The organism is Agromyces larvae (assembly GCF_022811705.1).
Taxonomy (GTDB): Bacteria; Actinomycetota; Actinomycetes; order Actinomycetales; family Microbacteriaceae; genus Agromyces; species Agromyces larvae.
The window spans coordinates 285,514-342,647 of record NZ_CP094528.1 but is presented as its reverse complement, the minus strand read 5'-3'; the positions used below and the strand labels follow the sequence as shown (position 1 = coordinate 342,647).

At 70.1% G+C, this 57,134-nt stretch carries 54 protein-coding genes (2 of these 54 only partly in view); 19 read left to right on the top strand and 35 right to left on the bottom strand.

The genetic code is table 11. The annotated features are described in order from the left end of the window. Together MTO99_RS01495 and MTO99_RS01490 are read right to left on the bottom strand one after the other, a co-directional pair. Positions 1-594 carry the 5' portion of a glycosyltransferase family 2 protein gene (locus MTO99_RS01495; protein ID WP_243556350.1) on the bottom strand. It extends 51 nt beyond the left edge of the window, so the window shows 594 of its 645 coding nt (coding positions 1-594); it begins with the start codon at positions 592-594; the stop codon falls past the left edge of the window. 97 nt (positions 595-691) lie between these two features. After that, entirely contained in the window at positions 692-1,921 is a 1,230-nt protein-coding gene (locus MTO99_RS01490) for a glycosyltransferase family 4 protein (RefSeq protein ID WP_243556348.1), read from the bottom strand. Positions 1,922-1,972: 51 nt separating this feature from the next. Here MTO99_RS01490 and MTO99_RS01485 point away from each other — a divergent pair, with 51 nt between their 5' ends. Continuing rightward, entirely contained in the window at positions 1,973-2,758 is a 786-nt protein-coding gene (locus MTO99_RS01485; RefSeq protein ID WP_243556347.1) for a glycosyltransferase, read from the top strand. A gap of 12 nt (positions 2,759-2,770) precedes the next feature. On the opposite strand, the gene MTO99_RS01480 is transcribed toward MTO99_RS01485, so the two are convergent. Further along, entirely contained in the window at positions 2,771-5,113 is a 2,343-nt protein-coding gene (locus tag MTO99_RS01480) for an LGFP repeat-containing protein (protein WP_243556345.1), read from the bottom strand. 89 nt (positions 5,114-5,202) lie between these two features. Between MTO99_RS01480 and MTO99_RS01475 the strand changes: the two genes are divergently transcribed. Then, a complete protein-coding gene (locus MTO99_RS01475) occupies positions 5,203-6,039 on the top strand; it encodes an ABC transporter permease (protein WP_243556342.1) in 837 nt (278 codons plus the stop codon). 26 nt (positions 6,040-6,065) lie between these two features. Further along, complete coding sequence (locus tag MTO99_RS01470; protein ID WP_243556341.1) at positions 6,066-6,779, top strand: ABC transporter ATP-binding protein; 714 nt, start codon at positions 6,066-6,068, stop codon at positions 6,777-6,779. Here the strand turns inward: MTO99_RS01470 and MTO99_RS01465 are convergent. Then, a complete protein-coding gene (locus MTO99_RS01465) occupies positions 6,728-7,129 on the bottom strand; it encodes a hypothetical protein (RefSeq protein ID WP_243556339.1) in 402 nt (133 codons plus the stop codon). The genes MTO99_RS01470 and MTO99_RS01465 overlap by 52 nt on opposite strands. Here MTO99_RS01465 and MTO99_RS01460 point away from each other — a divergent pair. Continuing rightward, the gene (locus tag MTO99_RS01460) at positions 7,016-7,720 is read left to right on the top strand and encodes a glycosyltransferase family protein (protein ID WP_354002524.1); all 705 of its coding nucleotides are present in this window, start codon (positions 7,016-7,018) and stop codon (positions 7,718-7,720) included. The genes MTO99_RS01465 and MTO99_RS01460 overlap by 114 nt on opposite strands. Positions 7,721-7,760: 40 nt before the next feature. Here the strand turns inward: MTO99_RS01460 and MTO99_RS01455 are convergent, their stop codons facing one another. The 4 genes from MTO99_RS01455 to MTO99_RS01440 form a co-directional block, all read right to left on the bottom strand. Continuing rightward, on the bottom strand, positions 7,761-8,939 hold the full coding sequence (locus MTO99_RS01455) for a hypothetical protein (protein WP_243556335.1): 1,179 nt from the start codon (positions 8,937-8,939) through the stop codon (positions 7,761-7,763). A 153-nt stretch (positions 8,940-9,092) separates the two neighbouring features. Then, positions 9,093-10,064, bottom strand: a complete 972-nt coding sequence (locus tag MTO99_RS01450; RefSeq protein WP_243556334.1) for a glycosyltransferase family A protein — start codon at positions 10,062-10,064, stop codon at positions 9,093-9,095. Then, positions 10,057-10,986, bottom strand: a complete 930-nt coding sequence (locus MTO99_RS01445) for an NAD-dependent epimerase/dehydratase family protein (protein ID WP_243556332.1) — start codon at positions 10,984-10,986, stop codon at positions 10,057-10,059. Before MTO99_RS01445 ends, MTO99_RS01450 begins: the two co-directional genes overlap by 8 nt. Continuing rightward, the gene (locus MTO99_RS01440) at positions 10,979-12,265 is read right to left on the bottom strand and encodes a rhamnosyltransferase WsaF family glycosyltransferase (protein WP_243556330.1); all 1,287 of its coding nucleotides are present in this window, start codon (positions 12,263-12,265) and stop codon (positions 10,979-10,981) included. The genes MTO99_RS01445 and MTO99_RS01440 overlap by 8 nt, the downstream gene beginning before the upstream one ends. Positions 12,266-12,398: 133 nt before the next feature. Here MTO99_RS01440 and MTO99_RS01435 point away from each other — a divergent pair, with 133 nt between their 5' ends. Beyond that, complete coding sequence (locus MTO99_RS01435; protein ID WP_243556328.1) at positions 12,399-13,265, top strand: glycosyltransferase family 2 protein; 867 nt, start codon at positions 12,399-12,401, stop codon at positions 13,263-13,265. 39 nt (positions 13,266-13,304) lie between these two features. Here MTO99_RS01435 and rfbA read toward each other — a convergent pair whose 3' ends face one another. After that, entirely contained in the window at positions 13,305-14,168 is an 864-nt protein-coding gene (rfbA, locus tag MTO99_RS01430; RefSeq protein WP_243556326.1) for a glucose-1-phosphate thymidylyltransferase RfbA, read from the bottom strand. Then, a complete protein-coding gene (locus MTO99_RS01425) occupies positions 14,168-14,776 on the bottom strand; it encodes a dTDP-4-dehydrorhamnose 3,5-epimerase family protein (RefSeq protein WP_243556324.1) in 609 nt (202 codons plus the stop codon). The genes rfbA and MTO99_RS01425 overlap by 1 nt, the downstream gene beginning before the upstream one ends. 102 nt (positions 14,777-14,878) lie before the next feature. Here MTO99_RS01425 and rfbB point away from each other — a divergent pair, with 102 nt between their 5' ends. The 3 genes from rfbB (at position 14,879) to MTO99_RS01410 (ending at position 17,966) form a co-directional block, all read left to right on the top strand. Beyond that, positions 14,879-15,877, top strand: coding sequence for a dTDP-glucose 4,6-dehydratase (gene rfbB / locus MTO99_RS01420; RefSeq protein WP_243556323.1), 999 nt, complete (start codon positions 14,879-14,881; stop codon positions 15,875-15,877). A 3-nt stretch (positions 15,878-15,880) separates the two neighbouring features. After that, the gene (gene rfbD, locus MTO99_RS01415) at positions 15,881-16,735 is read left to right on the top strand and encodes a dTDP-4-dehydrorhamnose reductase (RefSeq protein ID WP_243556321.1); all 855 of its coding nucleotides are present in this window, start codon (positions 15,881-15,883) and stop codon (positions 16,733-16,735) included. A 91-nt stretch (positions 16,736-16,826) separates the two neighbouring features. Then, the gene (locus tag MTO99_RS01410) at positions 16,827-17,966 is read left to right on the top strand and encodes a glycosyltransferase (protein WP_243556319.1); all 1,140 of its coding nucleotides are present in this window, start codon (positions 16,827-16,829) and stop codon (positions 17,964-17,966) included. A gap of 313 nt (positions 17,967-18,279) precedes the next feature. Here the strand turns inward: MTO99_RS01410 and MTO99_RS01405 are convergent, their stop codons facing one another. The 3 genes from MTO99_RS01405 to MTO99_RS01395 all read right to left on the bottom strand — a co-directional run bounded on the left by MTO99_RS01405 (position 18,280) and on the right by MTO99_RS01395 (position 21,442). Continuing rightward, positions 18,280-19,653 (bottom strand): LCP family glycopolymer transferase, encoded by a 1,374-nt coding sequence (locus tag MTO99_RS01405; protein WP_243556317.1) that lies wholly within the window; start codon positions 19,651-19,653, stop codon positions 18,280-18,282. Next, positions 19,650-20,117 (bottom strand): 5-(carboxyamino)imidazole ribonucleotide mutase, encoded by a 468-nt coding sequence (gene purE / locus MTO99_RS01400; protein WP_243558882.1) that lies wholly within the window; start codon positions 20,115-20,117, stop codon positions 19,650-19,652. The genes MTO99_RS01405 and purE overlap by 4 nt, the downstream gene beginning before the upstream one ends. 194 nt (positions 20,118-20,311) lie before the next feature. Further along, the gene (locus tag MTO99_RS01395) at positions 20,312-21,442 is read right to left on the bottom strand and encodes a 5-(carboxyamino)imidazole ribonucleotide synthase (RefSeq protein ID WP_256461026.1); all 1,131 of its coding nucleotides are present in this window, start codon (positions 21,440-21,442) and stop codon (positions 20,312-20,314) included. 79 nt (positions 21,443-21,521) lie between these two features. Here MTO99_RS01395 and MTO99_RS01390 point away from each other — a divergent pair, with 79 nt between their 5' ends. Then, positions 21,522-22,130, top strand: coding sequence for a GtrA family protein (locus MTO99_RS01390; RefSeq protein WP_243556315.1), 609 nt, complete (start codon positions 21,522-21,524; stop codon positions 22,128-22,130). Here the strand turns inward: MTO99_RS01390 and MTO99_RS01385 are convergent. The 3 genes from MTO99_RS01385 to MTO99_RS01375 form a co-directional block, all read right to left on the bottom strand. Next, on the bottom strand, positions 22,088-22,963 hold the full coding sequence (locus MTO99_RS01385; RefSeq protein WP_243556313.1) for a DarT ssDNA thymidine ADP-ribosyltransferase family protein: 876 nt from the start codon (positions 22,961-22,963) through the stop codon (positions 22,088-22,090). The two genes, MTO99_RS01390 and MTO99_RS01385, sit on opposite strands and share 43 nt — an antisense overlap. A gap of 132 nt (positions 22,964-23,095) precedes the next feature. Continuing rightward, positions 23,096-23,668, bottom strand: a complete 573-nt coding sequence (locus MTO99_RS01380) for a PH domain-containing protein (RefSeq protein WP_243556311.1) — start codon at positions 23,666-23,668, stop codon at positions 23,096-23,098. A 7-nt stretch (positions 23,669-23,675) separates the two neighbouring features. Beyond that, on the bottom strand, positions 23,676-24,662 hold the full coding sequence (locus tag MTO99_RS01375) for a biotin--[acetyl-CoA-carboxylase] ligase (RefSeq protein ID WP_243556309.1): 987 nt from the start codon (positions 24,660-24,662) through the stop codon (positions 23,676-23,678). A 93-nt stretch (positions 24,663-24,755) separates the two neighbouring features. Between MTO99_RS01375 and MTO99_RS01370 the strand changes: the two genes are divergently transcribed. Continuing rightward, positions 24,756-26,366 (top strand): acyl-CoA carboxylase subunit beta, encoded by a 1,611-nt coding sequence (locus MTO99_RS01370; protein ID WP_435520782.1) that lies wholly within the window; start codon positions 24,756-24,758, stop codon positions 26,364-26,366. Beyond that, complete coding sequence (locus MTO99_RS01365) at positions 26,363-26,584, top strand: acyl-CoA carboxylase epsilon subunit (protein WP_243556306.1); 222 nt, start codon at positions 26,363-26,365, stop codon at positions 26,582-26,584. Before MTO99_RS01370 ends, MTO99_RS01365 begins: the two co-directional genes overlap by 4 nt. A gap of 267 nt (positions 26,585-26,851) precedes the next feature. Here MTO99_RS01365 and MTO99_RS01360 read toward each other — a convergent pair whose 3' ends face one another. The 5 genes from MTO99_RS01360 to MTO99_RS01340 form a co-directional block, all read right to left on the bottom strand. Beyond that, positions 26,852-27,919, bottom strand: a complete 1,068-nt coding sequence (locus tag MTO99_RS01360; protein ID WP_243558879.1) for an IS1249 family transposase — start codon at positions 27,917-27,919, stop codon at positions 26,852-26,854. A gap of 193 nt (positions 27,920-28,112) precedes the next feature. Continuing rightward, a complete protein-coding gene (locus MTO99_RS01355) occupies positions 28,113-29,126 on the bottom strand; it encodes a DUF8320 family protein (RefSeq protein WP_243556305.1) in 1,014 nt (337 codons plus the stop codon). Next, positions 29,123-30,352 carry a sensor histidine kinase gene (locus MTO99_RS01350; protein WP_243556304.1) on the bottom strand — a complete coding sequence of 410 codons (1,230 nt, stop codon included), beginning with the start codon at positions 30,350-30,352 and terminating at the stop codon, positions 29,123-29,125. The genes MTO99_RS01355 and MTO99_RS01350 overlap by 4 nt, the downstream gene beginning before the upstream one ends. Further along, on the bottom strand, positions 30,339-31,019 hold the full coding sequence (locus MTO99_RS01345; protein WP_243556303.1) for a response regulator transcription factor: 681 nt from the start codon (positions 31,017-31,019) through the stop codon (positions 30,339-30,341). Before MTO99_RS01345 ends, MTO99_RS01350 begins: the two co-directional genes overlap by 14 nt. A gap of 20 nt (positions 31,020-31,039) precedes the next feature. Next, entirely contained in the window at positions 31,040-32,377 is a 1,338-nt protein-coding gene (locus tag MTO99_RS01340) for a class I SAM-dependent RNA methyltransferase (protein WP_243556302.1), read from the bottom strand. Between the two features lie 204 nt (positions 32,378-32,581). Here MTO99_RS01340 and MTO99_RS01335 point away from each other — a divergent pair, with 204 nt between their 5' ends. Next, positions 32,582-33,223 carry a Maf family protein gene (locus tag MTO99_RS01335; protein ID WP_243556301.1) on the top strand — a complete coding sequence of 214 codons (642 nt, stop codon included), beginning with the start codon at positions 32,582-32,584 and terminating at the stop codon, positions 33,221-33,223. A 105-nt stretch (positions 33,224-33,328) separates the two neighbouring features. Next, positions 33,329-35,104, top strand: coding sequence for an acetyl/propionyl/methylcrotonyl-CoA carboxylase subunit alpha (locus tag MTO99_RS01330; protein WP_243556300.1), 1,776 nt, complete (start codon positions 33,329-33,331; stop codon positions 35,102-35,104). A 71-nt stretch (positions 35,105-35,175) separates the two neighbouring features. On the opposite strand, the gene MTO99_RS01325 is transcribed toward MTO99_RS01330, so the two are convergent. The 3 genes from MTO99_RS01325 to MTO99_RS01315 form a co-directional block, all read right to left on the bottom strand. Then, positions 35,176-36,339 (bottom strand): LLM class flavin-dependent oxidoreductase, encoded by a 1,164-nt coding sequence (locus MTO99_RS01325; RefSeq protein ID WP_243556298.1) that lies wholly within the window; start codon positions 36,337-36,339, stop codon positions 35,176-35,178. Positions 36,340-36,424: 85 nt separating this feature from the next. Beyond that, the gene (locus tag MTO99_RS01320) at positions 36,425-37,930 is read right to left on the bottom strand and encodes an APC family permease (protein WP_243556297.1); all 1,506 of its coding nucleotides are present in this window, start codon (positions 37,928-37,930) and stop codon (positions 36,425-36,427) included. A 71-nt stretch (positions 37,931-38,001) separates the two neighbouring features. After that, positions 38,002-39,432 carry an NAD(P)H-quinone dehydrogenase gene (locus tag MTO99_RS01315; protein ID WP_243556295.1) on the bottom strand — a complete coding sequence of 477 codons (1,431 nt, stop codon included), beginning with the start codon at positions 39,430-39,432 and terminating at the stop codon, positions 38,002-38,004. A gap of 144 nt (positions 39,433-39,576) precedes the next feature. Between MTO99_RS01315 and MTO99_RS01310 the strand changes: the two genes are divergently transcribed. Then, a complete protein-coding gene (locus MTO99_RS01310; RefSeq protein ID WP_243556293.1) occupies positions 39,577-40,404 on the top strand; it encodes a purine-nucleoside phosphorylase in 828 nt (275 codons plus the stop codon). A gap of 43 nt (positions 40,405-40,447) precedes the next feature. Further along, a complete protein-coding gene (locus tag MTO99_RS01305) occupies positions 40,448-42,169 on the top strand; it encodes a phospho-sugar mutase (protein ID WP_243556291.1) in 1,722 nt (573 codons plus the stop codon). A 135-nt stretch (positions 42,170-42,304) separates the two neighbouring features. Here the strand turns inward: MTO99_RS01305 and MTO99_RS01300 are convergent, their stop codons facing one another. The 11 genes from MTO99_RS01300 to MTO99_RS01250 all read right to left on the bottom strand — a co-directional run bounded on the left by MTO99_RS01300 (position 42,305) and on the right by MTO99_RS01250 (position 53,781). Beyond that, positions 42,305-42,589 carry a PTS sugar transporter subunit IIB gene (locus MTO99_RS01300; RefSeq protein WP_243556290.1) on the bottom strand — a complete coding sequence of 95 codons (285 nt, stop codon included), beginning with the start codon at positions 42,587-42,589 and terminating at the stop codon, positions 42,305-42,307. Then, complete coding sequence (locus tag MTO99_RS01295) at positions 42,586-43,068, bottom strand: PTS sugar transporter subunit IIA (RefSeq protein WP_243556289.1); 483 nt, start codon at positions 43,066-43,068, stop codon at positions 42,586-42,588. Before MTO99_RS01295 ends, MTO99_RS01300 begins: the two co-directional genes overlap by 4 nt. A 29-nt stretch (positions 43,069-43,097) precedes the next feature. Beyond that, positions 43,098-44,216 carry an adenosine deaminase gene (locus tag MTO99_RS01290; RefSeq protein ID WP_243556288.1) on the bottom strand — a complete coding sequence of 373 codons (1,119 nt, stop codon included), beginning with the start codon at positions 44,214-44,216 and terminating at the stop codon, positions 43,098-43,100. A 114-nt stretch (positions 44,217-44,330) separates the two neighbouring features. Beyond that, positions 44,331-45,632 (bottom strand): thymidine phosphorylase, encoded by a 1,302-nt coding sequence (locus MTO99_RS01285; RefSeq protein ID WP_243556287.1) that lies wholly within the window; start codon positions 45,630-45,632, stop codon positions 44,331-44,333. Then, the gene (locus MTO99_RS01280) at positions 45,629-46,060 is read right to left on the bottom strand and encodes a cytidine deaminase (RefSeq protein ID WP_243556286.1); all 432 of its coding nucleotides are present in this window, start codon (positions 46,058-46,060) and stop codon (positions 45,629-45,631) included. The genes MTO99_RS01285 and MTO99_RS01280 overlap by 4 nt, the downstream gene beginning before the upstream one ends. Before the next feature lie 14 nt (positions 46,061-46,074). Continuing rightward, complete coding sequence (locus MTO99_RS01275; protein WP_243556285.1) at positions 46,075-47,382, bottom strand: ABC transporter permease; 1,308 nt, start codon at positions 47,380-47,382, stop codon at positions 46,075-46,077. Beyond that, a complete protein-coding gene (locus tag MTO99_RS01270; protein ID WP_435520781.1) occupies positions 47,379-48,647 on the bottom strand; it encodes an ABC transporter permease in 1,269 nt (422 codons plus the stop codon). Before MTO99_RS01270 ends, MTO99_RS01275 begins: the two co-directional genes overlap by 4 nt. After that, positions 48,644-50,164, bottom strand: a complete 1,521-nt coding sequence (locus tag MTO99_RS01265) for an ABC transporter ATP-binding protein (protein ID WP_243556283.1) — start codon at positions 50,162-50,164, stop codon at positions 48,644-48,646. The genes MTO99_RS01270 and MTO99_RS01265 overlap by 4 nt, the downstream gene beginning before the upstream one ends. Positions 50,165-50,342: 178 nt before the next feature. Further along, positions 50,343-51,440, bottom strand: coding sequence for a BMP family lipoprotein (locus MTO99_RS01260; protein ID WP_243556281.1), 1,098 nt, complete (start codon positions 51,438-51,440; stop codon positions 50,343-50,345). A gap of 145 nt (positions 51,441-51,585) precedes the next feature. Then, a complete protein-coding gene (locus MTO99_RS01255; RefSeq protein WP_243556279.1) occupies positions 51,586-52,647 on the bottom strand; it encodes a BMP family lipoprotein in 1,062 nt (353 codons plus the stop codon). Between the two features lie 15 nt (positions 52,648-52,662). Further along, positions 52,663-53,781, bottom strand: coding sequence for a mannose-1-phosphate guanylyltransferase (locus MTO99_RS01250; RefSeq protein ID WP_243556277.1), 1,119 nt, complete (start codon positions 53,779-53,781; stop codon positions 52,663-52,665). A 222-nt stretch (positions 53,782-54,003) separates the two neighbouring features. Between MTO99_RS01250 and sdhC the strand changes: the two genes are divergently transcribed. The 4 genes in view from sdhC to MTO99_RS01230 are tightly spaced (at most 10 nt apart) and all read left to right on the top strand, a layout consistent with a single transcriptional unit that may run on beyond the window. Further along, positions 54,004-54,423 (top strand): succinate dehydrogenase, cytochrome b556 subunit, encoded by a 420-nt coding sequence (gene sdhC, locus MTO99_RS01245; protein WP_243556275.1) that lies wholly within the window; start codon positions 54,004-54,006, stop codon positions 54,421-54,423. 10 nt (positions 54,424-54,433) lie between these two features. Beyond that, the gene (locus MTO99_RS01240) at positions 54,434-54,865 is read left to right on the top strand and encodes a succinate dehydrogenase hydrophobic membrane anchor subunit (RefSeq protein ID WP_243556273.1); all 432 of its coding nucleotides are present in this window, start codon (positions 54,434-54,436) and stop codon (positions 54,863-54,865) included. Between the two features lie 7 nt (positions 54,866-54,872). Continuing rightward, positions 54,873-56,678 (top strand): succinate dehydrogenase flavoprotein subunit, encoded by a 1,806-nt coding sequence (gene sdhA, locus MTO99_RS01235; RefSeq protein WP_243556272.1) that lies wholly within the window; start codon positions 54,873-54,875, stop codon positions 56,676-56,678. A gap of 1 nt (position 56,679) precedes the next feature. Further along, a protein-coding gene (locus MTO99_RS01230; protein WP_243556271.1) for a succinate dehydrogenase iron-sulfur subunit crosses the window boundary here: on the top strand, positions 56,680-57,134 show its 5' portion. 307 nt of this gene lie beyond the right edge of the window; only the first 455 of its 762 coding nucleotides appear in the window; the start codon lies at positions 56,680-56,682; the stop codon falls past the right edge of the window.

Sequence of the window (57,134 nt, the reverse complement as noted above, 5' to 3'; positions counted from 1 at the left end):
CCCCTTGGACCGCGAGTACTCGGTGTACACGACGTGCACCGGGAACTCGGCGTACTCGAGCTTGTTGCGGCCGATCTCGGCGACGATCTCGGAGGCGTGAGCCATGCGGTTCTGATCGATCTTGATGACCGTCGCGGCGTGGCGGTTCATCGCTCGCAGGCCATTGTGCGCGTCGGTCAGCCGCACCCCCGTGCTCATCGACTCGAACAGCACCGCGAGACGGAGGACGATCGACTTCAGGAAGCCCGGCTTCGTGCGACCGTCGAGGAAGCGCGAACCGACGATGATGTCGGAGTCGCCCGTCTTCAACCGTCCGATCATTCCGACGACGTCATCCACCTGGTGCTGTCCGTCGGAGTCGAACGTCACGAAGTACTCGGCGCTCGGGTCTTGCAGCGCGTAGTCGAGTCCAGTGCGGATCGCCGCACCCTGACCGAGGTTGGTCGGGTGCTTCACGACCACGGCGCCGCCGGCTTCGGCCTCTGCAACGGAGTCGTCGGAGCTTCCGTCGTCGATGCAGACGATGTTCGGGAACGTCCGGCGTGCTTCCTCGACCACCGAGCGGACTACGGTCGCTTCGTTGAAGAGGGGCACGACGAGCCACGTCGTCGCGTACTCCGATTCGCTGATGTCACACCTCGCTACTGACCGGTCCGCCGTTCAACGGACCGCTGACCAGTCTATTCGAGGACTACCGGCGAGATTTCGCATGGACCCGGGCGCGTTCGGCGCGGACGGACGCGAGGAGAGTAGCGTAGTCGCGAGCCCGGGTCTGCCAGTCCCACGCTGCGAGCCTCGACGCGTCGAACACGCGCCCGGGGCGCCCTTCGGCGATCGCGGTCGCCAGGGCCGCCGGCGTCGACTCCGCCACGATGCATACCGGGGCGCCAGCCTCGGCGAGCGTGGATGCGCCGGCGATCGGGTAGGTCACGACATCCCCGCCGGCCGCGACCGACTCGATCAGGGAGGTCTGGAAACCCTCCGCGAGCCGCGTGGCGTTGACGAGCGTGCTCCCGGCGAGCGCCCGCGCAAGGTCGGCGCCAACCACGCGGCCGCGTACGGCGACCACGCCGTCGAGCCGCTCGCGCTTCACGGCGACTTCGACCGACGGTCGATCCGAGCCGTCGCCGATGATCTCGGCATCGAACTCGAAGCCTCGGTCACGCAGCAGTGCCGCGGTCGTGATGAAATCGTCCCACCCTTTGCCCGGCACGAGGCGGCCGAGGAACACGAGACGTCGACGCTCGCGCGGCCGACTCGGACGAGCAGCGAGCCATGGACCGATGTCGATGGCGTTCGGGAAGACGATCGCCTCGCGGCCCGACAGCCTCCGGACGAAGGTCTGCACCCGATCCGAGACCGCGAGGACCGCATCCGCCGAGCGAAGAACACGGCGACCGATCGTTCGATCGACGAGGCGGCTCGTGAGCCCGACGATTGGTCCGACGCCCCGCACGTGATCGGAGCCGTGCTCGGTGTGCACGTGGGCAATGCCCGCCCGAGCAGCCGCGCGGGCGCCGACGAACGACATGGGGAAGAACCGGGTATGGGTCGAGACGACCGTGACGTCGCGTTGACGACAGAGCGACCGGATGCGTCGCGCCGTGCCCGGCGCCGGGAAGCTCAGGATGTCCTGGACGGGGACCCGCCCGGGTATCCGGATGACGGCGACCCCACGCTCCTCGCTCACGCCGACGTCGGCTCCCGTCGTCGTCGTGAGCACAGTCACCCGGTGACCCGACGCGACGAGCTCGACGGCGAGGCGCTGGACGTGGAACTCCACTCCTCCGAGGTGCGGTGGGTAGTTCGACACGACGAACAGCACATGCTCGGGCAACCGGACCGCCTCTCCCCGCAACCGGGTGGCTGCGGCACAGTGCATCCTACGTCGAGGGGCACGGGCCTCGGCTACGCTGGTCACTCGTCCGGCGGGGCTCCGGACGGTGTTCGAGATGGATGGGAAGCACAGCACGTGACCGAAGTGAGCGTGATCATCCCGACGAATCGGATCGACCGGTGGCTCGACGATGCGATCGAGTCGGTGCTCGCCAGCCGAGGCGTCGAGGTCGTGCTCGTCGTCGTCCTCGACGGGATCCCCGTCGACGAGTCCCGTCCGTGGGCCGACGACCCCCGGGTCGAGATCGTCCCGCTCCCCGAGAACGTCGGTCAGACCGTCGCGATGAACACGGGCGTCCGGGCGTCCCGCACTTCGTACGTGGCACGACTCGATAGCGACGACCTCGTCGATCCCGATCGGCTCGCGCTCCAGGCCGACCATCTCGACCGCCATCCCGACTCGCCGGCGGTCGGGTCGGCCGTCATCAGGATCGACGAGCATTCGCGAGTGACCGGCGAGGTCGCCCTTCCTACGGGCGACGACATCCGCCCCACTCTGCTGCTGTCGAACACCGTGGCGCATTCGTCGCTGCTCTTCCGCCGGTCAGCGTTCGATGCGGTCGGCGGGTACGACGAGCGACTCCGCCAGATGGAAGACTACGACTTCATCTTGCGCATCGCGCGCTCCGGCCCGATCGCGAACCTTCCCCGACCCCTCATCCGGTATCGCGTGCACTCCGGTCAGACGAGCCGGGGCGCCACTCCTCGCGGGCGGCACATCGACGCCGTGAGCCGTGGTCGTCTCGAGCTCGCCCGGTCGATCGGCGCATCGCCGGTGTTGACCCGGGTGAAACTGTCCGCGTGGCGCGCCCTGCAATTCCTCCGCTACCACCGCCTGGTGAGACCCGGGCACGAGCGCTGACGCGCCCCGAGCTCACTCGACGCGCCCGCCCCCGATGGGAGACCACACGATGCGGCCGTTCTGGAACTGCTGGCTGCACGTCCCCGCGGAATCGCACGTCATCTCGCTCGCTGGCCATCCGAGCGGACCAGTGATCCCGCCGCGCTCGTTGTAGAACGCGCGCACTCCACCGGAGACCACGTAGGCGCCGGAGGCGCTCGCCGCGATGGCGCCCTGCTCGAAGGCCTGGACGAAGCCCCCGCCCGAGGCCTCGAAGCGGATCCCGCCGGTGGTCGGCCATCCGAGCGAGCCCGTCGGTCCGCCGGCCGCGAGATACCGGTCCGTCGCCTGCGAGATGACGAGCGAGCCGCGTTGGGCGCTCGAGACCATGAGTCCACCTGCGAACCGCTGGGTGCACACGCCCGCGGCGCAGGTCGCGGAACCGGTCGGCCAGCCGGGTTGCCCCGCGATTCCGCCGAGCGCGTTGTACTGCGTCCTCAGCACTCCCGTGATGGCGTGGGCTCCACCGGTAGACGACCACGCGATCGCCCCACCCTCGTAGCCCTGGACGATCCCGCCTCCGTTCGCGGCGATCGCGTTCGTGCCCGACGTCGGTTTGCCGAGTGTCGCACGCAGAGCGGCGTACTCGCCAGCGAGTCGTTCGTCGATGAACCATGCGGCGCCGTCGGACGAGGAGAATGCGCTGCCGTGCTGGAAGCGCTGCGAGCACGCGCCGCCTGCGTCGCAGGCCGCTGCGGCGACCGGCCATCCGGGGACGCCGCCGATTCCGCCGGCCGCGTTGAACGCCGTCCGGATGCCTCCGGTCACGGCGAAGGTGCCGGCCGGCGACTCGACGATCGCGCCCTTCTCGAACCCCTGCGCGCGGCCGCCGCCGTTCGCCTCGATCCGGTTCGGATTGCTCGTCGGCTCGCCGAATGCTCCGGTCCGCCCGCCGTTCGTCTCGAAGACGGCGCGAATGCTCGCCGGGAGCCCGAACGCGGCGCCGGTCCGTCCGTAGACCGATCCGCCCTGGAACGCCTGGATGCAGCGGGACTGGGCGTCGCAGACGTTCTCGCCCATGGGCCATCCGAACTCGCCGTCGATCCCGCCGACCGCGGCAAGCGCCGTGCGGTTGGCGTTCGGAATCGGCCACGTTCCCGTCTGCGAGGAGGCGATCGCGGCGAACTGGAAGGCCTGCACCGTGCCGCCCCCGTGCGCCGAGATCGAGTTCGCCCCCGAGGCTGGCCAGCCAATCCAGCCCTCGACCCCGCCCCACGCGCCGTAGGTCGCCCTGATCGCCACCATGATCGCGAACGCACCCCGGGGGGCGGACCAGGCGATCGCGCCGTTCTGGTATCCGCGCACGGCGCCCCCGCCATTCGCCGTGAAGCTCCGGATGTCCGTGACCGCGGGCCCCAGCACGCCCGCCTCAGCGCCGTAGTCCCGGTAGGTCTTCTCGATGAAGTACTGCGGTCCGATCTTCGTCGGCCCGAACCAGTCCGTGTAGATCCGCCAGAAGTTCCGGTTGCCGTACGAGCTGCACCCGTCGCCCGTGCCGTAGAGGTTTGCGAGCGCCGCGGCGTTCGGCTGGTAGGGCGTGTAGTTGTACAGACCGGCGGTGGCGGCGTTCATGATGTAGACGGGGCCGCTGCCGCACGCCGCGTTGGGATGGAAGAGCACGTTGACCGTGCGACCGGCGATGTGACGCCACCCACCCGGATTCGCCTGATAGCGCTTGAACTGGAGCGCAGCCATCCAGACCTGATTGAAGAAGCCGTAGTATGCCGCGTCGCAATCCGCGGTGTCGGGACATCCGTACCCTGTTGCGGATCGGTACTGGCGCGATGTCGGCCAGTCGTCGGTCACGAGACTCTGCTCCTTCTCGAGCAGCACGAGCAGTACCTTCTGGCTCACGCCGCACGCCGCTCCGACCTTCGCGATGATCGTCGCGGCCGACTCCCCGGGAGCCCCGGCGTATCCACCGCAGCGGCCGGCTTCGCCGGCGCGGGACGCGGTGTCTTGCGAGTAGGCCTTCAGGCACACGTAGCCGGCACGGCACTGCGGAACGCGAGCGTTCAGGAAGGACTGGACCTGACCGGCGGACATCGCGGCTCCGTCGTAGAAGAGATCGTCGGCGATGATGAACCCCGGGTCGAAATCGGATCCGTTGGCCGCGATCGACGACTGCTGCGGGATGGCGATGAGACCCGCGACGAGCGCGAGCGTCGCCACCAGGATGCCGATGATCCGGCCTCTCTGCCGGACACCGCCGAAGGTCGTTGCATCCGCCACGGAGTCCCCCTCTCGCAGCCCTCGCGTCATCGCTCGGACTGCTTCCCCTTGCCTATGAATGTAGCAAGGCTCCGGCTGGGGCATTCAGCGATCGTGCAGCCGATCCGCAGCTCGGGGTCGGCTAGGCTATGGTGTTTGGTTCTGGCCGGTCGGCCGTCATCGAGTGAGGTTGCATGGGGTACCTGAAAGAGCTCGCGTCATCGCGCGAGCTGTTGTCGAACCTGGTGCTGCGAGACATCCGAGGGCAGTACAAGCGAACCGTGCTCGGACGACTGTGGTCTCTCGCGAGCCCGCTGACGGCGATGCTCGTGTACACCTTCGTGTTCTCGTTCGTCTTCAGGATCCAGCCCGCCGCAGGAGATCCCAGCGGGCTCAACGTGTTCGCACTCTGGCTCCTGTGCGGACTCCTCCCCTGGACGTTCTTCTCCAGCGCGGTCTCGACCGGCATGGCGTCACTCGTCGGCAACGCGGGCCTCATCACCAAGGTCTACTTCCCCCGAATCGTCCTGCCGACGGCCGCCGTCCTCACGGTCGGCTACAACTGGCTGTTCGAGATGCTCGTGCTCTCGGTGGCATTGCTCATCGCCGGTTCGTTCCTGTGGCCTTGGATCCCGCTCGTCATCCTGATGATGGTCGTGCTCGCCGTCTTCGCGACCGGTGTGGCGCTCGCCCTGTCCGTCGCGAATGTGTACTTCCGCGACACCCAGTACCTGTTGACGCTCGTGCTCCAGGTCTGGATGTATCTCACCCCGATCGTCTACCCGATCAGCCTCGTAGCCGACCAGTCGGATCGCCTCGGAGGGCTGTTCGGCACGTCCGTGACCGTGCTCGACATCTACTCGTTGAACCCGATGCTGCACTTTGTGACCGTGTTCCGGTACCTCATGTACGACAACCGGCTGCCCGAGCTGTCCGACGTGCTCGCGTGCGTGGTCTGGGCGCTCGTCAGTCTGGTCGGCGGATTCTTGATCTTCCGGAAGAACGAGAAGGGACTCGCTGAAACGCTATGACGGAGATCGCCGTGAATGTGGACTCCGTGAGCAAGCGCTTCCGGCTGTACCACGAACGCAACCAGAGCCTGAAGTCGGCGGTCATGCGACGCCGGATCTCGGTGCACGAAGACTTCTGGGCCCTCCGTGACGTGAGCCTCGAGGTGCCGATGGGCTCGACCTTCGGACTCATCGGCAGCAACGGTTCGGGCAAGTCCACGCTGCTGAAGTGCCTCGCGCGAATCCTCTACCCCGAGCAGGGCGCCATCACCGCGAACGGCAAGGTCGCCGCCCTGCTCGAGGTCGGAAGCGGATTCCACCCCGAGCTGTCCGGTCGCGAGAACGTCTTCCTAAACGGTTCGATCCTCGGGATGTCGCGTAAGGAGATCAGTCGAAAGTTCGACGAGATCGTCGCGTTCTCAGGTGTCGAGCAGTTCATCGATCAGCCGGTGAAGAACTACTCGTCGGGCATGTACGTGAGGCTCGGCTTCTCGGTCGCCATCAACGTCGACCCCGACATCCTCGTCGTCGACGAGGTGCTGGCGGTCGGCGACGCCGAGTTCCAGGCGAAGTGCCATCAGAAGTTCGACGACTTCAAGCGCGACGGAAAGACCGTGATCCTCGTGAGCCACTCGCTCTCGACCGTCGAGAGCATGTGCGACCACGCCGCGTGGCTCAACAAGGGAACACTGATGACCTCGGGTGACGCTCACTCGACGATCACCGCATACAAGAACTCGCTGAGCCCGGAAGCGCAGTGAGCCCCCGCGTCCGGCGATTCGACGTCCGGGCCATCGGCCGGAACCTCCTGGCCGCAGCCTGGCGCTCGACCCGGTTGCCGCGGCCCGCGGCGGCGGTTCGAGAACGCCTGCCCTTCTTCCGTCACGTCGTCCTGCGCAACCTGCCGCCGGCCCACCGAATCGTTCGCGGCCGGCTTCACCGGGTACCGGCACGGCCGGGGATCGTGGCGATGATCCGAGTTCGGAACGAGGAGCTCCTGCTCGCGGACTCGCTCGATCATCTGGGAGGTTTCGCCGATGCGATCGTCGTGTTCGACGATGCGAGCACGGATGCCACCGTCGAGATCGCGCGCCGGCATCCGAAGGTGCATCGAGTGATCGTCAATCGCCGTTGGCGCTCGCCGAATCGGATCTGGGAGGAGACGGCGAATCGGCGCGCCCTGTATCGTGCCGCCCGTCGGCTTCATCCCGAATGGGTGTTCTACGCCGACGCCGACGAACGCTTCGTCGGCGACATTCGGGGCACGCTGCGTTCACCGCGCTTCGCGGATGTCCAGGGGGTGCGCATCGAGCTCTTCGACGCCTACATGACCGCCGACGACCACGAGCCGTACGTCTCCGGCCGTCCCCTGCTCGACTTCCGTGAGTACTTCGGCGTGGAGCGGCGTCGCATCCTCATGGCCTGGCGCCCTTCGGCCGGCGTCGACTACCGACTGCCGGATTCGCGCGAACCGCAAGGCATCCACGGCCGAATCGAGGTCGACTTCCGGTGCCAGCACTACGGCAAGGCGCTCTCGATCGAGCAGTGGGACGAGACGTGCCGCTACTACATCGACAACTTCCCGCCCGTGTACCAGGAACGCTGGCGGGCCCGGCTCGGAAAGGCGATCCACGCGAGATCCGACTTCGACACCGAACTGCGCCGCTGGGACGACGTCCTCCAGCACGCGGAAGACATCTGAGTCGACACGACGCCCGTCCGAACGCCCCCGGGAGTCGTCGCTATCTGCGCCGCGACATCCGAACGAACGGCGCGAGAAGCGCACGTTTGACGCGTCCGAGTCGCAGGAGGGCGAGGTATGAACGGCTGGTCGTGACCGCGTGCAACTGCGCGGCGATGGCTTGGCGCTGCGCCTCCCAGGCGGCCGCGAGCTCGCCGTTGTAGCTCGCGTTGCCCTGCTCGCGGATCCACTCGCGGATGTAGGTGCCGACGGTCGCCTGAATGCTCTGCTGAGCTCGAACCCAGCCCTCGGGGATCGAGTCGAGGCGTACTTGGCGGTCACGACTCCACTCGAGCAACTGCTCGAACCTCGAGGAGATCGAGTATCGCTGAGCGACTGTGCTGCGAAGCCGCTCGGCCTCGTCGGCGGCCGCGTCGAACCCGGCACGGATCTGCGACTCGATCTCGCGCGCCGACAGCCGTCGTGTGCGCCGCCCCGAGAAGTTCTCGTACGCCGTGTGCTCGAAGTTCTCGGAAGTCAGCCATCCCGGACCCCCGAAGTGGTCGTAGACGAACACCGGCGTGCCGGCCGTGATCGAGTACTGCACCGTCTTCCCGATCGTCACGACCGCGCCGACCGACGCGATGTCGTCGACGTCGACACGTCTCGGCGCGGCGCCCAGCTCGCGCTGCGAGCCCACGAGGTCGACGTCGAACTCGTCCGAGAGCAGTTCGAGAGCCTCGAGCAGCTCCGCCGGGATGTGGTTGGAGACGACGAGGAGGCTCCGCCGAAGCTGGTCGGGGCGGACGGCCTCGGCGAACCGGGCGGGCGCCGGGTTGCCGAACACCTGGAGGCGTTCGGGGTCGATCTTCTCGTAGAGCCCGGTGGCGACATGAGCGTCGAGCGAGCTCGGCGACTCGAAGAGCACCGCGGTCGCAAGGGCCGATTCGATCTCGGGGATGGAGGTGAACTCGGGCGCGAGATGGGCCGACATGTGGTGGAAGTAGAACGTCGTGGAGCCCGGCGAGGCGAGCACGCGTTCCGGGATGACCCCGTGCTGGATCCATGCGACATCGGGCATGCGCTCGGCGAGATCGGCGTCGAGCCGCTCGTCGGTGATCTCGAAGACCGTGAGCCCGCGGTCCTCGAACTCCGAGCGCAGGGGGCGCCCGAACGATTGGGTCGCGACGACCACTTCGGCGCCGAGCGACGCGATGAACTCGGCGAGTTCGAGCGTCACGATCTCGGATCCTTGGAAGCGGACGAGATGGCCTTGGGTGATCAGCACTTTGCGGCCGGCGAGTTCGGGTACACGCACGGTTGGTCCTCTCGACGAACGGCTCCCCTCATCGGAAGCCGCTGGCCTTTCAGCGTAGTCGATCGCCGGACGCGATCAGGCCTGTTTTCGGCTGTGCTCGAGCGACCCCGAGGCGATCGCGCGATCATCGGCGAGGTCGACGAGCGTCGACGGGCGATAGCTCGACCATTTGCGGATCTGGAACGACGGGTTCACGACGAGCCAGTAGAGCTTCCGCCGCCAGCTGTAGTCGCGGTCGCGCAGGATCCGGATAGTATCGCCTGCGATGCCCCGCGCGGTCAGCCTGATCTGGCTGCGCCGACTCATCCGCGGGATCGGCTCGCCGATCTGGCGAAGCCCGACCGTCTCGTCGAAGATCCGCTTGCCGTACTCGTCGAGCGTCAGGTCGTTCGAGTGTTCCACAGCGGCCCTCGGCGCGTATGCCTTGCGGTAGCCGGCCTCGATGATGTCACGCCCGAACAGCTGGTCTTCCGCGTACCTGACGTCGCGGTACGGGATAGTGTTCAGCAGGAAGTCCCGGCGGGCAGCCGAGTTCACGTCGGAGTAGAAACCGAGGTAGCCGAGCGCGGAGTCGTCGATCGCGTCGTCCTTGTAGAAGACGGATGTCGCGAGGTCGGGGCCGAACCCCGCGAACACGCCTTGGATCTCGTACTTGAGCAGCGGAAAGCACTCCCGACGCGGAACCTGCTTGCCCATGACCGCCACGATCCGCTCGTCGATCGCGAAGGGTGCGAGCAGCTCGCGAAGCCAGTTCGGCCCGATCGGGATCGCATCGTGGGTCAGGTAGGCGACGAACTCGCCGTTCGCGAGGCGGGCGGCGAGGTTGCGGGTGCGCCCGTGCCCGAACTCGGAGTTCGGGATCTCGTGGAGGCGGACCTCGGGGAACCGGCGGACGATGTCGAGCGTCGAGTCCGTCGAGCCGGAGTCGATGACGAGCACTTCGAACGGCGCGTCGAGCTCTTGCGCCCGAAGCTGGGCGAGGATGCGCTCGAGGTACTCCTCGCCGTTGTACGTCAGGATGGTGACGGTTGCGATCGGGTCAGACATCGGTGTGCTCTCGAATCTCGTCGAAGGTCAGGCGGATTCCGTCGTCGAGCGAGGTCAGAGAGTGCTCGCCGAACTCGTCGCGGTAGCGGTCGGTGTTGAGGATGACTCGGTCGACGAACGTCGGCGGCACAGGGCGCTCCACGATCTCGAACTCCTCGCCCGTAACGCGTCGGATCGAATCGAACACGTCGTTGACGGAGTACCCGACACCGCTTCCCAGGTTGTACAGGTCGTGGGCGGTCTCGTGCCCGGTGATGGCGAGGACCATCTTGACGAGATCCTCGACGTACACGTAGTCGCGCACCATCGAGCCGTCGCCGAACCGCACGACCGGACGCCCGAGCGCGATCTGGCGGAGCGCGATCGGAATGAGCCCCTGCTTGGAGTTCGGCTTCTGCCGCGTGCCGAAGGGGTTCGACACCCTGAGTACCGTCGAACGGAGCCCGTGCGTCGCCTGGAAGTAGTGGAGGAAGTGCTCGATCGTGAGCTTGCCGATCGCGTAGGGCGAGATCGGCAGAGCGCGGTCGCTCTCGGAGTACTCCGCGAGGCCCTGGTCGCCGTAGATCGCACCTCCCGTGGAAGCGAAATAGAGGTGCTCGACCCCGGCCGCGGCGCACGATTCGAGCAGCTCGACCGTCTGCGCCACGTTGGTGCGGATGTCGAGCGTGGGATCGGCTTCCGCAGTCGCGGGCGTCGTCGTCGAGAGGAAGTGGAAGACGTACTCCTGACCTTCGACCGCCGCCTCGAGGTCTGCGCGGCTCAAGAACTCGCCCGTCACCACTTCGACGGAGTCGGACGTGAACGTGGCACGCCGAGAGCTGAAACGATCGAACGCGCGCACGTCGTGACCTTCACGCACGAGACCGTCGACGAGGTGCGACCCGATGAATCCGTTGGCCCCGATGACGACCGCTCTAGCCACGGAGCGCCCCCTCCAGCGCCTTGACGAAGACGTCGCCGGAAGCGGCCCAGTCCACACCTCTCACGGACTCCGACATCGCGCGGGACCGCTCGACGGCGTCGGGTCGCTCGACCACTTCGACGAGCTTGCGCGCGATGGCGAGCGGCGACGACGGTACGTACTCGATGTACGGGTTGTCGGACACCATGCGGTTGTTCGGACCGTCGTTGACGACCGGTGTGACGCCGCTCGACATCAGCTCGAGCGGCAGCAGCGACATGTTGGACAGCGACATCACCAGGCCTGCGGCGCACCTGTTGTAGACCTCGTTCAGCTCGGAGAGCTGAAGGCTTGCAAGGTTGCGGTGCGCGAACGGAATACGCCAGTTCGAGACATCCCAGCCTGCCAGGTTGATGGTCACATCGGGGCGCAGCTTCGCGAAATCGTTCAGCACGAGCAACCCGAGTTCGAAGCCCCGCCGTGGGGTCACCGGCCGTGCGTAGAAGAAGATCTCGTTGCGCGGCCCGTCGTTCGTGATGCGGTACCGCTCGGTGTCGACCGCGAAGTCGAAGTGGTCGGCCGCCATGCCGTATTCATCGCGGAGCTTGTGCGCGAGCCATCCGCCCGCCGTGATCGCGTGGAAGCCGAACCGGTAGGTGTTCTCGGCGAGGATGGATTCGCTCCCGACCGGGTAGAAGCTCGGCTCGAAATCCTGCACGAAGTAGAGGCGTTTCGCGTGCGAGCGGTCGAGGAACGAGGGATACGCCGTCTCCCAGCCCGTTGCGAAGATGGCCTGCGTGTCATCGGCCACGCCTCGCTCCCGGTTCCACACCTCGATCGGGGCTCGAAGGGTCGGGTACGCTTCGCTCGCGGCGAGCATCGCCCGCACGCCTGCCACGTCGACCGGGCGGTCGTCAGCTTGGTAGAGGTAGATGCGGCAGTCATGGCCGGCACGCTCGGCGAACTCGATGAAGCGGAAGAGGTTCTGGTGCCCACCGCTCTCGCGGCCCGGAGGCGACATGATCCACGCGATACGTGCCGAGCCGGACTCGACGGTGATCGACTCGCTGATGCGGTCGGGAATCGTCGTCCAGTCGACAGCGGCCGCGTCTTCGAGCGCAACCAGCAGCGTCGGCACCTGCGGGCCTGCGGCCCGCGCGAGCTTCGTGCGCGCGTACCGGTAGGCCGCGCCCGCTCCTTGCGTGCGCACGAGTGCCGCCGCAGTGCGTACTTTTCGTACGATGAGCCGAGGCCCCCCAGAAACCGCCTTGCTGACCAGCCTGCCGATCGAACCCACCACGTACCTCTGCTGTCGAGTCGCTCCGCCGAAAGCGGAAAACCACCAGAGTCTAGCAACTGGCGCCTCCGCGCCCGCCGTGCTCGGCCCGAGCGTGACACGACGCGTGCGGCAGAGCGGAATAGGATCGGATACCGTGCCCGCTTCCGCTGAGTCTCGCGTCGCGGTCGTCACGGTGTCGTACAACTCGAGCGCACAGCTCGCCGCGTTCCTCACTTCCGTCGGCCGCCAGACGCCTGCTCCCGCGCGCGTGGTCATCGTCGACAACGACTCGGCCGACCTGGACGAGACCCGCACGGTGGCCGCGGAATTCGGTGCTCACGTCGTCGCGCTCGAGCACAACGTGGGCTACGGAGGAGCGATCAACGCGGGCGTGCTCGCCCTCGGCCCCGAGATCGACTACGTGCTCATCTCGAACCCCGACATCGCACTTCACGATGGAGCGATCGCGATCCTCACCGAGGCCGGCGAACGTGATCAAGGGGTCGGCGCGGTCGGCCCCCGCATCCTCAACGAGGACGGCACGACCTACCCGTCGGCCCGCAGCATCCCCTCCGTGCGCACCGGTGTCGGACACGCGGTCCTCGGCCACCCATGGCCTGCGAACCCGTGGACACGTGCCTACCGCGGCGAGCACGCCGACACCGGGGCCGCTCGCGATGCCGGATGGTTGTCGGGGTCGTGCGTGCTCGTGCGACGCTCGGCGTTCGATGCCATCGGCGGCTTCGACGAGAGCTACTTCATGTACTTCGAAGATGTCGACCTCGGGTATCGCCTGGGCAAGGCCGGATGGCGCAACCGCTACGAGCCGTCGGCCTCTGCTACCCACATCGGCGGAGTCTCCACGCGCACGGAGTCGGCTCGGATGCTTCGAGCGCACCACGAGAGCGCCATCAGGTTCATCAACCGCAAGTACGCGGCGGCCTGGCTCGCCCCGCTGCGCTGGACGCTCACGCTCGGCCTACGGACGCGTCTGCGGCTCATGTCCCGCCGGGCGCGCTGAGGGCCGAGAGTAGGCGCGGCCCGCGCAGCGGGCTGCTGCTCAGCCTGCGAGCAGTCGCGACAGGTAGGTGCCGTATCCGCTCTTCCGATACTGGTCGGCGAGCACAGCCAGTGCCGCATCGTCGATCCATCCGGCGCGCCAGGCGATCTCCTCGATGCATCCGATCTTGAAACCCTGGCGGTCCTCGATGACGCGCACGTACTCCGACGCCTGCATCATCGACTCGAACGTGCCCGTGTCGAGCCACGCCGTACCTCGATCGAGCACCTGCACCTGCAGCTTGCCTGCCTGCAGGTACCGCTCGTTCACCGTCGAGATCTCGAGTTCGCCGCGGGCACTCGGCTCGATCGTCTTGGCGATCTCGACCACCGAGTTGTCGTAGAAGTAGAGTCCGGGCACCGCGTAGTTGCTGCGCGGTGCGGCCGGCTTCTCCTCGATCGAGAGGGCTCGGAACTGCTCGTCGAACTCGACGACGCCGTACGCGGACGGATCGCTCACCTGGTAGGCGAAGATGAGAGCTCCGTCGATGTCGTTGTGCGTGCGAAGCGCCGAGCCGAGGCCCGTGCCGTGGAAGATGTTGTCGCCCAGCACCAGGGCCACCGACTCGTCGCCGATGAACTCCTCGCCGATGATGAACGCCTGAGCGAGCCCGTCGGGCGAGGGCTGCACCGCGTACTCCAGGCGGATGCCGAGTTGCGATCCATCTCCGAGCAACGCCTTGAACTGCACGTGATACTCGGGCGTGGTGATGACGAGGATCTCGTTGATACCCGCCATCATCAGGGTCGACAGCGGATAGTAGACCATTGGCTTGTCGTAGATGGGCATCAGCTGCTTGGAGATGCCCTTGGTGATCGGCCAGAGCCGGGTACCGGATCCGCCTGCGAGGATGATGCCGCGCATCACGCTCCCTTGTTCAGTTCGTCGTAGTACGCACGTGCCTGCTCCCAGGTGGGCAGCAGGCCGGACGCCTCGGCTTCGGCGAGGCTAGGGGCCTCGGTGTCTTTGGGCGACAGCAAGAGGTCGTCGGCGGCGATGCCGAAGTCGAGACCGACCGCAGGATCAAGCGGGTTCACGCCGTGCTCGCGTTCGGCGTTGAACGTCGAGGTGACGAGGTAGCTGACCGTCGCATCGTCGGTGAGCGCGACGAAGCAGTGCCCGAGTCCTTCGGCGATGTAGATCGCACGGCGATCGATATCGTCGAGCAGCACCGAATCCCATTGACCGAAGGTCGGTGAACCGGTGCGAATGTCGATGACGAAGTCGAGCACCGCTCCGTGCGTAGCGGTTACGTACTTGGCCTGGCTCGGCGGGACGTCCGCGAAGTGGATGCCTCGCACGACGCCACGCTTGGAGGCCGACGTGTTGGCCTGCGCGAGCTTCAGCGGGTGACCGATAGTCTCTTCGAGCCGATCGAACCGGTACCACTCGAGGAAGACACCGCGGTCGTCCCCGAACTGCTTCGGGGTGACCTCGTAGCTGTCGGGGACCTTCAGTTCGCGGATCTGCACCCCGAGAGTGTAGCAACGGGCAGCTCCATCCGACCTGGCCCGGAGGGGCCGCCCCACAGGCTGCCCCCGGTGTCGCAGGCGGCTCCCGGCTACGATGAACGGGTGTCAAACCTCCTCGTCACCGGCGGAGCCGGGTTCATCGGCTCGAACTTCGTCCACTACGTGATCGACCACACCGACCACACCGTGACGGTGCTCGACAAGCTGACCTACGCCGGCAACCTCGCCTCGCTCGAGGGTCTGCCCGAAGATCGGTTCCGGTTCGTGAAGGGCGACATCGCCGACGCGCCGCTCGTCGACAGGCTCGTCGCCGAGGCCGATGCGGTGGTGCACTACGCCGCCGAGAGCCACAACGACAACTCGCTCGCCGACCCGCGCCCGTTCCTCGACACGAACATCATCGGCACCTACACGCTCATCGAGGCGGCGCGTCGGCACGGCACCCGCTTCCACCACATCTCGACCGACGAGGTCTACGGCGACCTCGAGCTCGACGACCCGGCGCGCTTCACCGAGCAGACCCCGTACAACCCGTCGAGCCCCTATTCGTCGACGAAGGCGGGCAGCGATCTGCTCGTGCGCGCGTGGGTGCGCTCGTTCGGCCTGCAGGCGACGATCTCGAACTGCTCGAACAACTACGGCCCCTACCAGCACGTCGAGAAGTTCATCCCCCGCCAGATCACGAACGTGCTGCGCGGCGAACGGCCCAAGCTCTACGGCACGGGCGAGAACGTGCGCGACTGGATCCACGCGAACGACCACTCCTCGGCCGTGCTCACCATCCTCGAGAAGGGTCGCATCGGCGAGACCTACCTCATCGGCGCCGACGGCGAGAAGAACAACAAAGACGTGGTGGAGCTCATCCTCACCGAGCTCGGGCAGCCGGCGGACGCGTACGACCACGTCAACGACCGACCGGGCCACGACCTCCGGTACGCGATCGACTCGTCGAAGCTGCGCACCGAGCTCGGCTGGACCCCGCAGTACGCCGACTTCGCGGCTGGTCTCGCGGACACCATCGCCTGGTACCGCGACAACGAAGGCTGGTGGGCGCCGCAGAAGGACGCCACCGAGGCCCGCTACAAGGCCCAGGGCCAGTAGCCGATGCGCTGGCTCATCACCGGGGCATCCGGCATGCTCGGCCGCGACCTGCAGGCCGCGCTCGCCGGGCAGGACGTGACCGCGCTCGGCCGCGCTGAATTGGACGTGACGGATGCCGCGGCGGTTCGCGCGGCGGTCGCCGGCCACGACGTCATCGTGAACTGCGCGGCCTACACGAAGGTCGACGACGCCGAGACACACGAGGCCGAGGCGTACGCCGTGAACGCGACCGGCACCGGCCTGCTCGCCGCAGCGGCGGCCGAGGCGGGCGCGAAGTTCGTCACCGTGTCGACCGACTACGTGTTCGACGGCCACGCGACCGAGCCGTACGCCGAAGACCGGCCTCGCGACCCGATCAACGCGTACGGCCGTACGAAGGCCGCCGGCGAAGAGCTCGCCCTCGCCGCCCACCCCGACGGCGCCTACGTCGTGCGAACGGCGTGGCTGTACGGCGAGCACGGGCCGAACTTCGCGGCGACCATGCTGAAGCTCGCCGCGACGAAGGACAGCTGGTCGGTGGTCGACGACCAGGTCGGGCAGCCGACCTGGACGGCCGACCTCGCCGCGCAGATCATCGCCCTCGTCGACGCGGATGCACCGGCCGGCGTCTACCACGGCACCAACGGCGGACAGACGAGCTGGTTCGGATTCGCGCGGGCGGTGCTCGAAGCGGCAGGGCTCGACCCCGAACGCATCACCCCGACCGACAGCTCGTCGTTCGTGCGCCCTGCGCCGCGGCCCGCGTACTCGGTACTCGGGCACGACGCGTGGGCGTCCGCCGGACTCGCCCCCATGCGCGACTGGCGCGACGCGCTGCACGCCGCGGCCACGGCCGGCGTCTTCCCCCTTCTCGGCTAGAGACACACGGCTGCCGACTGCGAACGCACGCGGCGCCTGTCACCCGTTAGGGTGGCATCGCCGACCACTTCGCACGCGTCAGAGGAACCCCGTGACCACGACTCTCCGCTTCATCGTCGATCAGGTCGTCGCGCCCGTGCCGGGGCCGCTCGGACGCTACACCGTCGATCTCGGGCGTGCGCTCGTCGAATCGGCCCCGGCGGGCACCGCGGTGGAGGGCATCGTATCGTCGTCGCCGGAGTCCGACTACGAGCGCGTGCGCCACGAGGTGCCCGGACTCAGCGACCTCTACAAGACCTCGCTCGCCCGACGCGAGCTCCTCGCCGCATGGCAGCTCGGGCTCACGACCTCACCCGGAGGCGGCATCATCCACGCCCCGAGCCTGTTCGCCCCGCTGCGGCGGCACCAGCGCGAGCACGGCGACCAGGTGGTGGTGACCGTGCACGACGTCCTCGCCTGGACCCACCCCGAAGCGGTGAGCGCGACGTCGGTCGCGTGGCAGAAGGCGATGCTGAAGCGGGCGCGCAAGCACGCCGACGCCGTGGTCGTTCCGACCCACGCGCTGGCCGATCAGCTCTCGATGGTCGCGGACTTCGGCGATCGGGTGCGGGTCATCGGCACTGCGCCGCGCACGGGGCTTCGGGTCGATACGGATGCCGCGGAGCGCGCCGCGCGCCTCGGGCTCCCGCAGGGCGGTCATCTGGTGGTCGCGGGCACGCTCGAGCCGCGCACCGGCCTGGTCGATGTGCTCGCCGCGCTCGGCCGACCCGGTGTTCCCGACGTGCCGCTCGTCGTGATCGGTCCGGGCAACTGGGGTGAGCAGCACCTCGCGACCGTCGCCGAGGAGTACGGCGTCGCCCCCACGCGAGTGCGGCACTTCGAAGAGCTCGACGCGGCCGACCTCGCGGTCGTGCTGCACGGGGCGACCGCATTCGTGGCGCCCGCCCATGACGCCGGCGCCGGGACCACGCTCATCGAGGCGTTCAGCCTCGGCACGCCGGTCATCCACTCCGACATCCCCGCGTACGCCGAGACCGCCGCAGGTGCCGGCCTCGCAGTGCCGGTGGGAGTCGGCGACGGCTTCGCCGACCGGCTCGCGGCGGCCGTGACGCGCGTCGTCGAAGACCGCGAGTTCGCGGCCCGGCTCGCGATCGCCGGAAGCGACCGCAGCCGGGCGTTCAGCTGGCGCGATTCGGCCGAGCGGGTCTGGCAGCTCCACGCCGACCTGTAGCAGGCAAGCTCCCTGAGCCCGTCGAAGGGAGCCCGCTTCGACAAGCTCAGCGAACCGCACCCGCTCCCTGAGCCCGTCGAAGGGAGCCCGCTTCGACAAGCTCAACGAACCGCACCCGCCCCCTGAGCCCGTCGAAGGGAGCCCGCTTCGACAAGCTCAGCGAACCGCACCCGCTCCCTGAGCCCGTCGAAGGGAGCCCGCTTCGACAAGCTCAGCGAGCATCGACAAGCTCAGCGAACCGCACCCGCTCCCTGAGCCCGTCGAACGGAGCCCGCTTCGACAAGCTCAGCGAGCTTCGACGGGCTCAGCGAGCCTACTCCGCGGGCTCCTCGGTCGCCGGCGGCACGACGGCCTGCTGCACGAGCTGCAGCGCGTACGCGTAGTCGGGGTCTTCGGGGTCGAAACCGTTGTCGGGCACCAGGGGGATGTCGACGACCGGGGTCGTCAGTTCCTTCGCCTTCGTCGCCAGGTTCACGAAGTAGCCGAGCATCGACTGCGGGACATCCGTCTTCACGACCTGGGAGCCGGCCGCCGCGATCTCCTGGAACTTGCTGAGCACGTTCGCGGGGTTGAACTGGGCGAGCATCGCCTCCTGGATCTGCAGCTGCCGTGCCATCCGGTCGTAGTCGCTGGTGCCGTGCCGCGACCGCGCATACCAGAGCGCGTGGTAGCCGTCGAGATGCTGCTCGCCCGCCGGGATCCACTCGGCCACGGTCGTGAAGGTCTCATCGGCGTGGATCGGCACGTCTTCGGGCACGTTCACGGTGACGCCGCCGAGCGCGTCGACGAGCTGCTGGAAGCCGGCCATGTCGATGAGCACGTAGTACTGGATGTCGAGCCCGGTGATGGCCTCGGCGGCGTCGCGCATCGCCTCGATGCCGGGCTCGCTGCCCTGCGCGACCGCATCGGGGTACATCTCGGGACTCTTCAACTCGACCTCGGTGTAGATCGAGTTGAGCATGCATGCGTCGACCTCGCAGCCGTCGATCGCGCCGTACCCCTCGGGGTAGACCGCGTGCAGCGGCGAGTCCTCGCCGAACGGCACGTCCTCCATGTTGCGCGGCAGGCCGACGGTGACCGCCTGACCGGTCTCGGCGTCGACGCTCACCACCCGGATGCTGTCGGGCCGAAGCCCCTCGCGGTCGGGTCCGGCGTCGCCGCCGAGCAGTAGGAAGTTGTAGCGCCCGTTCTCATCGGGGGGCACGGGAGGACCCGCGACGAACACGTCGGAGAGGAATCCGCTCGTGGTCGTGGCGACGTACGCGCCGAACGCGGCCGTGCCGGACACGCCGACGAGCAGCACCACCCCGAGCGCGGCGATGCCGAACCGGGCGCCGGGCGCCGTCTTCACGAGTCGAACGAGCCGCAGCGTGTCGAACGTCAGCACGACCCACAGCACCGCGTAGAACAGCGCGACCAGCGCGATCGCCCAGAGCCCGATCGTGGAGGTCACGACGGTGTACAGCACGGTCGGCCAGACGAGCCAGACGACGAGCGCCGCGACCGCGAGGAACCAGAGCGTGAGCGTCGCGCCGAGCCCGAACCGGCCCAGCCGGCGGTTGCCCGCCAGCACCTGCGCCGAACCTGGCACGAGCACGTTGAGCAGCACCAGCCACCACCCGCGACGGGTCATCACCGTGCGCGAGGAGGCGTCGGGGAAGCGGATCGGGCTCGCGGCGAGGCTCATCGGGACTGCTTCAGCCGCTCGTTCTTCTCTTCGACGAGCTCGGCCAGCGCGGTCGCGTGGCGTTCGAGCGCCGCGGTCAGGGCGGGGTCGGATGCTCCGAGGATGCGCACGGCGAGCAGGCCCGCGTTGCGCGCACCGCCGATCGACACGGTCGCAACCGGGATGCCGGCGGGCATCTGCACGATCGACAGCAGCGAGTCGAGGCCGTCGAGCCGGGCGAGCGGCACGGGCACGCCGATGACGGGGAGCGTGGTGACCGATGCGAGCATGCCGGGCAGGTGAGCCGCGCCGCCGGCGCCCGCGATGATCGCACGCAGACCGCGACCGGCGGCCTGCTGGCCGTACGCGATCATCTTCTCGGGCGTACGGTGCGCGGAGACGACCTCGACCTCGTGGGTGACGCCGAACTCATGGAGGACTGCGGAGGCCTCCTGCATGACGGACCAGTCGGAATCGGATCCCATCACGACGCCGACGAGGGGGGCGGAGTTCGTCTCAGTCACTCGATCGAGTGTACGGGCGGCCGCTGGGAGAACCCCGCAGCATCCATCGCGTGCCGCCGTCGAGCTCCCTGAGCCTGTCGAAGGGAGCCCACCCCAGCTCCCTGAGCCTGTCGAAGGGAGCGAGGTCGCTTCGACAAGCTCAGCGAGCCTTCCCCTCAGTCCTGGAACACCGCCGCGGCCGACCGCGCCTCGTACACGACGTCGTCGAGGTCGTCGCCGACGGCGGTCACGTGCCCGACCTTGCGGCCCGGCCGGGGCTGCTTGCCGTAGTTGTGCACCTTCGCGGTCGGATGGTTCGCCATCGCCTCGGCGTACCGGTCGACGAGCTGCCCCTCCTCGGGACCGCCGAGGATGTTCACCATCACCGACCACGGGCGGTGCGTGCCGGTGCCGCCGAGCGGCAGGTCGAGCACCGCGCGCAGGTGCTGCTCGAACTGCCCGGTGGTGGCGCCGTCCATCGACCAGTGCCCCGAGTTGTGCGGGCGCAGCGCGAGCTCGTTCACGAGCACCCGGTCGTCGACGGTCTCGAACAGTTCGACGGCGAGCACCCCGGTGACGCCGAGCCCGTCGGCGATCGCGACCGCGACGTCGGCCGCGACATCCGCGAGTCGCCCGGCCGATTTCGGCGCCGGCGCGATGACCTCGCTGCAGACGCCGCCGACCTGCACGGTCTCGACGAGCGGCCACGCGGCCACCTCGCCGCTCGGGCGTCGGGCGACGAGCTGGGCGAGCTCGCGCCGGAAGTCGACGAGCTCCTCGACGAGCAGTGCGCCCTGCCCGCCGTCCTCGGCGGCGGCGGTGAACCACTCGGACACCTCGGCGGCGCTGCGCACGACGCGCACGCCCTTGCCGTCGTAGCCGCCGCGGGGCGTCTTCACGACCGCGGCGCCGCCGTGCTCGGCGATGAACGCGTCGAGCTCGGCGGGCGCCACGACCCGCGCCCAGTCGGGCACCGGGAGGCCGAGCTCGGAGAGCCGCTCGCGCATCAGCAGTTTGTCCTGTGCGTAGCGCAGCGCGTCGGGCCCGGGTCGCACCGCGACACCCGCGTCGACGAGGGCGCGCAGCACGTCCTGCGGCACGTGCTCGTGGTCGAACGTGACGACGTCGACGGTCTTCGCGAAGTCGAGCACGGTGGCCGTGTCGGTGTAGTCGCCGACCCGGTCGGCGGCGATCGCCGCCGACATGCCGTCGGCCTCGGCGAGCACGCGCAGCTCGACCCCGAGCTCGATCGCCGCCGGCACCATCATCCGCGCCAGTTGTCCGCCGCCGATCACTCCGACCCGCACCCGTGCCACCCTTCGTCGCGGCCCACCGCGTGCGGGCCCAGCCCAGTCTACGAGCAGGCGCCGCGACTACGATGGCCGGGTGACCACGCCAGCCACCCCGCTCCGCAGGCTGTGGCACGGCTTGGTCGCCTATCTGCTGAAGTTCGGCGTCGTGGGCCTCATCGGTCTCGTGATCGACGTCGCCCTCTTCAACGCGCTGCGGCTCGGGGCGTTCGGCGCCGACGGATGGGCGCAGTCGGCGATCGGGGCGAAGACCGTCTCGACGTCGGCCGCCATCGTGTTCAACTGGGTCGGCAACCGCTACTGGACCTTCCGCCGGCACCGCCGCCGCAACTACCTGCGCGAGTTCGCCGAGTACCTGCTCGTCTCGCTCGGCGGCATGGCGATCTCGCTGGGCTGCCTCTGGATCAGCCACCACGCGCTCGGGTTCACCAGCCTGCTCGCCGACAACATCGCGTCGAACGTCATCGGGCTGGGCCTCGGCACCGCGTTCCGGTTCCTGCTCTACCGGTACTGGGTGTGGGGCGCGTACCGGGCCGACGGCCTGTCGGCCGCGGCCCGGGTCGAGGAGGCGCAGCGTGCGCTCTTCGAGGAACCGCCCGCGGGCGCGGACGACGCGAACGCAGGCGAACCGGATGCCCCGGCTCAGGCCTCGGCGCCGCCGCCGGGCTGGAACCAGGGCGGGTAGACCGCGACCTTCGCCTTCGCGCCGACAGCCGAGAGCGCCTGGCGCACCCGGTCGCGGACCCGGTCGTTGGCGACGGCGATGAGCGAGAACCGCTCGAGCGGCACCGGGCCGCGCACCAGCAGTTCCGCGCGATCGAACGGCGCCGACTCCTCGAGCCGGGCGAGGCGGCGGAGCATCCGCTCGACCGCGTCCCAGCCGACCTCGAACTCGTCGCCGGCGATCGCGGCGTCCGAGGCACCGGCCGCGACCGCGTCGGGCTGCGCCTCGCGCGGCCCGAGGGTCGAGGCGACCGACCCGACGAACACCACGTGCTCGGCGGCGGGGCGCTCGACGGCCTCGGCGGTGAGCCGCGGGTCGGGCCGGCCGCTGCGCACCGCATCCCACACGTCGGCGTTCGTCGACAGCAGCAGCGGCACGTACTCGGCGATCGCGGTGTCGGTGCCGGGCACGTGCGCGCTGCGGCGGAAGTCGCGCGCGGCGGGTGCGGCGAGGTCGACGGCGGGGGTCGCGGCCGGGTCGCCGACGTCGGGCAGCACGGCGCCGGCCCCGAGGATCCCGGCGAGGTTGTCGATGTGGGTGACGTGGTAGACGCGCAGGGCGCGCACGTCGATCGGGGTGGTCAGCTCACCTGCACGACGCCCCGGCACCGCGGTGCGTCCTGCTGCCGCGCGCGCCCCGCGCGTGCGCGGTGCGGTGGATCGGGTCGTCGATCCGCGAGTCGTCGTCGCGCGCGCGGACGCGGCGCGCGTCGGAATCTCGGGCGGCTCGGGCTGCTTCGGGGGGAAGCAGATCGCGCACAGTCCGTCGTCGAAACCGTGGATGCACTCGGCCAAAGGATGCCTCTCCGGCGAGCCGTCGGGTGCGGCGCGCGCCGTCCGTCGAGTGTACGCGGTCGTGCTGTGCGCTCGCGCCGCGGCGGAGCATCCGTCGTTGCCCGGCGGGCGTTCCGGCCGTGCCGGGCCCGCCTACCGGGCGCCGAAGACCACCGTGTCGCCCTCGATCCCGCCGCCGGGCCGGCCCGCAGCCTGCGCGGCGAGCACCGCACGCGCGTGCTCGGCGTCGACGAGTTCGTGCAGCGCCTCCTGCAGGAGCGCGGGCCGCGGGACGTCCTGCAGCACGACCGGGCGCTCCTGACCGGCGTCCACCCGCACGTCGCCGCAGCCGAACAGGCGCTGACCCGGCGACTGGCGCACCCTGATGTCGATGCTGCGCGCGAGCGGCACGTCTCGCCGGGTGCGGACGAACACGCCCGATCGCAGGATCACCCGCCGCGTGGTGATCGTGGTGCGCCGGGTGAGCCACGCGAGGTACGGCAGCAGCACGCCCAGCACCACCAGCACCGCGGCGAGCGCGATCGCCGCCCAGCGCTGCCAGTCCTCGGCGAGGATGCCGAGCGCGTACGGCAGCGCCCCCGCCACCGCGACGAGCAGCAGCACCGGCAGGATGAGCATGCGTCCGTGCCGCCGCACCCGTGCGACGACGCGCTCGGGCGACGCCGTCGGCGCGCCCGTACGACTCGTCGACGGAGGGCGGCTCATACGCCCATTAATACCGCAGGTGGGTCACGTCCCCCGCCCCGACAGCCTGCGGTTCACCCGACTCGCGGTCACGGACGACGAGACGCCCGTCGCGGTCGAGGCGCTCGGCGGTGCCGAGCAGTTCGCCCCCGCCGGGCAGTTCGACACGCACGTCGGCGCCGATCGTGCCGCAGCGCTGCGCGATGCGGTCGGCGAGCCCGCTCGCGGTCGCGTCGCCGTCGGCGGCGAGGAACTCGTCGACCGCGGCGAGCAGGGTGCCGAGGTAGTCGGCGAGCACCGCATCGGCGTCGGGCCGGCGGCCGGTCGCCAGCAGCAGCGAGGTCGAGGTGAGCGTGGGCAGGTCGTGCTCGTCGAGGGTGAGGTTGAGGCCGGCGCCGACGACGACCGCGTCCCCGCCGGGCAGGAGTTCGGTGAGGATGCCGCAGACCTTGTATCCCGAGATCAACACGTCGTTCGGCCATTTGAGTTCGACCTCGACGAGGCCGGGGCCGTCGTCCTCCACGGTCGAAGCAGTGCTCCCTGAGCCCGTCGAAGGGAAGCTCCCTGAGCCCGTCGAAGGGTGCTTCGCTTCGACAGGCTCAGCGAGCCCGACCGGCTCAGCGAGCCCGACCGGCTCAGCGAGCCCGGAAGGCTCAGTGAGCCCGGAAGGCTCAGCGAGTCCGGCGCGCCCGACCGCCCGCTCGACCGCCTCGGTCATCGCGAGCCCGGCGATGAGCGGCAGCCAACCGAGGGATGCCGCGTCGAGCGGCCGTCCGTCGCGTCGCGCGGGGCGCAGCAGCACCGAGATCGCGAGGGTCTTGCCGGTCGGTGCGAGCCAGGTGCGCCCGAGCCGGCCGCGGCCGGCGGTCTGGTCGTCGGTGACGACGACGGCGCCGTGCGGCCAGTCCACGGCCTCGGGTCCCGTCGCCGCCTCGCGGAGCACGTCGTTCGTCGACGTCGCCTGCTCGAGGAACTCGAACCGCCCGACCTGCGCGCGCGACCTGCCCCACTCCATGTGCACCTCCGGATGCGTGTCGGATTCAGGCTAGTATCCGGTCGGGATTTGTAGGAAACCGTCAACGAAGCCGCCGCAAAGCCCGCCGGTAGAGTGAACCGCGTGACCGAAGCGACCACCGACGGCCCAGACCTCACCACGACCGCGGGCAAACTCGCCGACTTGAAGCACCGCTACCACCATGCGGTGACGGCTGCGGGCGAAGCAGCGCAGGTGAAGCAGCACGCGAAGGGCAAGCTCACCGCCCGCGAGCGCATCGAGGGCCTGCTCGATCCGGGGTCGTTCGTCGAGCTCGACGAGTTCGTGCGCCACCGCACCCACGCGTTCGGCATGGAGGAGAAGCGCCCGTACGGCGACTCGGTCGTCACGGGCACCGGCACCATCCACGGCCGACAGGTCGCGGTGTACTCGCAGGACTTCACGACCTTCGGCGGCTCGCTCGGCGAGGTGGCCGGCGAGAAGATCATCAAGGTGATGGACCTCGCGCTGAAGACCGGCGTGCCGATCATCGGCATCCTCGACTCGGGCGGCGCGCGCATCCAGGAGGGCGTGGTCGCGCTCGGCAAGTACGGCGAGATCTTCCGCCGCAACACGCAGGCGTCGGGCGTCATCCCGCAGATCTCGATCGTGATGGGCCCGGCCGCGGGCGGTGCGGTGTACTCCCCCGCCCTCACCGACTTCGTCATCATGGTCGACAAGTCGAGCCACATGTTCGTCACCGGCCCCGATGTCATCAAGACGGTCACGGGCGAGGAGGTCGGGTTCGAAGAGCTCGGCGGCGCGCTCACCCACAACACCGTCTCGGGCGTCGCGCACTACCTCGCCAGCGACGAGGACGACGCGCTCGACTACGCGCGCACCCTCGTCTCGTTCCTGCCCGACAACAACATGAGCGAGTCGCCGGTGTACGACGCCGACGTCGAGCTCGAGATCACCGATGCCGACCACCGGCTGAACACGGTCATCCCCGACTCGCCGAACCAGCCGTACGACATGCACCAGGTCATCGCCGGGGTCGTCGACCACGGCGACTTCCTCGAGGTGCAGCCGCTGTTCGCACCGAACATCCTCATCGGCTTCGCCCGCATCGAGGGGCGCTCGGTCGGCATCATCGCGAACCAGCCCAATCAGATGGCGGGCACGCTGAACATCGCCGCGGGCGAGAAGGCGGCCAGGTTCGTGCGGTTCTGCGACGCGTTCGGCCTGCCGATCGTCACCCTGGTGGATGTCCCGGGCTACCTGCCCGGCACCGATCAGGAGTGGACGGGCGTCATCCGCCGCGGCGCGAAGCTGCTCTACGCGTACGCCGAGGCCACCGTGCCGCTGGTCACCGTCATCACCCGCAAGGCCTACGGCGGCGCGTACATCGTGATGGGGTCGAAGCAGCTCGGCGCCGACATCAACCTGGCCTGGCCGACGGCCGAGATCGCCGTCATGGGTGGTCAGGGCGCGGTCAACATCCTCTACCGCGCCGAGCTGAAGCGCGCCGAGGAGGCCGGCGAGGATGTCGCGGCCGTGCGCACGCAGCTGGCCAACGAGTACACGTACAACGTGGCATCCCCGTTCCTGGCGGCCGAGCGCGGCGAGCTCGACGGGGTCATCGAGCCGGCGGCGACGCGCGTGGCGATCGTGAAGGCGTTGCGCACGCTGCGCACCAAGCGCGCGAGTCTGCCGCCCAAGAAGCACGGGAACATCCCGCTGTGACCGAGGACGAGCCCACCGTCGACCTGCGGATCCGCACCCGCGGCGTGTCCGACGACGAAGCCGCGGCGGCCACCGCGGTCGTGCTCGCCGCGATCGCCGCGCAGCGGGATCAGCCGCCGGCGCCGACCGGGCCAACCGACGGCTGGGTGCGCGCCGCGCGGCCGCACCGCCGGCCGTTCGAGCGGGGTCCCGGGCGATGGGTCGGCTGGGGGCGCTGAGGGTGTCCGCCATTGTCCCCCGAAACACCGACTTGGCAAGGCCCCCGATGGGGGGCAGCATAGTCATGCAGGCTCCTCATCGGAGCCGCCACGGTCGTCGGTCGGGTAACCGATGACCGGTTGGGGGCGAGTCAGGGTGATATTCGGGTTGTCATCGTGACTCGAGCTTGAAGGGGCCGGTCGTATCGACCGGCCCCTTCCTCATGCCCGGCGGCCGTGACCCCGATGGGGCTTATAGGCAAGAACGTGTGGATGGTGTCGGGCGTGTCATGTTCTGCCTGCCCATCCTGAGCGGGTCCAGAGGCCTTCTTCGGCGCTCAGGGCGGTGTCGTAGAGTGCGGGTCCGATGGGGTCTTCTGTCGGTGGTTCGACGTGTTTCGGTGCGGGCTGGTGGGCGTGCTTGTGTGCTTGATCGATGGGGATCTCGTGGAGGAGCAGGAACCATTCGGCGGCCCTTCGGCGGTGTTCGATCGGCATGCCGCGGTGGTGGCGGAGGAGGTTGCGGATCTGGGAGTTCAGGCCTTCCAAGCGTGAGGTTGCTCTTGGGTTGCCGTGCTCGAGGTTGGTGAAGATGTGTCCGGCTTGCGCGGCGCGGTGCAGGATCACCCAGGCTTTGCGGAGCCGGTGATGGGTGTACCCGAACTGGCCGTTGTCGTACATGCTGCGTTCTCGGGTGAGGTGCCCGTATTTCTGCCACCAGGCTTCGAGCGTGAGCCGCCAGGTGATCGCGTCATCGACCGTGTGGACATCGGTCAGGGCGAGCGCGATCTGTCGGAGTGCTTTGCCGGCGTGCAGGCGTGGTTTGCGTGTGAGTTCGCGGGTCACGTTCATCTGCAGGTGGAAGATACAGCGTTGGACCTTGGTGTCTGGCCAGGTTCGCGCGAGTGCGGAACGGATCCCGGAGCCCCCATCGGTGACGACCACGGTCGGTGGTGGGATCTGGGTGAACAGGGCTTCCCACGCGGCAGTGGACTCGCTTGCGGCCCATTGCCAGGCGATCACGGTCCCGGTCGAGGATTGCGCGATCAGGAGGCACCAGGACCCGACCCAGACGCCGTCGACGAGGACCGCGTCATGGACTTCACCGGTGATCGGCATGCGGGGTTGAAGGTCCCAGCACCAGGCGGTGTCGTGACGGAAGGAACGTCCAGTACCGCCGCCGAGCTCGGCCTGAGATGCTTTGCCCGTCAGCCAGGTCAGGAACCGGCGTAACTGCTCACGTCTGGTGACATCCGGACGTCGCCGTACGGAGGAGGCCCCGCAGTCCCGGCACCGCCACCGCTGCGTTCCGGCCGCGGTCGTCCCGTTCTTCACGAGCAACGATCCGCATACCATGCAGCGCGTCTGATTCGAGGGATGGTTCACGACTAAGGGTCGCGGACCATGACAATACTCGTGCTGCCGCGTGATTCCGCCGCGAGATCAAGATCCCATCCACACGTTCTTGCCTATAACCCCCCCGATGGCCCACCCCGGATGCCTCGGCGGCACGTCCTCGTGCCCTGCCCGTCGGCCGGGGCCGCGAGGATCAGTCGTCGACGGCACGCGGGATCTCGAGCCAGAGCTCGACCTCCGCATCGTCGTCGTCGTGCGCGGCCGGGTCCCCGCTCCCGCGCAGGCCCACCACCGTGACCGCCACCGGCGAGCCCTCCGCCGCCGTGCGCACGATGATGCGGTCGGCGGTCGACCGGGCGATCGCCTCGGCCAGCCGGGACAGCACCCGGTCGCGGGCCGGTTCGTCGAGCTCGTCGATGCCGCCCTCGTCGAGGAGGGTCACCGTGATACCGCGTTCGCGTGCCCGCTGCACCTCGACGCGCACGACGTCGGTGAGCAGCATCCGGCCGCGGATCTCGTCCCGGATCGCGGCCTCGAGCATCCGGCACTCGCGTCGCTGCTGCTCGGTGAGCACACCGCCCTGATCGGCGATGCGCCGCAGCATCGGCGAGGCGATGCGACTCGTCTGCGCCAGTCGCATCCGGCCCTCGAACAGGTGCGCATCCTGCGCCGCCTGCCACGCGGCCGCCTCCCGCTCGGCCTGGCCGTAGCGCCGCGCCGCCCGCGCCGCCGACGCCAGGGCGACGGTGAGCGCGTGCGCGATGGCGACCCACACGATGCTGCCCACCACCCCCAGGCTGCCGAGCGCCGCGAACCCGGCCCACAGCAGCGTCTGCAACGCGAGCGCCCCCACGCCGATCCACGCCATGACGAGCTGGCGGCGGGCCGCGACGATCGTCATGAGCGTGCCCACCGCGGCCACATACCAGGTCGCGAACCCGTTGTCGGCGTCGGGGTCGAGCTGCGTGGTGACCAGCACCGGCACCGCGATGGCGACGACCAGGTCGAACGCGGCCAGCCAGTCGGGCATCCGCACCCGCCCGGTGGGCCAGAGGCTGAGCACCGTCGCGGCGGCGTACAGCCCCAACGCGGCGAGCGTCGGCCACGGCCGGTGAGGCACGCCGAGCGAGCTCAGACCGAGCACGACGTGGAACATCGAGAACGCGGCGCCCAGGGCGAGCAGCAGCCAGCGCGAGATGGCGATCACGCGCGATCCACCCCCTCGGGCCAGACCAGCGTGACCGTCGTGCCGTGGCCCGGTCTGGACGCGATCGTCGCACGGCCGCCGGCGCCGGCGAGCCGCTCCTCGATCGAGACGCGCAACCCGAGCCGCTCCGTCGGCACCATCGCCGGATCGAACCCGATGCCGGTGTCGGCGATCTCGATGACGCAGCCGGTCGCGCGCACCCCGCGGATCCGCAGCTCCCGCCGCGTCGGGCGCGTGCCGTCGTCGGCGTGCTGGAGGCTGTTCACCATCGCCTGCACCGCGGCCGAATAGAGCGCTTCGACCGCCTCAACGGTGAGCTCGACGCCGCCGGCGTTGACGACGCGCACCGTGAACGGGGTCGCGAAGGTCGTGAGGGCGGCACGCAACCGGCGCACCAGAACGTTCAGCTCGATGCTGGCGTCGGGTTCGGCAGCGGACGTTCCGGCCTCGCGGAGCCGGGCGACGGCATCGCGGGCCATCCGGGCGGCGAGCTGCTGCTCGTCGGAGGTGCCCGCGGCCGCCGCGGCGAGCAGCGTCGTGAGCACGCTGTCGTGCACCAGCGCGTCGGTCCGCACCCGTTCGATCTCGTTCGCATGCTGCCGGGCCGCGATGTCGTACCGCGCGAGCGCGGCCTCCTGCGCGGCATCGACGCCCGCCGCGGCGTGCCGCAGCATCGCGACGATGACGAGGACCACCATGCCGAGCACGATCGAGTAGCCGGTCTCGAACGCAGCGGTGAACGGATCCGCCGAACCGCCCTGCGGTTGCAGGCGCACCACGCCGTAGAGGACCGGCGCGACGATCGTGTACCCGACGGCGGCGCCGATCGGCATCGCGAAGACGACCGCGGTCGTGGCGACCGTCATGAGGTAGTACAGCCACGGCGCCTGCCCGTCGAGCGCGACCGGGTGCTCGACGAGGAACGGCCACGCCACCAGCGCCGCGGCGTACGCGACGGCGTAGACCACGGCGGTGATGCGTTCGGCGATCCGGGCGATCATCGCGACCGCGAGCGCGACGGCCGCACCGTACATCACCGCGCCGAGCGCGGCGGCCGCGCCCTGGACGAGGGCCTCGGCCTGCGCGATCACCGCGGGCACGGTCTGCAGCGAGAAGACGATCGCCGCGGCCCCGAGGGCGCGACCGGTGATGGTCTCGACCCGTGCGCCGCTCACCGCACGGCGCGCGTCCGCGGGGCGCGCGAGGCGCCCGTCAGCGCCGGGCATCTCCGGCTTCGTCGAGCCCCGGCAGGATGCCGTCCTCGACGGCGCGGCGCAGCAGGTCGACCTTGGTCGGCGCCGGGCGGCCGACCTCGATGTACTTCTGCCGGATGCGGTCGAGGTATTCGCGTGCCGTCGAGTGCGCGATGCCGAGCTGCTGTGCGACCAGCTTCAGCGGCAGGCCCGACGCGTACAGGTGCAGCACGTCGCGCTCGCGCCGCCCCAGCGCCGCCTTCGCGAAGTCGCGGTCGGCCTCGATCGCGCTCGCCCATTCCACGTTGTTCAGCACGTCGCCGCGAGCCACGACCGCGATCGCGCCGATCACGGCGGACATCGGCGACGACTTCGGGATGACGCCCGCGGCGCCCGCCGCCAACGCCTCGCGCACGGCGGCGACCCGGTCGGCGATGCTGTGCACCAGCACCCCGCTGCCCGTGGCCAGCACGGCGCGGACGTTGTCGGTGACGCTGCGGCCGTCGCCGAGCGACAGGTCGAGCACCACGACGTCGACCCGGTCCAGGCCCAGCGCGTCGAGCAGTTCGGGCACCCCCGCAGCCTCGGTGACGACCTCGTAGCCCGCGTCGCGGCACGCGGCCCGCAACCCGAGCCGCACCGCTTCGTGGTCGTCGACGATCGCGACCGTCGTCGGCCCGTCGTGCTGCGCCTGCCCCACTGCCGCCCCCTCCGCTGTCCTCACACGATAGCGCTCAGCCGCGCGACGGCCTCGACGTGGTGCGTGTTCGGGAACAGGTCGAATGCGCGCAGTTCCTCGAGCCCGTAGCCGAGATCGCGGAAGGTCGCGACGTCGCGCGCGAGCGCAACCGGATCGCACGCGACGTAGACCACCTGCGCGGGGTGCAGCGCGGCCACCCCGGCGACGACGTCGCGTCCGGCGCCCGAGCGCGGCGGGTCCAGCACGATCGTGCCGCCGCGGATGCTCCGCGACGCATCCGATCGCCCGAGTTCGGTGAGGAACCGGTCGACTCGCGCCGTCACCGCCCGGGCGCCCACGAAGTCGGCGAGGTTCGCGCCGGCGTGCTCGGTCGCGCGCGCGTCGGCCTCGACGGAGGTGATGCGCAGCGTCGACCCGAACCGATCGCCGACGGCGGCGGCGAGCAGGCCCACGCCGCCGTAGAGGTCGAGGTGCTCGGCGGCGAGGTCGAACCGGTCGGGGTCGATCGCCTGCTGCACGGCCCGGGTGAGGGTCGCCGCGGCGCCGCGGTGCACCTGCCAGAACCCATCGCGCGCGAGCCGGAATCGCCGATCGCCGACCAGTTCGACGATCTCGGGTGCGGCCTCGCGCGGATCGCCCGCCCGGCGCACGACGACGGATGCTCCGCCCCCGGTCGGCGCGACGAGCTCGACCGACTCGACCGCCCCGTCGAAGCGGGTGCCGAGCGGCGCGATGCCCTGCAGAGCGGTCGCCGCGAGCGGCAGGCTAGCGACCGGAACGACCCGGTGGCTGCGCGCCGCGTACGGGCCGACCCGGCCCTCGTCGTCGACGTGCAGGCGGACCCGGGTGCGCCACCCGGTGCCCGCCTCGACGTCGACGCCGGGGGCGAGCGCGTCGTCGACGGCCACGACCACCACCTCGCGCTGCTCGCCCGCCATGCGCGCGAGGGCGTCCTGCAGCACCTCCGCCTTCAGGGCGCGCTGGCGGTGCATCCGGATGTGGCCGAACTCGGCCCCGCCCGCCCGCTGCTCGGGCGCGCGGTCGACGGATGCCTCGGCCCACACGTGCTCGCGGCGGTCGGGCGACGCGTCGAGCACCTCGAGGGTCTCGGCCCGCCAGAACCGGTCGCGGCTCGCGTCGGTCACCTGCGCGCGGACGCGTTCGCCAGGGATCGCGTCGGCGACGAACACGACGCGCCCCTCGTGCCGGGCGACCGCGACGCCGCCGTGCGCGATGCGCTCGACGTCGAGCTCGAGCTCGGGGCCGGCGACCGGGGCCGCGGGCGTGCGGCGCCGCGGGTGCGCGGTGCGCTTGGCACCCGTGGGGCTGGACGTGCGGTGGCGGGAGGGGCGGGCCATCCTTCCATCCTGCCCGCTCGCACCCCGCCCCGCCCCCTCCGCCCCGTCAAGTACCCAGTCCAGCCATGTACGCAATTCAGGAGCGCGCACGGCGTGTCGGCCATTCAGTGCCGCGACACGCCGGCCGACACACCTCCGCACCTGAATTGCGTACATGGCGGAGGGGGCGGGCGGGGGCGGGCGGGTGCGCGGCAGGATGGGGGCATGCGCCTGTACCTCGCCTCGACGTCTCCCGCCCGCCTCCAGCTGCTGCGCCAGGCCGGCATCGAGCCGGTGACCGTGTCGCCCGGCGTCGACGAGGAGGCGCTCGTCGCCGAGCACGAGGCCGAGCACGGTCCGCTCGACGCGCCGGCGCTCGTGCAGCTGCTGGCCCGGGCGAAGGCCGAGGCGATCCTCGGATCCCGCCCAGGCGGCGAGCCGATCGACGGGTTCGTGCTCGGCGGCGATTCGGCGTTCCTCGTCGACGGCGCGCTGCACGGCAAGCCGCACCGCCCCGAGGTCGCCCGCGAACGGTGGGCGGCGCAGCACGGGCGCACCGGGCTGCTCTGGAGCGGGCACTGGCTGATCGACCATCGGGGCGGGCGGCCCGGTGCCGCGATCGGGCGGCCGGATGCGGCATCCGTCACCTTCGCCGAACTCGACGACACCGAGATCGACGCCTACATCGCGACCGGGGAACCGCTCGCGGTGGCCGGCGCGTTCACGATCGACAGCCTCGGCGGCCCGTTCATCCGGCGCGTCGACGGCGACCCGTCGACGGTGGTCGGCCTCAGCCTGTCGACGCTGCGCGAACTGGTGCGCGAGCTCGGCGGCACGTGGACGAGCCTCTGGAACCGGGTCGGCTGACCGATCCGGGGCATCCGAACCCTTGTCGACCCTGATACGAGTTCTGGAGGTCTTTTTGTGGAGGTCACCCAAAGGCGGTTGCGCGCATCTGAATAGCCTTGAGATATGCCGCGCATCACCAAGGTCCTGATCGCCAACCGGGGCGAGATCGCCGTTCGTGTCATCCGGGCCGCTCGGGACGCCGGCATCTCCTCGGTCGCCGTCTACGCCGACCAGGACCGCGACGCCCGGCACGCGAAGCTCGCCGACGAGGCGTACGCCCTCGACGGCTCGACCAGCGCCGAGACCTACCTCGTCATCGACAAGCTGCTCTCGGTCGCCCGCCGCTCGGGGGCCGACGCCGTGCACCCCGGCTACGGGTTCCTCGCCGAGAACGCCGACTTCGCGCGCGCGATCATCGACGCCGGCCTCATCTGGATCGGCCCGTCGCCCGAGGCGATCGAACGCCTCGGCGACAAGGTCTCGGCCCGGCACGTGGCCGAGAAGGTGGGTGCGCCGCTCGCGCCCGGCACCCTCAATCCCGTCGCGGATGCCTCGGAGGTGCTCGAGTTCGTCGACGAGCACGGTCTGCCCGTGGCGATCAAGGCCGCGTTCGGCGGCGGCGGGCGAGGCCTCAAGGTCGCCCGTACCCGCGACGAGGTCGCCGAGCTCTTCGACTCCGCCACCCGTGAGGCCGTCGCCGCCTTCGGCCGCGGCGAGTGCTTCGTCGAGAAGTACCTCGACAAGCCGCGCCACGTCGAGACCCAGTGCCTCGCCGACGCGCACGGCAACGTCGTCGTCGTCTCGACCCGCGACTGCTCGCTGCAGCGCCGCCACCAGAAGCTCGTCGAAGAGGCGCCCGCGCCGTTCCTCACCGACGCCCAGCGCGACGCGCTGTACACGTCGTCGAAGGCGATCCTGCGCGAGGTCGGGTACGTCGGCGCCGGCACCTGCGAGTTCCTCATCGGGCAGGACGGCACGGTCTCGTTCCTCGAGGTGAACACCCGCCTGCAGGTCGAGCACCCCGTCTCCGAAGAGGTCACCGGGCTCGACCTGGTGCGCGAGCAGTTCCGCCTCGCCGAGGGCGGCGTGCTCGACTACCCCGACCCCGTCGTCAGCGGGCACTCGTTCGAGTTCCGCATCAACGGGGAGGACCCGGGCCGCAACTTCCTGCCCTCCCCCGGCCCCGTGCACGTGCTGCGGTTCCCCGGCGGCCCCGGCGTGCGCGTCGACTCGGGCGTCACCACCGGCGACGAGATCTCGGGCGCGTTCGACTCGCTGCTCGCCAAGCTCATCGTCACGGGGTCGTCCCGTCAGGATGCGCTCGCCCGAGCCCGACGCGCGCTCGACGAGTTCGAGGTCGCCGGCCTGCCGACGGTGCTGCCGTTCCACCGCGATGTCGTGAACCAGCCCGCGTTCGCCCCCGAGGGCGACGAGCCGTTCTCGGTGCACACCCGTTGGATCGAGACCGAGTACGACAACACGATCGAGCCGTGGACGGGCGAGCTCGAAGAGACCAAGGGGCCGCAGGCCCGCGAGTCGGTCGTGGTCGAGGTCGCCGGCAAGCGCATCGAGGTGAGCCTGCCGAAGAAGCTCTCGGGCGGGCCGCGTCCCGTGACCCTCGGCACCGCCCCGCGTCGCCGCGCCGCGTCGCACGCGGTCGACACCGCGACCGGCGACGCCGTCACGGCGCCCATGCAGGCGACGGTCGTGAAGGTCGCCGTCGCCGAGGGCGACAAGGTCGTCAAGGGCGACCTCATCCTCGTGCTCGAGGCGATGAAGATGGAGCAGCCCATCACCGCCCACAAGGACGGCGTGGTCGGCACGATCAACGCCGAGACCGGCCTCACCGTCTCGAGCGGTCACCTGCTGCTGTCGATCGCGGACGCGCCGGCCGCCTGAGCGCGCCCACGCGACCACGCGCCCACGCGACCGCGCGCGCACGCGACCGCGCGCCCACCCGGGCGCGTCGCTCAGCGGGGCTCGAGCTCCAGCAGCGGCGCCACACCCTCGGCGAACCAGTACGCCTCCTCGAGGTGCGGGTAGCCCGAGAGCACGAACTCGACGAATCCCGCCGCGCGGTACTCGCGGATGAGCCGGGCCACCTCCTCGAAGCTGCCGACGAGCGCGGTGCCCGCTCCGCCGCGCACCAGCCCGACGCCGGCCCACAGCCCCGGCACGATCTCGAGGTCCTCGCGCCGCAGCCCCCCGCCGACGAGTTCGGCCTGGCGGCGTTGGCCGACCGACGCCGACGCCAGGAACGACGCCCGCGCCGCGGCGACCACCTCGGGATCGAGCCCGGCGACGAGCTCATCGGCGATGCGCCAGGCCTCCTCGCTCGTCGGTCGCGCGATGACGTGCAGCCGAACGCCGTAGCGCAGGGTTCGCCCGAGCTCGGCGGCCCGCGCCCGCACCCGGTCGATCTTCGCGCCCGCCTGCGCCGGCGGCTCCCCCCAGCTCAGGTAGACGTCGGCGTGCTCGGCGGCGACCTCGATCGCGGCCTCCGACGAGCCGCCGAGGTAGATCTCGGGCACGCGGTCGAGGCGCGGCAACTGCGCGCCCTCGATCGTGTAGAACTCGCCGGCGTGGTCGACGCGCGCACCGCTCCACAGCCGGCGCACGATGGAGAGGTACTCGGCGGCGCGCCGATACCGGTCGTCCTTGCCGATGCGGTCGCCGTAGCTGCGCTGTTCGGCGTCGTCGCCGCCGACCACCACGTTCACCCGGAGCCGGTCGCCGCTCACGCGCTGGAACGTGGCGGCGATCTCGGCCTGCAGCGTCGGCGAGACGAGCCCCGGCCGGAACGCGACGAGGAAGTCGAGTTCGCGCGTGTGCTGGGTGAGCGCCGAGGTGACCGTCCAGCTCTCCTCGCTGCGCCCGCCGGTCGGGATGAGCACGGCGTGGTAACCGAGGTGTTCGACGGCGCGGGCGATCTGCGCGAGGTACCCGATGTCGGGTGCGCGCGTCGGGCTCGCCGCGGACTGGCCGGAGTAGGTCATCGCCGAACCCTGGCTGAGGTCGGTGCGGGAATCGCCGGTCAGCGGAATGAACCAGTCGAGGATGATGCGCTGCAGCTCGGGTTGCCCGCCGGGCCTGGGTTGCCCGCCGGTGTGGACGATCGGTTCGGTGACGGTCACAGCTGGAGCCTAGGCAGGCGCTCGAGGCTCCGCGCGGATGTTGCCGAGCGTGACGCCGAGTGTCCGCCCGAGGCATCCGGATGCCCTATTCGGCGCCCTGCGCGGTCGGCAGCTCGACCTCGCTCACCTGTTCGCCCGCCAGTCGCGACCGGCGACGACCGTAGAGCAGGTAGATCGCCATGCCGATCACGAGCCACACCGCGAACCGCACCCAGGTGAGGGTCGTGAGGTTCAGCATCAGCCAGACGCAGAGCACCGCCGACAGGATGGGCAGGAACGGCGACCACGGCACCCGGAATCCGCGGGGCAGGTCGGGTCGGGTGCGCCGCAGCACGATGATGCCGAGCGACACCAGCACGAACGCCGACAGCGTGCCGATGTTGATCATCTCCTCGAGCAGGCCGACGTCGGTGAACGCCGCCACGACGGCCACGAGGGCGCCGGCGATGATCTGCACGCGGGCCGGCGTCTTGGTGTGCGCCGTGGTCTTGGAGAGCCACCGCGGCAGCAGCCCGTCGCGGCTGAGCGCGAACACGATGCGGGCGAGCCCGAGCAGGATCACCATGATCACGGTCGTGAGCCCCGCGAGCGCACCGAACGAGATCACGGCGGACGCCCAGTCCTGATCGAGCAGCCGGAACGCGGTCGCCAGCGACGGGCTCTCCTCGGCGGCGAGGTCGCGGTACGACACCATGCCGGTCATCACGATCGACACCAGCACGTACAGCAGCGTGACGATACCGAGGCCGAGGAAGATGCCGCGCGGCAGTCGCTTCTGCGGGTCGCGCACCTCCTCGGCGCTGGTCGCGACCACGTCGAAGCCGATGAAGGCGAAGAACACGAGGGATGCCGCGGCCAGCATGCCGAACACCCCGTACTGCGCGGGTGCCGCACCGGTCATCCACGCGAACAGGGACTGGGTCCAGGCATCGGATGCTCCGCCCTCGGTCGGCACCGCCTCGGGGATGAACGGGGTGAAGTTCGCGGCCTTCACGAAGAAGAAGCCGACGACGATCACGAACAGCACGATGCCGACCTTGATGAGCGTGAACACCGCGCCGACCCGGGCGGTGAGCTTCGTGCCGGCCACCAGCAGCACGGTGAAGATCGCGACGATGAGGAAGGCGGGCCAGCTGATCGACACACCGCCGACCTCGAACGTCGCGGGCAACGGCACGTCGAACGCGAGCAGCGCCTCGCTCAGGTACACGCCCCAGTACTTCGCGAGCACCGCGGCGGCGGTGAACAGTTCGAGGATGAGGTCCCACCCGATGATCCAGGCGAGCAGTTCGCCCATGGTCGCGTACGTGAACGTGTACGCGCTGCCCGCGACGGGCACCGTCGAGGCGAATTCGGCGTAGCACATGATCGCGAGCCCGCACGTGACCGCGGCGAGGATGAACGAGAGGATCACGCTGGGGCCCGCGAAGTTCGCCGCCGCTTGCGCCCCGACCGAGAAGATGCCGGCGCCGACCGCGACCGCGATGCCCATGAGGGCGAGATCCCAGGTGCCGAGGGAGCGTTTCAGGTTGCGTTCCTCATCGGCGGCATCGGCGATGGATGCCTCGACGGACTTCACTCGCAGATTCATGGCATCCCCCTGACGGACTGCGGCGCCCCCGCGCCATCCGCTGTACGCGGCGCGAAGCCGCGTCGCTCACCTCATCGAACCACGTGCATGGCCCGCGCCGCATCCGTGAGCGACCCCGACAGCGACGGGTACACCGGGAACGCCTCGGCGAACTGGTCGACCGTGAGCCGGTGCTCGACGGCGAGCGCGAGCGGGAACACCAGCTCGGACGCCTTGGGCGCGACGATGACGCCGCCGATGATCGCCCCCGACCCGTTCGAGGCGAAGAGCTTCACGAACCCCTCGCGGATGCCCATCATCTTCGCGCGCGGGTTCGACGAGAGCGGCAGCTTGTAGACGACGCCGGGCACGACGCCGTCTTCGATCTCCTTCTGCGTCCAGCCGATCGTGGCGATCTCGGGCTGGGTGAAGATGTTCGAGGTGATGTTGCGGTTCTCGGGCGGGTTCACGATGTCGCCCATGGCGTGGAACACGGCGGTGCGCCCCTGCATCGAGGCGACCGAGGCGAGCGGGAGGAACGTCGTGCAGTCGCCCGCGGCGTAGATGTTCGGGATGGACGTGCGCGCGACCCGGTTGACGCGGATGTGCCCCGACTCGGCGAGCTGCACACCGGCCTGCTCGAGCCCGATGTCGGCGGTGTTCGGCACCGAGCCGACCGCCATCAGGCAGTGCGATCCGCGGACCTCGCGCCCGTCGGTGAGGGTCGCGACGACCTCGTCGCCGTCGCGCACGACCGACTCGGCACGCGACCGGTTGAGCACCTTCATCCCGTTGCGGGTGAAGACCTTCTCGATGACGGATGCCGCGTCCTGATCCTCACCGGGCAGCACCTGGTCTCGGCTCGAGATGAGCGTGACCTTCGCGCCGAGCGCCCGGTACGCGGAGGCGAACTCGGCCCCCGTCACGCCCGAGCCGACGACGATGAGGTGCTCGGGCACCTGCTGCAGGTGATAGAGCTGCGTCCACGTGAGGATGCGTTCGCCGTCGGGCACGGCGGTCGGCAGGATGCGCGGCGATGCGCCGACCGAGATCACGAGCGTGTCGGCCTCGATGCGGTCGAAGTCGGTGCCGCCCTTCGCGGTCGACACGATCACGGCGTTCGGTCCGTCGAGCCGGCCCTCGCCCTGCACGAGGTGCACGCCCGCGTCGATGAGGTTGTGCCGCATGTCGTCGGACTGCTGGGCGGCGAGCCCGAGCAGCCGCTTGTTGACGGCGGCGAGGTTGATCGCGACCTTCGGCTTCACCGCCTTCTCGTGGTCGCCCTTCGCGTAGAACTGCACGCCGAGGTCGGCCGCCTCTTTGACGGCGTTCGACGCCTCGGCGGTCGCGATGAGCGACTTCGACGGCACCACGTCGGTGAGCACCGCCGAACCGCCGACGCCGGCCCGCTCGATGAGGGTGACCTCGGCACCGAGTTGCGCGCCGGCGAGGGCCGCTTCGTACCCGCCGGGCCCCCCTCCGAGGACGGCGATTCTCTGCGTGCGCTCGAACTCGTAGGCCATGGCTTCGATTCTCTCATCCGCGCTCCCCCGCATACGAGCACGCGCTGCGCTCGGATGCGCACGCCCGCCCCGCTCGCCTGCGCAGGCTCGGGCGGGCGGCACGCGCGAGGCGCGGCATCCGGTTCGCCTCACTACCATGGTGGGATGCCTCAGCTGAACCCGCTCGACGACCCCGCCGCCGACCCGTTCGAGGTGGCTCGCGACGCCGCGGCGCGCATCGCCGAGCTCACCGGCGTCGAGCACCACGACCTCGCGCTGACCCTCGGCTCGGGGTGGGGCCGCGCCGCCGAGCTGATCGGCGAGACGACGCACACGATCCCGGCCACCGAGGTGCCCGGGTTCTCGAAGCCGGCGCTCGAGGGGCACGTCGGCACGCTGCGCTCGGTGCTGCTGCCGAACGGCAAGCGGGCGCTCGTCATCGGCGCCCGCACGCACTACTACGAGGGCCACGGCGTGCGCCGGGTGGTGCACTCGGTGCGCACGGCGGCGGCGACCGGGGCATCCGTGATGATCCTGACCAACGGGGCCGGCGGCATCAAGCCGCACTGGAAGCCGGGCACCCCGGTGCTGATCAGCGACCACATCAACCTCACCGCCGATTCGCCGCTCGAGGGCGCGACCTTCATCGACCTCACCGACCTGTACTCGTCGCGGCTGCGCGCGATCGCGAAGGGTCTCGCGCCCGAGCTCGACGAGGGCGTGTACGTGCAGTTCCGCGGGCCGCACTACGAGACCCCGGCCGAGGTGCGGATGGCGAAGACGATCGGCGGCCACATCGTCGGCATGTCGACCGCGCTCGAGGCGATCGCCGCCCGCCAGGCCGGCATGGAGGTGCTCGGCTTCTCGCTGATCACCAATCTCGCGGCGGGCATCCAGACCACGCCGCTCAGCCACGAGGAGGTCATCGAGGCCGGCCGCGCCGCCGAACCGGTGATCTCGCGGCTGCTCGCCGACGTCGTGGCCGCGATCTGAGCGGCTGCGGCCCGAGCGCACGAGCTTGAGAGAGGACCAGCGGATGACCCGGCTCGACGACGACCTCACCGCCCGCGCCGAGGCGTGGCTCGCGCAGGATCCCGACCCCGAGACCCGCGCCGAGCTGCAGGGGCTGCTCGACGCGGCGCGCGGCGACGACGGCCCGGCCGCGCAGGCCGCCGCCGCCGACCTCGCCGACCGCTTCGACGGCCGGCTCGCGTTCGGCACCGCGGGTCTGCGCGGCGAGATCGCCGCGGGCCCGAACCGTATGAACCGGGTGCTCGTGTCGCAGGCCGCTGCGGGCCTGGCGGCCTACCTCCTCGAGCGCGCCGAACCCGGCGCGACCCCGTCGGTCGTCATCGGCTACGACGGCCGCAAGAACTCCGACGTGTTCGCACGCGACTCGGCCGAGCTGATGGCCGGAGCCGGCGTGCGGGCCGTGCTGCTGCCCCGTCTGCTGCCGACCCCGGTGCTCGCGTTCGCGGTGCGCCACCTCGGCGCGAGCGCGGGCGTCATGGTGACGGCGTCGCACAACCCGCCCAACGACAACGGCTACAAGGTCTACCTCGGCGGTGACGACCACGGCTCGCAGATCGTGTCGCCCGCCGACGCCGAGATCGCCGCGCACATCCTGCGGGTGGCGTCGACCACGACGGTCGACGCACTGCCGCGCGCCCCCTTCGAGACCGCCGGCGAGGACGTCGTCGACGCGTACGTCACGGCCACGGCGCAGGTGGCGGATGCCCCGCCCGCCGCGGGCGCGCAGCCGCGCGTCGTGTACACGGCGATGCACGGCGTGGGCTGGCAGACCATGTCGCGCGTGCTCGAGGCGGCCGGGTTCACGGCGCCCGCGCTCGTCGACGAGCAGATCGCGCCCGACCCGGCGTTTCCGACGGTGTCGTTCCCGAACCCCGAAGAGCCCGGCGCGATGGACCTCTCGTTCGCCCGCGCCCGCGAGGTCGGCGCCGACCTGGTGATCGCGAACGACCCCGACGCCGACCGGCTCGCGATCGCGATCCCCGACCCGTCGGCGCCCGAGGGCTTCCGCCGGCTCACCGGCAACGAGGTCGGCCTCATCCTCGGGTGGCAGGCTGCGGAGCGCGCGACCGCGTCGGCCCGCGGCGAGGGCGGCGCCGAGGGCACGCTTGCCTGCTCGATCGTCTCCTCCCCCGGTCTCGAAGCGATCGCCCGCGCGTACGATCTCGAGTTCCGCGGCACCCTGACCGGCTTCAAGTGGATCTCCCGCGCCCCCGGGCTGGTGTTCGGCTACGAGGAGGCGCTCGGCTACCTCGTCAACCCGGGCACGCTGCGCGACAAGGACGGCATCTCGGCTGGGCTCGCGTTCCTCTCGCTCGCGGCGCGGTTGAAGGCCGAGGGCCGCAGCGTCGCCGACCACCTCGACACATTCATCGAGCGGTTCGGATGCTTCGCCTCGGGCCAGATCTCGATTCGCGTCACCGACCTCACGAAGATCGCCGAGGTGATGGCTCGCCTGCGTGCCACGCCGCCCGCCGAGATCGGCGGCGTGCGCGTGGAGCGCATCGACGACCTCGCCCACGGCTACGGCGATCTGCCCCCCTCGGACGTGCTGCGCATCGTGCTCGACGGCGGCGCGCGCGTCATGGTGCGACCGAGCGGCACCGAGCCGAAGCTGAAGGTGTACCTCGACACGGTGTCGACCGCGGGCACCGTCGCCGAGCGCCGCGCCGCCGCCCACGCCGCACTCGCGGCGCTCGACGCCGGCATGCGCGCTCTGGTGGCCTGACCCCGCGTTTCGCGGTACGCAATTCAGGTTCGGAGGTGTGTCGCGGCGGCGACACGCCGTGTCGACCGCCGACACGCCGCGTGCGAACCTGAATTGCGTACGGGTGAGGCCGACCCGGGGGGGTGTCGGGGCCGGTCAGCCCAGCGACTTCTCGAGGGCACGGGAGATCTCGGCGACGTCGAAGTAGTTCGTCACCTCGAGGATCTCGGCGTAGCTGCGGCCGAGCGCCTCGCGCACCGCCGCGGCGAGTTCGGTGGACGTGAGCACCACCTGCGCATCGGCGGCGGCATCGCGCACCCCGGCCAGGTCGCTCGCCGTCACGTCGGCACGCAACCCCAGCCGTTCGAGCGCGCGTTCGGCGTTCACCTTCAGGATGGCCGAGGTGCCGATGCCGGCGCCGCACACGGCGATGATCCTCACGGGGCGACCTCCGAGGCATCCGCGTCGTCGCCGGTCGCCGATGCGCCCAGCACCGCGCGCACCTCGTCGGCGGAGGTCGCCGCCGTGAGCCGGCCGATCGCGGCGGGGTCGTTGAACACGTTCGCGAGGCTCGCCACGCCCGTGACGTGCTCGTCGGCGCTCGCGACCGCGAGACCGATGACGACCCGCACCGGGTCGTTGTGCGGGTGCCCGAACGCGACCGGCGTCGCGAGCGTCGCGACTGACAGGCCGGCGCGCCGCACATCGGCACCGGGCCGCGCGTGCGCCAGTGCCAGTCCGGGTGCGATCACGACGTACGCCCCGAACTCCTCGATGACGGCGATCATGCGGTCGGTGTACTCGGCGCGTGCGGCGCCCGAGCGCACCAGCCCCCGACCCGCGACGCGCACGGCGGCGCGCCAGTCGCCGGCGTCGGCGCTGATGTCGACGGCCTCATCGGGCAGGGGTGGCAGGGGCATCGGATTCCGTTCGGGGTGCGGGTGCCTTCTCAGGCTTCGGAGAAGCCGTCTTCGATCTGCTCGACGAGTTCGTCGCGATCGTCGATCGGCAGGAACGCCGCGGCAGCCGCGTTGAGCTGGAACACTTCGAGGTCGTCGAGGCCGTAGCCGAAGACGTCGGCGAGCAGCGCCAGTTCGCGGGTGAGCGAGGTGCCCGACTGCAGCCGGTTGTCGGTGTTCACCGTGACCCGGAAGCCGAGCTGGTACAGCAGGTCGAACGGGTGGTCGATGAGCTCGTCGCCCCAGGCCGCGATCGCGCCGGTCTGCAGGTTCGATGACGGGCTCAGTTCGAGGGCGATCTCGCGGTCGCGCACCCACTGGGCGATCGGGCCGAGCGTGACGTAGGTGTGCTCGTCGTCCTGTCGGTCGATCACGAGGTCTTCGGCGAGCCGGACGCCGTGCCCGAGCCGCAGCGCACGCCCGTCGATGAGGGCGCTGCGGATGGACTCGAGCCCGTCGGCCTCGCCCGCGTGCACGGTCACCGGGAAGAACCGGCTCGCGAGGTAGTCGAACGCGGTGCGGTGCCGACTGGGCAGGAACCCCGCCTCGGCGCCGGCGATGTCGAACCCGACGACCCCGCGATCGCGGTGCCGCACCGCGAGCTCGGCGATCTCGAGGCCGCGGTCGGCGTGCCGCATCGCGGTGATGAGCTGCCCCGTGCGGATGCGACGACCCTGGCTGCGCACCTCGTCGGCACCCTCGTCGAGCCCGGCCTGCACCGCCTCGACGACCTCGTCGAGGCTGAGCCCGCCCGTGAGGTGCTGCTCGGGCGCCCAGCGCACCTCGCCGTACACGACGCCGTCCGCGGCGAGATCGTGCACGAACTCGCGCGCGACGCGGGTGAGCCCCTCACGGGTCTGCATCACCGCGGTGGTGAGGTCGAACGTCTTCAGGTATTCGACGAGGGACCCCGAGTCGGACTGCTCGGCGAACCAGGCCGCGAGCGATTCGGCGTCGTCGGCCGGCACCTCGAGCCCGATCTCGTCGGCGAGCTCGAGCACAGTCTGCGGCCGCAGGCCGCCGTCGAGGTGGTCGTGCAGCGACACCTTCGGCAGCGTGCTGAGGTCGATGCCGTCGCCTTCGAGGCGGAACTCCGTCGGATTCTCCACGACTCAACGATACCGGCGGGCCTCGCGCAACGTCTGGGTGAATTCGAAGCAGGATGCCTCGGTCGGGCCGCATTCCGTTCGCCGACGTGTGCTACGCCGGTGTGCGGAGCGAGGTCAGCGCCCGATGCGCTCGGCGACGAGCGGGCCGCCGTCCTCGACGGGGTCGCCGGCGTCGCCGATCGCCCACGCGCCCTCGACGGCCTCGAGCGCACGCGCGAAGCGCGCCGAGTCGTCGGCGTGCAGCGTGAACAGCGGTTCGCCGGCCCGCACGGCGTCGCCGGGCTTGGCGTGCAGGTCGATGCCCGCGGCGTGGTGCACCGGGTCCTCCTTGCGGGCCCGGCCGGCGCCGAGCCGCCACGCGGCGATGCCGAACGGCAGCGCCTCCTGGCGGACGAGCACGCCGTCGCGGTCGGCCGTCACGACGTGCTGCTCGGGCGCGACCGGCAGCGGAGCATCCGGATCGCCCCCCTGCGCGCGGATCGTGGCGCGCCAGGCGTCCATCGCGCGCCCGTCGTCGAGCGCGGCCTCGACATCGGCGTCGGGCAGCCCCGCGAGCGCGAGCATCTCGCGCGCGAGCGCGAGGGTGAGCTCGCGCACGTCGGCGGGGCCGCCGCCGGCCAGCACCTCGACCGACTCGCGCACCTCGTTCGCGTTGCCGATGGCGTGTCCGAGCGGCACGTTCATGTTCGTGAGCAGCGCGCTCGTGGCCACCCCGGCGTCTTCGCCGAGCTCGACCATCGTGCGGGCGAGCTCGCGCGAGCGCTCGATGTCCTGCAGGAAGGCGCCCGACCCGAACTTCACGTCGAGCACGAGCGCGCCGGTGCCCTCGGCGATCTTCTTCGACATGATCGACGAGGCGATGAGCGGGATCGCCTCGACCGTTCCGGTGATGTCGCGCAGCGCGTAGAGCTTCTTGTCGGCGGGGGCGAGCCCGGCGCCGGCGGCGCAGATGACGCCGCCGTGGTCGCGCAGCTGGGCGAACATCTCGTCGTTGGTGAGGTCGGCGCGCCAGCCCGGGATGGACTCGAGCTTGTCGAGCGTGCCGCCCGTGTGCCCGAGGCCTCGGCCCGACAGCTGCGGCACGGCGACCCCGAAGGAGGCGACGAGCGGCATCAACGGCAGCGTGATCTTGTCGCCGACCCCGCCCGTCGAGTGCTTGTCGACGGTGGGCTTGCCGAGCCCCGAGAAGTCCATGCGCTCACCCGACGCGATCATCGCCATCGTGAGGTCGCGGATCTCGCGCCGCCCCATGCCGTTCAGGAAGATCGCCATCGTCATCGCCGACATCTGCTCGTCGGCGACGTAGCCGCGCGTGTACGCGTCGACCAGCCAGTCGATCTGCGCCGTCGACAGCTCGCCGCCGTCGCGCTTGGTGCGGATCAGGTCGACCGCGTCGAACGCCTCGACCGCGCTCATGCGCCCGCCTCCGTCGTGCCGCCGGCGTACTCGGCGAGCTGTCTCGGACCGAACGCGTCGGGCAGCACCTCGTCGATGGTCTTGAAGCCCGACACGGTGTCGAGCACCATGCCCTCGGCCGAGTGCTCGTACAGCAGTTGCCGACAGCGCCCGCACGGCATCAGCGTGCCGCCGTGCCCGTCGACGCAGGTGAACGCGACGAGTTTGCCGCCGCCCGACATCGCCAGTGCCGACACGAGCGAGCATTCGGCGCAGAGCGTGACGCCGTAGGACGCGTTCTCGACGTTGCATCCGCTCACCACCCGGCCGTCGTCGACGATCGCGGCCGCACCCACCGGGAACTCGGAATAGGGCACGTACGCCTTCGCCATCGCCTCGCGGGCGATCTCGCGCAGGTGCTCCCAGTCGATCGATGCGGTGTCGGGCATGGTTCCTCCGGGAGTCAGGACTTGATGTATGGCTTGCCGGCTGCTGCGGGCCCGCGCACCTTGCCGACGAAGCCGGCGACCGCGAGGATCGTCACGACGTACGGCAGCATCAGCATGAACTCGCTCGGCACCGGCGAGCCGATGACGCTCAACTGGTTCTGCAGGTTCGACGCGAACCCGAACAGCAGCGCCGCGAGCGTCGCCTTGATCGGATCCCACTGCCCGAAGATGACCGCCGCCAGGGCGATGAAGCCCGCGCCCGCGGTCATGTCCTTGTTGAACGCGCCGACCGCGCCGAGCGTGAAGAAGGCACCGCCGATTCCGGCGATCGCACCGGCGAGCGAGACGTTCCAGAACCGGGTGGTGTTGACCTTGATGCCGACCGTGTCGGCCGCCTGCGGGTGCTCGCCGACCGCGCGCAGGCGCAGGCCCCACCGGGTGTGGAACAGGCCCACGTACACCAGCGCGACCGCCAGGTACATGAGGTAGACGATGATCGTCTGCCGGAAGAGCATCGGCCCGAGCAGGGGGATGTCGCTGAGCACCGGGATCGAGATGCGCTCGAGCCGCGGGGGTGCGTTCAGCGTGGCCTGGTTGGGCGCGAGCACCTGCGTGTAGAGGAAGCTCGTGAGGCCGAGCACGAGCACGTTCAGCACGACGCCGACGATGACCTGATCGACGAGGTACTTGATCGAGAACGCCGCCAGCACGAAGGCCACCAGCACACCGGCCACCGCCGCGGCGATCAGGCCGAGGGTCTGGCCGAGCACCGCCTGACCGACCACCGAGGCCACGACGGCCGACGTGAACGCCCCCGCGAGCAACTGCCCCTCGATCGCGATGTTCACGACGCCGACCCGCTCGCCGATGACGCCGCACAGCGCGCCGAAGATGAGCGGAACCGAGAGGCTGAGCGCACCCTGGAGCAGACCCGGCACCGGGATGACCGGGGTGCTCGACCCCGATGCGGCCCAGGTGAGGAACCCGATCAGGAAGACCACCGCGAACAGGATCGTCAGCCAGATCGACACCTTGCGGCGCGCCCGGACGAGCAGCGCCGCCGCGACGGTGATGGCGGCCATGACGAGCGCGGTGATCAGCGCCGTGACGGTCGAGTCGAGCACGACCGGCGGCAACTGGAAGTCGTCGCCGGCGGGCGAGAGCCGGAAGGTCGCCTCACCGCCGTGCGGGGCGAAGACGAACAGCGCGATCGAGAGCAGGGTGACGATGGCGAAGGCGATCGGCGCCTTCCAGCTGACGACGACGGTGGATTCGAGGACGGGAGCCGACGCGGCGGCGTTGTGCTGCGGTGCGAGGGTCACTTCGCCTCCACCTCCTTCGTGACGATCGGCCGCGGTCTGCGGGGGGCGGAGCCCGGCGCGGGCAGGCGGAAGATCGACCGCACGAGCGGCGGCGCCGCGATGAACAGCACGATGAGCGACTGCACGACGAGCACGATGTCGATCGGCACGCCCTCGGCGGCCTGCATCGAGAATCCGCCCGCCTTGAACGCGCCGAACAGGATGCCGGCGGCGAGGATGCCCCACGGCGTCGAACGCCCGAGCAGCGCGACGGTGATCGCGTCGAAGCCGATGCCGGCGTCGATGCCCGACGAGAATCCGGTCGTCACCGTGCCGAGCACCTGGCTCACGCCCGCGAGCCCGACGAGCGCACCGGAGATGAGCATCGCGACCAGGTACATCGACTTCACGTTGATGCCGGCGACCCGGGCGGCGTTCGGGTTCTCGCCGACCGCGCGGAACTGGAACCCGAGGCTCGACCGGTCGAGGATCCACCAGACCAGCACGACGGCCGCGATCGCCAGCACGAAGCCGAAGTGCAGGTTGAACTGCGGCGACAACCAGTCGAGCAGCGGGAAGAAGACCGCGGTGTCCTTCATGGGCGGCGTCTTCGGGTTGTTCGACCCGGGCGCCTGCAGCAGGCCCGGCGTGCGCAGCATCCAGGTGATCAGGTAGAGGGCGACATAGTTGAGCATGATCGTGACGATCACCTCGTGGGCGCCGGTGCGTGCCTTCAGCAGGCCCGCGATGCCGGCCCAGAGCGCGCCCGCGACGAGACCTGCGAGGAGGGCCACGACCATGTGCACGCCGTACGGCAGGTCGAACGAGAACGCGACCCAGCCGGCTGCGGCCGACGCGAGGAGCATCTGGCCGCGGCCGCCGATGTTGAACATGCCGACCCGGAACGCGAGGCCGACGCCGAGGCCGGCCGCGATGAGCGGGGTCGCGAAGGTCAGGGTCTCGGTGAGGGGGCGGATGCCCGACACGAAGTCGGGCCGGCGGAAGTTGTAGATCGACCCCTGGAAGAAGGCCGAGTACGCGCCGGCGACGGAGTCCCAGATCGCCGCGAACGTGTCGCCGGGTCGCGCGAAGAAGTACCCCGCTGTGCTCTGCACCCGCTCGTCGGTGAACGCGATCATGATCGCGCCGACGATGAGGGCGAGCACCACCGCCAGCACCGAGATGATCGCGTTGCCGGTGGTGATGTCGCGCAGGATCTGGTGCCAACGGCTCGGCGGCTCGATCTCGGTCTCGTCTGCCCGGCGCGGTTCGGTGGGGTCGCTCACGCGGCGGCTCCTTCGGTGTTCGGCGACTCGCCGGCCATCATGAGGCCGAGCACGTCGCGCGGGGTGTCGCCGGGCACGATGCCGACGACCTTGCCGCGGTACATGACCATGATGCGATCGGCGAGGGCGGTGACCTCGTCGAGTTCGGTCGACACGACGACGACCGGGACGCCCGAGTCGCGGGTCTCGATGATGCGCTTGTGGATGAACTCGATCGAGCCCACGTCGACGCCGCGCGTGGGCTGGGCCGCGACGAGCAGGCGCAGGTCGCGGCTGAGCTCGCGCGCGAGCACGACCTTCTGCTGGTTGCCGCCGGACAGCCGCCCGACCTTCGTCTCGATCGACGGCGTGCGCACGTCGAACTCCTCCACCCGGTCTTCGGCGAACTCGGCGAGGTACCCGAGCTGCAGGTTGCCGGCCTTCACGAACGGCGGGCCGTCGGCCCGGTCGAGCATGAGGTTCTCGGCGATGGTGAACTCGCCGACCAGGCCGTCCTCCTGGCGGTCTTCGGGGACGAAGCCGACGCCCGCGTTCAGGATGCGCCGGACGCTGCCGCGCGTGAGATCTTCGCCGTCGAGCGTGATGCGGCCCTCGACGCGGGGTTGCAGCCCGACGAGCGCCTCGGTGAGCTCGGTCTGGCCGTTGCCCTGCACGCCCGCCACGCACAGCACCTCGCCGCGGCGCACCTGGAAGCTGACGTCGTTGACCACGAGCTGGCCGATGGGGTCGATGACCGTGAGGCCCTCGACCAGCAGCGCGGGCTCGCCGAGCCGCGGTGCATCCTTGTGCACGGTCAGTTCGACCGCACGGCCCACCATGAGCGAGGCGAGCTCGGCGTTCGTGGCGGTGGGCGCGGCCTCGCCGACGACCTTGCCGAGGCGCACCACGGTGATGCGGTCGGCCACCTCGCGCACCTCGCGTAGCTTGTGCGTGATGAACACGATCGCGGTGCCGTTCTGCTTGAGCTGACGCATGATCTCCATCAGCTCATCGGTCTCCTGCGGCGTGAGCACCGCGGTGGGCTCGTCGAACACGAGCACCCTCGCGTCGCGCGACAGCGCCTTGATGATCTCGACGCGCTGCTGCACGCCGACCGGCAGATCGTCGACGAGCGCGTCGGGGTCGACGTCGAATCCGAAGCGGTCGGAGATCTCGCGCACCTTGCGCCGCGCGTCCGCCACGTCGAGCACGCCGCCCGCCTTGGTCGACTCGTGACCGAGCATCACGTTCTCGGCGACCGTGAACACGGGGATGAGCATGAAGTGCTGGTGCACCATGCCGATACCGGCCTTCATCGCGTCGCCCGGCCCGGTGAAATGCTGCACCTCGCCGTCGAGGAGGATCTCGCCTTCGTCGGCCTGGTACAGGCCGTAGAGCACGTTCATGAGCGTCGACTTGCCGGCGCCGTTCTCGCCGAGGAGCGCGTGGATCTCACCGGGCTCGACGGTGAGATCGATGTGGTCGTTGGCCACGAGTGAACCGAACTTCTTCGTGATGCCTCGGAGTTCGAGCTTCATGTTCCTGATCCTACTGAGGGGTGCGCGGATGCAGCAGGTCGCGCGCGAAAGTCGGCGGCGACCGCAGCGGCCTGCTCAGATGTTGCGATCCGCACTCTTCTGCTGAGAAATCGTCAGTCTGACGGAGGGAAACACGAAGGGGAGGCCGGCGCCGCCGACCTCCCCTCGTGTGCCCGGATCACTGGGCCAGGTAGGACTCCACCTCGATGTCGCCCGCGATGATCTGCGCCTTCAGGTCGTCGAGCTTCGACGCGAGCTCGGCCGGGACCTTCGCCTCCCAGTCGTGGAACGGCGCAATGCCCACGCCCTCGTTCTCGAGGGTGCCGACGAACGGCGTCGGGTCGAACTCGCCGTTGCCGGCCTCGACGATCGCCTCGTGGACACCGACGTCGATGCCCTTCAGGATCGAGGTGAGCAGCAGCGGGCCGACCGAGGGGTCGGTCACGAAGACGTCGGCGTCGACGCCGATGAGGGCGATCTCACGACCCGAGTCGGTGATCGCGGCAGCGGCCGACTGGTAGATCGGGCCGCCGACGGGCAGCAGCACGTCGACGTTCTGGTCGATCAGGCCCTGGGCGATCTGACGAGCGCCGTCGTTGGCCTCGAAGCCGCCGGTGAACGAACCGTCGCCCGCCGCGCGGTCCCAGCCGAGGACCTTGACCGCGGTGCCGTTCTCCTCGTTGTAGAAGTCGACGCCCTGGGCGAAGCCGTCCATGAAGATCGACACGGTCGGGATGTTCATGCCGCCGAAGGTGCCGACGACGCCGGTCTGGCTGACCCCGGCCGACAGGTAGCCGGCGAGGAACGCCGCCTGCGCGGTGTCGAAGATGATCGGCTTGATGTTCTCGGCGTCGGTGACGCCGTCGAAGTCCTGGTCGACCGGGTCGTCGATCGAGACGTACTCGATGTCGGGGTTCGCGAGCGCCGACTCGAGCGCCGCCGGGGCGAGGAGGAAGCCGACCGTGACGATCGTGTTGCAGCCCTGGTCGACGAGGCTGGAGAGGTTCGACGCGTAGTCGGTCTCGGACGCCGACTCGACCGCCTTGTACTCGACGCCCAGCTCGTCGGCTGCGGCCTGCAGGCCCTCGAAGCCCAGCTGGTTGAACGACCGGTCCTCGAAGCCGCCGGCGTCGGAGACCATGCAGGGCAGGAAGTCGAGCCCTTCGCCGGCCCCGTCGGTCGACTCATCGGGAGCCGCAGCACAGCCGGCGAGCAGCGCGGCCGCGCCCACCAGCGCGAGACCGCTGACCGCGGTCTTCTTCGTCGTGAACGTCACAGTGTCCTCCAAAGACAGAGACCCCGAAGGGTGAGGCGGGAATGCGATCACGTTACCGCGGATCACGATCCCGGCTCAGACTCCGTGCACACGAGGAAGGCAATGGTTACGAAGTCGCGACATTGTGCTCATATGAGCACCGAGCTCACGGTCTGCTCGGCGACTCGACGACCAGTTCGCCCGCGATGATCTGCTGGCGCAGCGCCTCGATCTCGGCCTCGAGCTCGGGCGTGACGAGCGACGCGAGGTCGTGGAACGGCGCGATCTCGACGCCCCCGTTCTCGAGCGTGCCGACGTACGGCTCGTTCGTGAACTCGTCGTCGAGGACGTCGCCGACGATCTCGAGCATCGCCTGCTGGGTGTTCTTCAGCACGCTCGTGAGGATCACCGGTCGGAACTCGGCCGGCAGCGTCTCGAACCCGTCGCTGTCGACCCAGATGACCGACACCTCGCCCCGCTCCACGGCGGCCGCCGCGGCGCCCTCGCCGACCTGCCCCGCGACGGGCAGGATCACGTCGGCACCCTGGTCGATGAAGCCCTCGGTCAGGACCTTGCCCTTGTTGATGTCCTCGAAGTCGCCGGTGAACGCGCCGTCCTGCGCGGCCTTGTCCCAGCCGAGCGCGATGACCTGCGTGCCGTGCGCGGCGTTGTAGGCGGCGACCCCGTCGACGAAGCCGTCCATGAAGAGCGTGACCGGCGGCTGGTTGCCGCCGCCGAAGGTCGCCACGACGCCGGTCTTCGTGACGCCGGCGGCGAGGTACCCGGCGAGGAAGGAGGCCTGCGCGGTGTCGAAGACGACCGGCTTGACGTTGTCGGCCTCGACCACCTCGTCGACGATCGCGAACGAGACGTCGGGGTTCTTCGTCGCCTGGTCGGCGGTCGCCTCGGCGAGCTCCCATCCGACGGTGACCACGAGTTGGCACCCCGAATCGACGGCCTGCTGCACGTTCGGCGCGAGGTCGGTCTCACCGGTCGAGACCAGGGCGAGCACGGTGACGCCGAGCTCGTCCTTGGCCTGCTTCAGCCCCTCCCAGCTCGACTGGTTGAACGAGCGGTCCTCGAGGCCGCCGGAGTTGGTCACCATGCGGGCGCAGACGTCGCCGGGCCGGGTGGTGGCCGACGGCGGCGGGGCCGAGCAGGCGGCGAGCAGGGCGACGGATGCCGCGATGATCGTCAGCGGTGCGAGCCGGTGTGCGGAGCGTGGCATCCGTTCGTCCTTTCTCTAGAGCACGTCGCTCGAGCCGCCGAGACGCAGCGCGTCGACGACGGCCTTCACCCGCTGGGCGTGCTCGCTCGTGGTGACCAGCAGCGCGTCGGGGGTGTCGACGACCACGATGTCCTTCACGCCGATGAGGCTGATGACGCGCTTGGCCCGGCTCACGACGATGCCGCTCGAGGCGTCGGCGAGCACGCGCGCGTTCTCGCCGAGGATGGCGAGTTCGCCCGAGCGACCCGCGGTGTTGAGCTTCGCGAGCGAGGCGAAATCGCCGACGTCGTCCCACTGGAAGTGTCCTCGCACGACCGCGAGCCGGCCCGCCGCGGCCGCGGGCTCGGCGACCGAGTAGTCGATCGCGATCTTCTCGAGCTTCGGCCAGATGCGGTCGACGGCCGGCCCTCGGGTCGAGGGGTCGTCCCACGCCGCGGCGAGTTCGACCAGGCCGGCGTGCAGGTCGGGCTTGGTGCGGGCGAGTTCGGCGAGCAGCACGTCGGCGCGCGCGATGAACATGCCGGCGTTCCAGAGGTGCTTGCCGTCGGCGAGGTAGCGGCGCGCGGTCGCCAGGTCGGGCTTCTCGACGAAGCTCGACACCGCCTCGACGTGCTCGGTGCCGGGCACGTCGAGGTCGTCGCCGCACTCGATGTAGCCGAACCCGACGGCCGGCTCGGTGGGCGTGATCCCGATGGTGACGATGTAGCCGGCGTCGGCGGCGGCGACCGCCTGCTCGACGGCCGCGCGGAACAGCGCCTCGCCCGAGATGACGTGGTCGGCGGCGAAGGAGCCGACGATGACGTCGGGTTCGCGGCGGTGCAGGATCGCCGCAGCCAGTCCGATCGCCGCGGTGGAGTCGCGCGGTTCGCTCTCGAGCACGATGTTCGCATCGGCCAGAGCGGGAAGCTGCGCCTCGACGGCCGCGCGGTGCGCGCGCCCGGTGACGACCATGATGCGCTGCTCGCCCGAGAGCGGCGCCAGCCGGTCCCAGGTGTCCTTCAGCAGGGTCTGCCCCGAGCCGGTGAGATCGTGCAGGAACTTGGGGGCGTCGGCGCGCGAGAGCGGCCACAGCCGCGACCCCACGCCGCCGGCGGGGATGACGCTGTAGAAGCGGTCGAGCTGTGCATCGTGCATCCGCCCAGCGTAGTCCGACGGGGTGGCGGTCCGCCGCTCCTGGCCGGCGGCGCCGACGAGCCGCCGATCGGTTCTCGCACCGCCCGGATATCTCGACATCGAGAGACTTAGGCGGGCCTAAGCGGCGCGCGCATCCCCCCGGGGATAGACTCGGGTGCGGGCCGTCGCGCCCGTCGCGCTCCTGATCGCGGGGCGAATCACCACAGCCATGGAGGGTTGTTCATGCCAGGAACACAGGCAGGAACCCTGACCGCACCCACCCCGGCCAAGGAGCGGCCGGGCGGCACGCTCTACCGCGGCCGCGAGGGCATGTGGTCGTGGGTGCTGCACCGCATCACAGGCGTCGCCATCTTCTTCTTCCTCCTCGTGCACATCCTCGACACCGCGCTGGTGCGGGTCAGCCCCGAGGCGTACAACGCGGTCATCGGCACGTACCAGACGCCGATCATGGGCCTCGGCGAAGTCGCGCTGGTCGCGGCGATCGTGTTCCACGCGTTCAACGGCATCCGAGTCATCCTGGTCGACTTCTGGTCCTGGGCCACGCGCCACCAGAAGCTGCTCTTCTGGATCGTGATCGGCCTGTGGGTCGTCACCATGCTCGGGTTCGCGCCGCGGCACCTCATGAACGTCTTCAGCCACTAGGAGCCATCGGATGACTGCACTCTCGTTCCCCGGTGAACCCCGTCGCCGCCGCACCAACTGGGAGAAATGGGGCTGGATCTACATGCGGGCCTCGGGCGTCGTGCTCGTGGTGCTCGTGTTCGGCCACCTCTTCGTGAACCTGATGGTCGGCGAGGGCGTGAAGGCCATCGACTTCGGCTTCGTCGGCGGCAAGTGGGCGCTGCCCTTCTGGAAGTGGTGGGACTGCCTGCTGCTCTGGCTCGCGCTCATCCACGGCGCGAACGGCATGCGCACGCTCGTGAACGACTACACGAACCCGGGCACCGTCCAGCGCATCCTGAAGGGCGCGCTGCTGGTCGCCGTCGTCGTGCTGCTCACGCTCGGCACCCTCGTGATCTTCACCTTCGACCCGTGCCCGGCCGGCTCGCCCGCCGAGCTCCTCCCCTCGTTCTGCGCCGCATAGGAGACCCGTGACCAGCGAGACCCACGCCGAGACCAAGGTCGTCGACGGCGTCCACTACCACCAGTACGACATCGTCATCGTCGGCGCCGGCGGCGCCGGCATGCGGGCGGCCATCGAGGCCGGCCCCGGCGCGAAGACCGCCGTCATCTCCAAGCTCTACCCGACGCGCTCGCACACGGGCGCCGCGCAGGGCGGCATGGCCGCCGCCCTCGCGAACGTCGAGGAAGACAGCTGGGAGTGGCACACCTTCGACACCGTGAAGGGCGGCGACTACCTCGTCGACCAGGACGCGGCCGAGATCCTCGCGAAAGAGGCGATCGACGCGGTCATCGACCTCGAGAACATGGGTCTGCCGTTCAACCGCACCCCCGAGGGCAAGATCGACCAGCGCCGCTTCGGCGGGCACACCCGCGACCACGGCAAGGCACCCGTGCGTCGCGCCTGCTACGCGGCCGACCGCACCGGGCACATGATCCTGCAGACGCTGTTCCAGAACTGCGTCAAGCTCGGCATCGAGTTCTACAACGAGTACTACGCGCTCGACCTGATCATGACCGAGGTGGACGGCGTCCCCCAGCCGTCGGGCGTCGTGGCGTACGAGCTCGCGACCGGCGAACTGCACGTCTTCCAGGCCAAGGCGATCATCTTCGCCACCGGAGGCTTCGGCAAGATCTTCAAGACCACCTCGAACGCGCACACCCTCACGGGCGACGGTGTCGGCATCATCTGGCGCAAGCAGCTGCCGCTCGAGGACATGGAGTTCTTCCAATTCCACCCGACCGGCCTCGCGGGGCTCGGCATCCTGCTCACCGAGGGCGCCCGCGGCGAGGGCGCGATCCTGCGCAACGCGAGCGGCGAGCGCTTCATGGAGCGCTACGCCCCCACCATCAAAGACCTGGCGCCGCGCGACATCGTCGCCCGCTGCATGGTGCAGGAGGTGGCCGAGGGTCGCGGCGCGGGCCCCCACAAGGACTACGTGCTGCTCGACTGCACGCACCTCGGCGCCGAGGTGCTCGAGACGAAGCTGCCCGACATCACCGAGTTCGCACGCACCTACCTGGGCGTCGACCCGGTGTACGAGCCCGTGCCGGTGATGCCGACCGCGCACTACGCGATGGGCGGCATCCCGACCAACGTCGCCGCCGAGGTGCTGCGCGACAACGACACGGTCGTGCCGGGCCTGTACGCCGCCGGCGAGTGCGCCTGCGTGTCGGTGCACGGCTCGAACCGTCTCGGCACCAATTCCCTGCTCGACATCAACGTGTTCGGCAAACGGGCGGGCCGCAACGCGGTCGAGTACGTCAAGACGGCCGACTTCCCTCCCCTGCCGGATGACCCGGCGAAGGAGGTCCGCGAGCTGCTGCAGGGCCTTCGCGACGGGACCGGCACCGAGCGGATCGCCGCGATCCGCAAGGAGCTGCAGGACGAGATGGATCGCAACGCCCAGGTGTTCCGCACCGACGAGTCGCTCGCGCACGCCGCCGGCGTGATCGGCGAGCTGCGCGAGCGGTACAAGCACATCGCCGTACAGGACAAGGGCAAGCGGTTCAACACCGACCTGCTCGAGGCGGTCGAGCTCGGGTTCCTGCTCGACCTCGCCGAGGTCGTCGTGCACTCGGCGCGCAACCGCAAGGAGAGCCGCGGCGGTCACATGCGCGACGACTTCCCGAACCGCGACGACGAGAACTACATGCAGCACACCATGGCGTATCTGGCGGGCGACGCGCACTCGTCCGACGCGTCCGACCACATCCGGCTCGACTGGAAACCGGTCACGGTGACGCGCTACCAGCCGATGGAGAGGAAGTACTGACGTGAGCACCGCCACCCTCGAGCAGCCGCCCGCCGCCGAAGCGCCGGTGCAGTCGTTCACCGTCACGTTCCTGATCCGCCGGTTCGACCCCGACGTCGACACCGAGCCGCACTGGCAGGACTTCGACGTGCAGATGTACCCCACCGACCGGGTGCTCGATGCGCTGCACAAGATCAAGTGGGAGCAGGACGGCTCGCTGACGTTCCGCCGCTCCTGCGCGCACGGCATCTGCGGGTCCGACGCGATGCGCATCAACGGCCGCAACCGGCTCGCCTGCAAGACGCTGATCAAGGATCTCGACATCTCGAAGCCGATCTACGTCGAGGCGATCAAGGGCCTGCCCCTCGAGAAGGACCTCGTGGTCGACATGGAGCCGTTCTTCGCGTCCTACCGCGAGGTGCAGCCGTTCCTCCAGGCCTCGACGACGCCCGAGCCCGGCAAGGAGCGCGTGCAGTC

What these genes read in the sequence shown, in the direction of transcription:
- MTO99_RS01480 (WP_243556345.1), bottom strand. Translation starts at nt 5,113, where the DNA reads ATGCCCCAGCCGGAGCCTTGCTACATTCATAGGCAAGGGGAAGCAGTC.
- MTO99_RS01475 (WP_243556342.1), top strand. Translation starts at nt 5,203, where the DNA reads ATGGGGTACCTGAAAGAGCTCGCGTCATCGCGCGAGCTGTTGTCGAAC.
- MTO99_RS01465 (WP_243556339.1), bottom strand. Translation starts at nt 7,129, where the DNA reads ATGCACCTTCGGATGCCGGCGCGCGATCTCGACGGTGGCATCCGTGCT.
- MTO99_RS01450 (WP_243556334.1), bottom strand. Translation starts at nt 10,064, where the DNA reads ATGTCTGACCCGATCGCAACCGTCACCATCCTGACGTACAACGGCGAG.
- rfbA (WP_243556326.1), bottom strand. Translation starts at nt 14,168, where the DNA reads ATGCGCGGCATCATCCTCGCAGGCGGATCCGGTACCCGGCTCTGGCCG.
- rfbD (WP_243556321.1), top strand. Translation starts at nt 15,881, where the DNA reads ATGCGCTGGCTCATCACCGGGGCATCCGGCATGCTCGGCCGCGACCTG.
- MTO99_RS01405 (WP_243556317.1), bottom strand. Translation starts at nt 19,653, where the DNA reads ATGAGCCTCGCCGCGAGCCCGATCCGCTTCCCCGACGCCTCCTCGCGC.
- purE (WP_243558882.1), bottom strand. Translation starts at nt 20,117, where the DNA reads ATGGGATCCGATTCCGACTGGTCCGTCATGCAGGAGGCCTCCGCAGTC.
- MTO99_RS01380 (WP_243556311.1), bottom strand. Translation starts at nt 23,668, where the DNA reads ATGAGCCGCCCTCCGTCGACGAGTCGTACGGGCGCGCCGACGGCGTCG.
- MTO99_RS01375 (WP_243556309.1), bottom strand. Translation starts at nt 24,662, where the DNA reads ATGGAGTGGGGCAGGTCGCGCGCGCAGGTCGGGCGGTTCGAGTTCCTC.
- MTO99_RS01360 (WP_243558879.1), bottom strand. Translation starts at nt 27,919, where the DNA reads ATGGTATGCGGATCGTTGCTCGTGAAGAACGGGACGACCGCGGCCGGA.
- MTO99_RS01350 (WP_243556304.1), bottom strand. Translation starts at nt 30,352, where the DNA reads ATGCCCGGCGCTGACGGGCGCCTCGCGCGCCCCGCGGACGCGCGCCGT.
- MTO99_RS01340 (WP_243556302.1), bottom strand. Translation starts at nt 32,377, where the DNA reads ATGGCCCGCCCCTCCCGCCACCGCACGTCCAGCCCCACGGGTGCCAAG.
- MTO99_RS01335 (WP_243556301.1), top strand. Translation starts at nt 32,582, where the DNA reads ATGCGCCTGTACCTCGCCTCGACGTCTCCCGCCCGCCTCCAGCTGCTG.
- MTO99_RS01330 (WP_243556300.1), top strand. Translation starts at nt 33,329, where the DNA reads ATGCCGCGCATCACCAAGGTCCTGATCGCCAACCGGGGCGAGATCGCC.
- MTO99_RS01320 (WP_243556297.1), bottom strand. Translation starts at nt 37,930, where the DNA reads ATGAATCTGCGAGTGAAGTCCGTCGAGGCATCCATCGCCGATGCCGCC.
- MTO99_RS01315 (WP_243556295.1), bottom strand. Translation starts at nt 39,432, where the DNA reads ATGGCCTACGAGTTCGAGCGCACGCAGAGAATCGCCGTCCTCGGAGGG.
- MTO99_RS01310 (WP_243556293.1), top strand. Translation starts at nt 39,577, where the DNA reads ATGCCTCAGCTGAACCCGCTCGACGACCCCGCCGCCGACCCGTTCGAG.
- MTO99_RS01305 (WP_243556291.1), top strand. Translation starts at nt 40,448, where the DNA reads ATGACCCGGCTCGACGACGACCTCACCGCCCGCGCCGAGGCGTGGCTC.
- MTO99_RS01295 (WP_243556289.1), bottom strand. Translation starts at nt 43,068, where the DNA reads ATGCCCCTGCCACCCCTGCCCGATGAGGCCGTCGACATCAGCGCCGAC.
- MTO99_RS01285 (WP_243556287.1), bottom strand. Translation starts at nt 45,632, where the DNA reads ATGAGCGCGGTCGAGGCGTTCGACGCGGTCGACCTGATCCGCACCAAG.
- MTO99_RS01280 (WP_243556286.1), bottom strand. Translation starts at nt 46,060, where the DNA reads ATGCCCGACACCGCATCGATCGACTGGGAGCACCTGCGCGAGATCGCC.
- MTO99_RS01265 (WP_243556283.1), bottom strand. Translation starts at nt 50,164, where the DNA reads ATGAAGCTCGAACTCCGAGGCATCACGAAGAAGTTCGGTTCACTCGTG.
- MTO99_RS01255 (WP_243556279.1), bottom strand. Translation starts at nt 52,647, where the DNA reads ATGCCACGCTCCGCACACCGGCTCGCACCGCTGACGATCATCGCGGCA.
- MTO99_RS01250 (WP_243556277.1), bottom strand. Translation starts at nt 53,781, where the DNA reads ATGCACGATGCACAGCTCGACCGCTTCTACAGCGTCATCCCCGCCGGC.
- sdhC (WP_243556275.1), top strand. Translation starts at nt 54,004, where the DNA reads ATGCCAGGAACACAGGCAGGAACCCTGACCGCACCCACCCCGGCCAAG.
- MTO99_RS01240 (WP_243556273.1), top strand. Translation starts at nt 54,434, where the DNA reads ATGACTGCACTCTCGTTCCCCGGTGAACCCCGTCGCCGCCGCACCAAC.